Annotated in this window: 50 protein-coding genes and 1 pseudogene (1 of these 51 cut by a window edge); 34 read left to right on the top strand and 17 right to left on the bottom strand. The window is 73.5% G+C overall.

All coding sequences use genetic code 11. The annotated features are described in order from the left end of the window. Window positions 1–327: 327 nt before the first annotated feature. The 7 genes from rplQ to ACQYWQ_RS11355 all read left to right on the top strand — a co-directional run bounded on the left by rplQ (window position 328) and on the right by ACQYWQ_RS11355 (window position 8,939). Entirely contained in the window at window positions 328–792 is a 465-nt protein-coding gene (gene rplQ / locus ACQYWQ_RS11385; RefSeq protein WP_431034252.1) for a 50S ribosomal protein L17, read from the top strand. Window positions 793–872: 80 nt separating this feature from the next. Beyond that, on the top strand, window positions 873–1,727 hold the full coding sequence (gene truA / locus ACQYWQ_RS11380; RefSeq protein ID WP_431034250.1) for a tRNA pseudouridine(38-40) synthase TruA: 855 nt from the start codon (window positions 873–875) through the stop codon (window positions 1,725–1,727). A 115-nt stretch (window positions 1,728–1,842) separates the two neighbouring features. Further along, complete coding sequence (locus ACQYWQ_RS11375) at window positions 1,843–3,498, top strand: glycosyltransferase family 2 protein (protein WP_431034248.1); 1,656 nt, start codon at window positions 1,843–1,845, stop codon at window positions 3,496–3,498. A 25-nt stretch (window positions 3,499–3,523) separates the two neighbouring features. After that, window positions 3,524–4,600, top strand: a complete 1,077-nt coding sequence (locus tag ACQYWQ_RS11370) for a glycoside hydrolase family 26 protein (protein ID WP_431034247.1) — start codon at window positions 3,524–3,526, stop codon at window positions 4,598–4,600. Further along, window positions 4,600–6,333 (top strand): glycosyltransferase family 39 protein, encoded by a 1,734-nt coding sequence (locus ACQYWQ_RS11365; protein WP_431034246.1) that lies wholly within the window; start codon window positions 4,600–4,602, stop codon window positions 6,331–6,333. The genes ACQYWQ_RS11370 and ACQYWQ_RS11365 overlap by 1 nt, the downstream gene beginning before the upstream one ends. Next, entirely contained in the window at window positions 6,330–8,048 is a 1,719-nt protein-coding gene (locus ACQYWQ_RS11360) for a glycosyltransferase family 39 protein (RefSeq protein ID WP_431034244.1), read from the top strand. The genes ACQYWQ_RS11365 and ACQYWQ_RS11360 overlap by 4 nt, the downstream gene beginning before the upstream one ends. A 39-nt stretch (window positions 8,049–8,087) precedes the next feature. Beyond that, window positions 8,088–8,939 (top strand): polyprenol monophosphomannose synthase, encoded by an 852-nt coding sequence (locus tag ACQYWQ_RS11355; RefSeq protein ID WP_431034242.1) that lies wholly within the window; start codon window positions 8,088–8,090, stop codon window positions 8,937–8,939. A gap of 194 nt (window positions 8,940–9,133) precedes the next feature. On the opposite strand, the gene ACQYWQ_RS11350 is transcribed toward ACQYWQ_RS11355, so the two are convergent. After that, window positions 9,134–10,027 (bottom strand): hypothetical protein, encoded by an 894-nt coding sequence (locus tag ACQYWQ_RS11350; RefSeq protein WP_431034241.1) that lies wholly within the window; start codon window positions 10,025–10,027, stop codon window positions 9,134–9,136. A 299-nt stretch (window positions 10,028–10,326) separates the two neighbouring features. On the opposite strand from ACQYWQ_RS11350, the gene rplM reads away from it, so the two are divergent. The 5 genes from rplM (at window position 10,327) to ACQYWQ_RS11325 (ending at window position 14,968) form a co-directional block, all read left to right on the top strand. Continuing rightward, window positions 10,327–10,770 (top strand): 50S ribosomal protein L13, encoded by a 444-nt coding sequence (gene rplM, locus ACQYWQ_RS11345; protein ID WP_008747498.1) that lies wholly within the window; start codon window positions 10,327–10,329, stop codon window positions 10,768–10,770. A gap of 42 nt (window positions 10,771–10,812) precedes the next feature. Beyond that, entirely contained in the window at window positions 10,813–11,328 is a 516-nt protein-coding gene (rpsI, locus tag ACQYWQ_RS11340) for a 30S ribosomal protein S9 (protein WP_431034240.1), read from the top strand. 292 nt (window positions 11,329–11,620) lie between these two features. Continuing rightward, the gene (gene glmM / locus ACQYWQ_RS11335) at window positions 11,621–12,988 is read left to right on the top strand and encodes a phosphoglucosamine mutase (RefSeq protein WP_431034238.1); all 1,368 of its coding nucleotides are present in this window, start codon (window positions 11,621–11,623) and stop codon (window positions 12,986–12,988) included. Between the two features lie 138 nt (window positions 12,989–13,126). Then, window positions 13,127–13,927, top strand: a complete 801-nt coding sequence (locus tag ACQYWQ_RS11330) for an SAM-dependent methyltransferase (protein WP_431034236.1) — start codon at window positions 13,127–13,129, stop codon at window positions 13,925–13,927. Between the two features lie 261 nt (window positions 13,928–14,188). Further along, window positions 14,189–14,968 (top strand): SAM-dependent methyltransferase, encoded by a 780-nt coding sequence (locus ACQYWQ_RS11325; RefSeq protein ID WP_431034234.1) that lies wholly within the window; start codon window positions 14,189–14,191, stop codon window positions 14,966–14,968. 399 nt (window positions 14,969–15,367) lie between these two features. Here the strand turns inward: ACQYWQ_RS11325 and coaA are convergent, their stop codons facing one another. Together coaA and ACQYWQ_RS11315 are read right to left on the bottom strand one after the other, a co-directional pair. Further along, the gene (gene coaA, locus ACQYWQ_RS11320; protein WP_431034233.1) at window positions 15,368–16,354 is read right to left on the bottom strand and encodes a type I pantothenate kinase; all 987 of its coding nucleotides are present in this window, start codon (window positions 16,352–16,354) and stop codon (window positions 15,368–15,370) included. Between the two features lie 356 nt (window positions 16,355–16,710). Further along, window positions 16,711–16,872: a hypothetical protein gene (locus ACQYWQ_RS11315; RefSeq protein ID WP_431034231.1), complete on the bottom strand. Its 162-nt coding sequence runs from the start codon at window positions 16,870–16,872 to the stop codon at window positions 16,711–16,713. A gap of 216 nt (window positions 16,873–17,088) precedes the next feature. Between ACQYWQ_RS11315 and glmS the strand changes: the two genes are divergently transcribed. After that, window positions 17,089–18,936 (top strand): glutamine--fructose-6-phosphate transaminase (isomerizing), encoded by a 1,848-nt coding sequence (gene glmS, locus ACQYWQ_RS11310; protein WP_431034229.1) that lies wholly within the window; start codon window positions 17,089–17,091, stop codon window positions 18,934–18,936. A gap of 774 nt (window positions 18,937–19,710) precedes the next feature. After that, window positions 19,711–20,079, top strand: a complete 369-nt coding sequence (locus tag ACQYWQ_RS11305) for a holo-ACP synthase (protein WP_431034227.1) — start codon at window positions 19,711–19,713, stop codon at window positions 20,077–20,079. A gap of 34 nt (window positions 20,080–20,113) precedes the next feature. On the opposite strand, the gene ACQYWQ_RS11300 is transcribed toward ACQYWQ_RS11305, so the two are convergent. Next, on the bottom strand, window positions 20,114–20,956 hold the full coding sequence (locus tag ACQYWQ_RS11300) for an EamA family transporter (protein ID WP_431034225.1): 843 nt from the start codon (window positions 20,954–20,956) through the stop codon (window positions 20,114–20,116). 81 nt (window positions 20,957–21,037) lie between these two features. On the opposite strand from ACQYWQ_RS11300, the gene ACQYWQ_RS11295 reads away from it, so the two are divergent. The 7 genes from ACQYWQ_RS11295 (at window position 21,038) to ACQYWQ_RS11265 (ending at window position 29,058) form a co-directional block, all read left to right on the top strand. Further along, window positions 21,038–21,922, top strand: coding sequence for a MurR/RpiR family transcriptional regulator (locus ACQYWQ_RS11295; protein WP_431034223.1), 885 nt, complete (start codon window positions 21,038–21,040; stop codon window positions 21,920–21,922). An 80-nt stretch (window positions 21,923–22,002) separates the two neighbouring features. After that, on the top strand, window positions 22,003–23,496 hold the full coding sequence (locus ACQYWQ_RS11290; RefSeq protein ID WP_431034221.1) for an NAD(P)H-hydrate dehydratase: 1,494 nt from the start codon (window positions 22,003–22,005) through the stop codon (window positions 23,494–23,496). A 1,469-nt stretch (window positions 23,497–24,965) separates the two neighbouring features. Next, window positions 24,966–25,427: an NUDIX hydrolase gene (locus tag ACQYWQ_RS11285; protein ID WP_431034219.1), complete on the top strand. Its 462-nt coding sequence runs from the start codon at window positions 24,966–24,968 to the stop codon at window positions 25,425–25,427. A 315-nt stretch (window positions 25,428–25,742) separates the two neighbouring features. Beyond that, window positions 25,743–26,879, top strand: coding sequence for an alanine racemase (gene alr, locus ACQYWQ_RS11280; protein WP_431034217.1), 1,137 nt, complete (start codon window positions 25,743–25,745; stop codon window positions 26,877–26,879). Window positions 26,880–26,934: 55 nt separating this feature from the next. Next, window positions 26,935–28,068 carry an alpha/beta fold hydrolase gene (locus tag ACQYWQ_RS11275; protein WP_431034215.1) on the top strand — a complete coding sequence of 378 codons (1,134 nt, stop codon included), beginning with the start codon at window positions 26,935–26,937 and terminating at the stop codon, window positions 28,066–28,068. Window positions 28,069–28,201: 133 nt separating this feature from the next. Continuing rightward, window positions 28,202–28,762: a tRNA (adenosine(37)-N6)-threonylcarbamoyltransferase complex ATPase subunit type 1 TsaE gene (gene tsaE, locus ACQYWQ_RS11270; protein ID WP_431034213.1), complete on the top strand. Its 561-nt coding sequence runs from the start codon at window positions 28,202–28,204 to the stop codon at window positions 28,760–28,762. 113 nt (window positions 28,763–28,875) lie between these two features. Beyond that, window positions 28,876–29,058: a hypothetical protein gene (locus tag ACQYWQ_RS11265; RefSeq protein ID WP_431034211.1), complete on the top strand. Its 183-nt coding sequence runs from the start codon at window positions 28,876–28,878 to the stop codon at window positions 29,056–29,058. A 232-nt stretch (window positions 29,059–29,290) separates the two neighbouring features. Here the strand turns inward: ACQYWQ_RS11265 and ACQYWQ_RS11260 are convergent, their stop codons facing one another. Beyond that, window positions 29,291–29,869: a hypothetical protein gene (locus ACQYWQ_RS11260; RefSeq protein ID WP_431034210.1), complete on the bottom strand. Its 579-nt coding sequence runs from the start codon at window positions 29,867–29,869 to the stop codon at window positions 29,291–29,293. Between the two features lie 251 nt (window positions 29,870–30,120). Here ACQYWQ_RS11260 and tsaB point away from each other — a divergent pair, with 251 nt between their 5' ends. From tsaB to ACQYWQ_RS11235, 5 genes are all read left to right on the top strand, one after another. Then, a complete protein-coding gene (gene tsaB, locus ACQYWQ_RS11255) occupies window positions 30,121–30,798 on the top strand; it encodes a tRNA (adenosine(37)-N6)-threonylcarbamoyltransferase complex dimerization subunit type 1 TsaB (RefSeq protein ID WP_431034208.1) in 678 nt (225 codons plus the stop codon). 47 nt (window positions 30,799–30,845) lie between these two features. Next, window positions 30,846–31,346, top strand: coding sequence for a ribosomal protein S18-alanine N-acetyltransferase (gene rimI / locus ACQYWQ_RS11250; RefSeq protein ID WP_431039150.1), 501 nt, complete (start codon window positions 30,846–30,848; stop codon window positions 31,344–31,346). Next, complete coding sequence (tsaD, locus tag ACQYWQ_RS11245; protein WP_431034207.1) at window positions 31,339–32,493, top strand: tRNA (adenosine(37)-N6)-threonylcarbamoyltransferase complex transferase subunit TsaD; 1,155 nt, start codon at window positions 31,339–31,341, stop codon at window positions 32,491–32,493. Before rimI ends, tsaD begins: the two co-directional genes overlap by 8 nt. Before the next feature lie 14 nt (window positions 32,494–32,507). After that, a complete protein-coding gene (locus ACQYWQ_RS11240) occupies window positions 32,508–32,771 on the top strand; it encodes a hypothetical protein (RefSeq protein ID WP_431039149.1) in 264 nt (87 codons plus the stop codon). 247 nt (window positions 32,772–33,018) lie between these two features. Then, window positions 33,019–33,597 (top strand): Uma2 family endonuclease, encoded by a 579-nt coding sequence (locus ACQYWQ_RS11235; RefSeq protein WP_431034205.1) that lies wholly within the window; start codon window positions 33,019–33,021, stop codon window positions 33,595–33,597. A gap of 12 nt (window positions 33,598–33,609) precedes the next feature. Here ACQYWQ_RS11235 and ACQYWQ_RS11230 read toward each other — a convergent pair whose 3' ends face one another. Next, window positions 33,610–34,773 (bottom strand): THUMP-like domain-containing protein, encoded by a 1,164-nt coding sequence (locus ACQYWQ_RS11230; protein ID WP_431034204.1) that lies wholly within the window; start codon window positions 34,771–34,773, stop codon window positions 33,610–33,612. Between the two features lie 150 nt (window positions 34,774–34,923). On the opposite strand from ACQYWQ_RS11230, the gene ACQYWQ_RS11225 reads away from it, so the two are divergent. From ACQYWQ_RS11225 to groL, 3 genes are all read left to right on the top strand, one after another. Further along, complete coding sequence (locus tag ACQYWQ_RS11225; RefSeq protein WP_431034202.1) at window positions 34,924–35,901, top strand: polysaccharide deacetylase family protein; 978 nt, start codon at window positions 34,924–34,926, stop codon at window positions 35,899–35,901. Between the two features lie 240 nt (window positions 35,902–36,141). Next, entirely contained in the window at window positions 36,142–36,450 is a 309-nt protein-coding gene (gene groES, locus ACQYWQ_RS11220) for a co-chaperone GroES (RefSeq protein ID WP_008747517.1), read from the top strand. Window positions 36,451–36,613: 163 nt separating this feature from the next. Beyond that, window positions 36,614–38,239 (top strand): chaperonin GroEL, encoded by a 1,626-nt coding sequence (groL, locus tag ACQYWQ_RS11215; protein WP_431034200.1) that lies wholly within the window; start codon window positions 36,614–36,616, stop codon window positions 38,237–38,239. A 149-nt stretch (window positions 38,240–38,388) separates the two neighbouring features. Here groL and ACQYWQ_RS11210 read toward each other — a convergent pair whose 3' ends face one another. The 7 genes and pseudogenes from ACQYWQ_RS11210 to ACQYWQ_RS11180 all read right to left on the bottom strand — a co-directional run bounded on the left by ACQYWQ_RS11210 (window position 38,389) and on the right by ACQYWQ_RS11180 (window position 46,000). Continuing rightward, window positions 38,389–39,417 carry a hydroxyacid dehydrogenase gene (locus ACQYWQ_RS11210; RefSeq protein ID WP_431034199.1) on the bottom strand — a complete coding sequence of 343 codons (1,029 nt, stop codon included), beginning with the start codon at window positions 39,415–39,417 and terminating at the stop codon, window positions 38,389–38,391. Between the two features lie 105 nt (window positions 39,418–39,522). Then, window positions 39,523–40,464, bottom strand: a complete 942-nt coding sequence (locus tag ACQYWQ_RS11205) for a carbohydrate ABC transporter permease (RefSeq protein ID WP_431034198.1) — start codon at window positions 40,462–40,464, stop codon at window positions 39,523–39,525. Then, entirely contained in the window at window positions 40,461–41,426 is a 966-nt protein-coding gene (locus ACQYWQ_RS11200; RefSeq protein ID WP_431034196.1) for a carbohydrate ABC transporter permease, read from the bottom strand. The genes ACQYWQ_RS11205 and ACQYWQ_RS11200 overlap by 4 nt, the downstream gene beginning before the upstream one ends. After that, window positions 41,423–42,760 (bottom strand): ABC transporter substrate-binding protein, encoded by a 1,338-nt coding sequence (locus ACQYWQ_RS11195; RefSeq protein WP_431034194.1) that lies wholly within the window; start codon window positions 42,758–42,760, stop codon window positions 41,423–41,425. The genes ACQYWQ_RS11200 and ACQYWQ_RS11195 overlap by 4 nt, the downstream gene beginning before the upstream one ends. Window positions 42,761–43,066: 306 nt before the next feature. Continuing rightward, window positions 43,067–44,167: a substrate-binding domain-containing protein gene (locus tag ACQYWQ_RS11190; protein WP_431034193.1), complete on the bottom strand. Its 1,101-nt coding sequence runs from the start codon at window positions 44,165–44,167 to the stop codon at window positions 43,067–43,069. 276 nt (window positions 44,168–44,443) lie between these two features. Further along, window positions 44,444–45,211, bottom strand: a pseudogene (locus ACQYWQ_RS11185) (SDR family NAD(P)-dependent oxidoreductase); the annotation flags it as partial. 60 nt (window positions 45,212–45,271) lie between these two features. Further along, window positions 45,272–46,000, bottom strand: coding sequence for an MOSC domain-containing protein (locus tag ACQYWQ_RS11180; RefSeq protein ID WP_431034192.1), 729 nt, complete (start codon window positions 45,998–46,000; stop codon window positions 45,272–45,274). 282 nt (window positions 46,001–46,282) lie between these two features. On the opposite strand from ACQYWQ_RS11180, the gene ACQYWQ_RS11175 reads away from it, so the two are divergent. Further along, window positions 46,283–47,209 (top strand): LysR family transcriptional regulator, encoded by a 927-nt coding sequence (locus ACQYWQ_RS11175; RefSeq protein WP_431034191.1) that lies wholly within the window; start codon window positions 46,283–46,285, stop codon window positions 47,207–47,209. Between the two features lie 295 nt (window positions 47,210–47,504). On the opposite strand, the gene ACQYWQ_RS11170 is transcribed toward ACQYWQ_RS11175, so the two are convergent. Next, complete coding sequence (locus ACQYWQ_RS11170) at window positions 47,505–47,834, bottom strand: WhiB family transcriptional regulator (RefSeq protein ID WP_431034190.1); 330 nt, start codon at window positions 47,832–47,834, stop codon at window positions 47,505–47,507. Window positions 47,835–48,219: 385 nt separating this feature from the next. On the opposite strand from ACQYWQ_RS11170, the gene ACQYWQ_RS11165 reads away from it, so the two are divergent. From ACQYWQ_RS11165 to ACQYWQ_RS11150, 4 genes are all read left to right on the top strand, one after another. Then, window positions 48,220–48,831, top strand: coding sequence for a response regulator transcription factor (locus ACQYWQ_RS11165; RefSeq protein ID WP_003948568.1), 612 nt, complete (start codon window positions 48,220–48,222; stop codon window positions 48,829–48,831). A 1,224-nt stretch (window positions 48,832–50,055) separates the two neighbouring features. Then, window positions 50,056–50,709: a sigma-70 family RNA polymerase sigma factor gene (locus ACQYWQ_RS11160; protein WP_431034189.1), complete on the top strand. Its 654-nt coding sequence runs from the start codon at window positions 50,056–50,058 to the stop codon at window positions 50,707–50,709. Between the two features lie 124 nt (window positions 50,710–50,833). Then, a complete protein-coding gene (gene guaB / locus ACQYWQ_RS11155; protein WP_431034187.1) occupies window positions 50,834–52,336 on the top strand; it encodes an IMP dehydrogenase in 1,503 nt (500 codons plus the stop codon). Window positions 52,337–52,624: 288 nt separating this feature from the next. Continuing rightward, complete coding sequence (locus tag ACQYWQ_RS11150) at window positions 52,625–53,752, top strand: GuaB3 family IMP dehydrogenase-related protein (protein ID WP_361320453.1); 1,128 nt, start codon at window positions 52,625–52,627, stop codon at window positions 53,750–53,752. 213 nt (window positions 53,753–53,965) lie between these two features. On the opposite strand, the gene ACQYWQ_RS11145 is transcribed toward ACQYWQ_RS11150, so the two are convergent. The 3 genes from ACQYWQ_RS11145 to ACQYWQ_RS11135 all read right to left on the bottom strand — a co-directional run. After that, the gene (locus ACQYWQ_RS11145) at window positions 53,966–54,709 is read right to left on the bottom strand and encodes a hypothetical protein (protein WP_431034186.1); all 744 of its coding nucleotides are present in this window, start codon (window positions 54,707–54,709) and stop codon (window positions 53,966–53,968) included. Window positions 54,710–54,805: 96 nt separating this feature from the next. Further along, window positions 54,806–55,693, bottom strand: a complete 888-nt coding sequence (locus tag ACQYWQ_RS11140) for an STM4011 family radical SAM protein (protein WP_431034185.1) — start codon at window positions 55,691–55,693, stop codon at window positions 54,806–54,808. A 7-nt stretch (window positions 55,694–55,700) separates the two neighbouring features. Continuing rightward, a protein-coding gene (locus tag ACQYWQ_RS11135) for an STM4012 family radical SAM protein (RefSeq protein WP_431034184.1) crosses the window boundary here: on the bottom strand, window positions 55,701–55,950 show its end. 1,115 nt of this gene lie beyond the right edge of the window; 250 of the gene's 1,365 nt are visible here — the last part of the coding sequence; its start codon lies beyond the right edge, outside the window; it ends in the stop codon at window positions 55,701–55,703.

Below are 55,950 nucleotides of genomic sequence, written 5' to 3'. Positions count from 1 at the left end.
GGGGCGGGGGCGGGATTTCTGGTCTCGCCTCCGGCTCGGTTGTCCTCAAGCGCCGGACGGGCTGGGTCTTGTTCGGCGGGATGTCGGGTGCGGGTGCTTTCGTGCTTCGCGCTCGTCCTCAAGCGCCGGACGGGCTGGATTTTGTTCGGCGGGATGTCGGGTGCGGGTGCTTTCGTGCTTCGCGCTCGTCCCCAAGCGCCGGGCGGGCTGGATGTTGCCCGTACCGGATTCCGGACTTCGGGCCGGATCTCCGTCGGGGGGTTTCCTCCGCGCGGACACTGACGTCGGTACCTCGTACGGCCGGCGCAGACACATGAGGAGTTCGATATGCCCAGGCCCACCAAGGGTGCTCGTCTCGGCGGCGGTGCCGCGCACGAGAAGCTGCTGCTCGCGAACCTCGCGAAGGCGCTGTTCGAGCACGGCAGGATCACCACGACCGAGGCGAAGGCGCGGCGGCTGCGGCCCTACGCCGAGCGTCTGGTGACCAAGGCGAAGAAGGGCGACCTTCACAACCGCCGTCAGGTTCTCCAGGTCATCACCGACAAGAGCGTCGTCCACACGCTCTTCACGGAGATCGGCCCGCGGTACGAGAACCGCCCGGGTGGCTACACCCGCATCACCAAGATCGGCAACCGTCGTGGCGACAACGCCCCGATGGCGGTCATCGAGCTGGTCGAGGCCCTGACCGTGGCCCAGCAGGCCACCGGTGAGGCCGAGGCCGCGACGAAGCGCGCGGTCAAGGAGGACGAGGCGAAGGCTGCCGAGTCCACCGAGGAGTCGAAGGACGCCTGAGTCCCCGGACTCGAAAACTGACAGCGGGCCCGTCCCTTCGGGGGCGGGCCCGCTGCCGTACCACAGAAGGGATCACGGTCGTGCGGCTGCGGCTGGACTTGAGTTACGACGGCGCGGAGTTCCACGGCTGGGCGCGGCAGCCCGGCGGGCGGCGCACGGTGCAGGAGACGCTGGAGGAGGCGCTCCGCGTCGTCACGCGCGCCCCCGCCCCGTACGAGCTGACCGTCGCGGGGCGGACGGACGCCGGGGTGCACGCGCGCGGGCAGGTCGCGCACGTCGAGATGGCGGACGAGGTGTGGGCCGAGCACGGCGAGAAGCTGCTCAAGCGGCTCGCGGGGCGGCTGCCGAAGGACGTACGGGTGTGGCGGGTCGCCCCGGCGCCCGAGGGGTTCGACGCGCGGTTCTCGGCGATCTGGCGGCGGTACGCGTACCGCGTCGCCGACCAGGCGGGCGGCGTGGACCCGCTGCTCCGCGGCCACGTGCTGTGGCACGACCGGCCGCTCGACATCGACGCGATGAACGAGGCGGCCGAGGGGCTGCTCGGGGAGCACGACTTCGCCGCGTACTGCAAGAAGCGCGAGGGCGCGACGACCATCCGCGAGATGCAGCAGCTCTTCTGGACCAGGCGCGCGGACGGCGTCCTGGAGGCGACCGTGCGCGCGGACGCCTTCTGTCACAACATGGTGCGCTCGCTCGTCGGGGCGCTGCTCTTCGTCGGGGACGGGCACAGGCCGCCCTCGTGGCCGGCGAAGGTGCTCGCCGCGGGGGTGCGGGACTCGGCGGTGCACGTCGTACGGCCCGTGGGGCTCACGCTCGAAGAGGTCGGGTACCCGGCCGACGAACTGCTCGCCGCGCGCAGTGCCGAGGCGCGGAACATGCGCACGCTCAGGACGGCGGCCGACGCCCCGTCGGGCGGGTGCGCGGGGTGTGACTGAGAAGGGGGCGGTGCGAGCGGCGTGTCCACCTCGCTCGTATATGCTCGCGAACTCCGGGTGAGTCCTTCGAACGGCTCGCCGAAGAGTTCGGGGTCCTCGGGACCCGGGGGTGGGTATGAGCGCCGTCCATTCCGCATCGCGCGAGACGCCGCAGCCCGGGCGCAGGCGGCGGGCAGGCGGGGGCGCGGCGGAGTGGCGCCGGGCGGTGGCGCACAGCCACGGGCTGCTGCCGCAGCCGCCCGACGACCGTGAGAAGTACTCCTACGCGCAGCGCAACCGCTGGGTCCTGACGCTCGGTTCGTTCATCAGCTTCGCGTGCCTGGGCGTCAGTCAGCTCATGTTCACGGCGTCGAGCCCCTGGTTCTGGGTCATGATGCCGCTGCTCGCCTTCGTCGTCGTCGACTACCTGCTCTCCTTCGTGCTCGACAGCTTCAGCAAGGACTTCGACCTCAAGAAGCACCGGGCGCTCGTGCGGTCCTGGCGGCCCGCCACGTACCCGAGCGTGGATGTGTTCCTGCCGGTGTGCGGGGAGCCGATCGAGGTCCTGCACAACACGTGGACGCACGTGCGCGCGCTGAGCGGTACGTACGCGGGCCCCGTCCGGGTGCACGTGCTCGACGACGCGGACGACGCGGACGTGGCGCGGATGGCCGCCGACTTCGGCTTCGGCTACCTCGTGCGCCCCAACCGGGGCTGGTTCAAGAAGGCGGGGAATCTGCGGTACGCCTTCGAGCGCACCCACGGCGACCACATCCTCATCCTGGACGCCGACTTCGCCCCGCGCGCCGACCTCCTCGACGAACTGCTCCCGCACCTGGACGAGGAGCGGGTGGCGATCGTGCAGTCGCCGCAGTTCTTCCGCATCGTGGACCGGCAGAACTGGATCGAGCGCGGCGCGGGAGCGGTGCAGGAGCAGTTCTACCGCTCCGTGCAGACCTCGCGCGAGGACAAGGACGGCTCCATCTGCGTCGGTTCCTGCGCCGTCTACCGGCGTGCCGCGCTCGACGAGATCGGGGGCATCTCGCTCATCGAGCACTCCGAGGACATGTACACGGGCTTCGACCTGCGGGCGCTCGGCTGGAAGCTGCGGTACGTGCCCGTCGCGCTCTCCGCCGGGGTCTGCCCCGACACCGCGGGGGCCTTCCACAACCAGCAGTACCGCTGGTGCATGGGCTCCCTGTCGCTCCTGACGTCGAAGTCCTTCTGGCACATGGACCTCAGGTTCCTCACGCGGCTCTGCTACGTCTCGGGCTTCCTCTACTACCTCCAGACGGCGCTGCTCACCTTCATCGCCCCGCTCATCCCGCTCTCGCTGCTCCTGCTCCGCCCCGACCTGCTGCGCGCGCAGGCAGGACTGCTGGTCCTGCCGAGCGTCTTCTACGTGACGCTCGTGCTGCCGCTGTGGCACCGCGCCCCCTACCGGCTCGAAGCCTGGGCGGTGCGGATCATGTACGGCTGGTCGCACGTCTTCGCGGTGTGGGACGTGCTCCGCGGGCGGCCGATGGGCTGGAAGCCGACGGGCTCGGACGGCGCGAAGAAGAACGGCATGGGCCGCTACTGGGCCGGGATGATCGGCTGGACGGGCGGCACCGCCGTGCTGTGGGTCGGGGTCTCCGGCTGGCGCCTGCTCACGGGCTACCCGCCGGACTACGCCCTCATGCTCTCCGGCGGGCTCTTCTACGCGGCCGTCGTCGCCCGCGTCCTCGTACAACCGCGTGCCGCCCGGGCGCAGGCCCCGCTGCCGCCCACCCCTCAGGAAGCCCTCGTATGACCTTCTCCCCCCAGGGAGTTCCCGCATGATGTCCCCCCACGCCACCGCGTTCCCGCGCCGGGCCGCGCTGCGTGCCCTCGCGGGCACCGCCGTGCTCGGTGCCGCCGGCTGCTCCGTCTTCGGCGACGAGGGCAGGTCGCAGTACGCGCGGGCGCAAGGCCACTCGGACGCGACAGCCTCGACGGGCACGGGCGGCGCCCCCTCGCCGAAGCCGAGCGAACTCCCCTACGACGTGCGGCCGCTGCTCGCCCCGGCGAAGAAGTACTTCGGTGTCGCGCTCGACGGGGCGCCCGCCTCGGTCGCCCCGCTCGCGCGCTTCGCGCAGCAGGCGGGCAAGAAGCCCGACCTCGTCGAGTTCTACTCGGCGTGGGGCGACGCCTACGAGACGCGGCTGGCCGTCAACGCCTGGGACTACGGGGCGCTCCCCTACCTCGCCTGGGAGCCCTTCACGAAGACGCTCCAGCAGATCGGCGCGGGCAAGGACGACCGGTACATCCGCGGGTTCGCGCGGGACGTGCGCGACCTCAACCAGCCCGTCGCGCTCAGCTTCGCGCACGAGATGAACGGCCACTGGTACCCCTGGGGAAGCAAGAAGGCCACCCCTGCCGCGTTCGTGCGCGCCTGGCGGCACCTCCACGACGTCTTCGCCGACGAGGGCGCGACGCAGGTGATCTGGGTGTGGAGCCCGAACGTGATCAACCCGGTGCCCGACGTGCGGCTGCGCCCGTACTGGCCGGGGGACGCGTACGTCGACTGGGTCGGCGTCATCGGCTACTACGGCGCCGACGGGCCCTCGACCTTCGAGACGCTGTACGGGCCGACGATGGACGAGGTGCGCGCCTTCACGAGGAAGCCCTTCCTCATCGCCGAGACGGCCTCCGAGGACACCCCGCGCAAACCCGCCGACATCCACGACCTCTTCGCGGGCGTCCGGAAGCGCGACGACGTGCTCGGGCACGTGTGGTTCGACTTCGACAAGGAGGCCGACTGGCGCATCGCGAGCGATCCGGCGGCCGAGGCGGCGTACCGGCGCGAGGCGGCGGCGCCCTCGTACGGCTTCGACGTGCGGGCGGCGGGCAAGGGCGGGAGGTCGGGCCGCTGATGGACCCCTGGCCCCCCACCGCGCACCCCGGTTCGACCGCGCACCCCGACGCCACCGCGCACCCCGGTTCGACCGCGCACCCCGGCCCCACCGCGCACCCCGACGCAGCCGACCCCGCCTTCGATCCCCCCACCCAGAACCTCGCCCGCGTCCACGCCCCCGACCCCTTCGACCTCAACCCGCGGCGCGCGCCCGTGGCCGGGTACCGCGTGCCCGACGTGCCCGAGTCGGCGTGGTCCGTCGACACCCGCAGGTCGACGCTCCTCAGCAGGGGCGCGCTCCTGTGCGTGCTCCTCGTGCAGGCCGTCCTCACCCTGCGGCTCGGTGGCTCCGTCTTCCAGGACGAGGCGCTCTACATCGCCTCGGGCCACTACGAACTCGCCAACCTGCTCCACGGCACCCCGCTGCCCGTGGACTTCGCCGACTACTTCTCCGGGCACCCCAAGCTCTACCCGGTGCTCGCCGCGCTCGTCGACGACCGGCTCGGGCTCTCCGGGGTCCGCTTCCTGAGCCTCCTCTTCCTCCTCACCACGACGGCGCTCCTGTACGCGAGCACGCGCCGCCTGTTCAACGCGCGCTCCGCGCTCGGCGCCGCCGCGCTCTTCGCCGTCGTGCAGCCGACCCTCACGCTCGGCCGCCTCGCGACGTACGACGGCGCCGCGCTCTTCCTGCTCGCGCTCGGCCTGTGGCTCGTCGTGCGCACCGGGCGCCTGCGCGTGCCCGCCGTGCTGCTCGCGGCGCCGCCCATCGCGCTCGCGTGCGGCGTGAAGTACGCGGCCGCCCTGTACGTACCGACGCTCGTGCTCCTCGCCGTGCTCACCGCGTACCGGCAGCGCGGCGCGCGCACGCTGCTGCGCGGCGTCGTGCTCGGGCTCGGCGTCCTCGCGCTGCTCGGCGTCGGCTACGCGCTCTCCGGGCCGCTCGGCGGCATCACCTCGACCACGACCGACCGCGCGCACGGCGGCGACCCGGCGAGCAGGCTGCTCGACCACAGCGCCCAGTGGGGCGGGCTGCTCGTGCTCACCGCGGCGGGCGGCAGTATCGCGTACGTCCTGCGGGCGCGCATGGTCGAGATGCCGTGGGTACGGGGCAGCACGCCGGGCCGCTGGCGGCGCGCGCTGCTCGGGGTCCTCCTCACGGGGACCGCGTTCCTCGCGCCCGCGTACCAGATCCACCTCCAGACGGAGGTCTCGCTCTTCAAGCACGTCGGCTTCGGGCTGCTCTTCGCCGCGCCGATGGCAGGGCTCGGCATGTCCCGGCTCATCGGGCCGCACTTCCGCAACCCGCAGCTCGGGATCATGCTCTTCGTGCTGACGCTCGTGCTCGGCATGGTGCAGGCGCAGAACGCGTTCAGCTGGCCGGACGCGCGCGGCCCCGCGACGTACCTGCGCACGATCGTGGACCGCAAGGGCCTCTACCTCGCCGAGGAGTCCGAGGTGCCCGCGTACCTGCTGCGCGACCGCACCGGCTGGAACCAGTGGGTCAACACGACCTTCTTCCCGTACACGGCGAAGGACGGCAAGCGGTACGAGGGGGCCGACCCGGCCGGTTTCGCCGCGGCCGTGCGTGACGCGCGCTTCGACGCGATCATGCTGCGCGGCGGTGTGACGCCCGAGGTCGACGCGGCCGTCGAGAAGGCGCTGCGCGGCAACCCGCACTACCGGCTGACGGGGCGCTTTCCCACCACGACGAGCAGCGGGGACTCGGTCTACCGGATATGGGTCAAACAGTGAACCGATCGCCGGGGCGTGAGCCGTCTTCGAACCGGCTGCCGGAGCGGGGGACGGCCTTCGACGGCGAGTCCGAGTCGACCCGCACCATGAGCCTCTTCCTGCCCAGTCAGCTGCGCCGCGCCGCCGACGCCGCCGCGCGGGCCCCGCAGGCCCCGCGCCCCGCCGTGCCACGCGAGGACGGGCCCGCCGAGCCGCCCGCGCCGCGCCGCGACAGGGGAGGGTGGCGCACCTCCGCGCCCGTCTTCGCGCTGCCCACGCTGCTCGCGCTCGTCATGCTCCTGCCGGGGCTCGGCGACCGGCAGCTGTGGCGCGACGAGCACGCCACGTGGTGGGCGTCCTCGCTGTCGCTGCACGACCTGAGCGTCCTCACCAAGTCGATCGACATCGTCTTCATCCCGTACTACCTCGGGATGCACGTCTGGATCGCCCTCTTCGGCGACTCCGAGACCGCCCTGCGCGTCCCGGGCGCGCTCGCGATGGCGGCCGCCGCCGGGCTGCTCGGGCTGCTCGGGCGGCACCTGTTCACCGCGCGCGTCGGGCTCGTCGCCGGGCTCGCCTTCGCCGTGGTCCCCGGGATCACGCGGTACGGGCAGGAAGTGCGCCCGTACGCCTTCGCCGTCGCCGCCGTGCTCCTGTCGACGCTGCTGCTCCTGCGGCTGCTCGAACGCCACGGCTTCAAGGGCTGGTGCGCCTACGCGCTCACCGTGCCGCTCATCGGCTGGAGCCACCTCGCCTCGCTGTGCGTCCTCGCCGCCCACCTCGCGCTCGTCGCCCGCGCCCGCCGCGCGGGCGACCGCATCGCGGGCTGGGCGTGGACGGCGGCCGCGCTCATCGGGCTGTGCCTCGTGCTGCCGATGGCGCTCGCGGGCAGCGGCCAGAGCGGGCAGATCGCGTGGAACAACCCGACCCTCCACGACCTGCGGACGTACCCGGAGCAGCTCTTCGGAAGCTGGGCGGTCGCCGTCCCCGTCCTGGTCCTCGCGGTCGTCGGCGCGTGCCTCGCACGCGACTACGTGCTGCCCTTCGCGCTGTGGGCGGTGCTCCCGCCGCTGCTCACCTTCGCGACGGCGGCGCAGCTCCACCTCTTCCTGCCGCGCTACCTGCTCTTCACCGTGCCCGCCTGGGTGCTGCTCGCGGCCGCCGCGCTCGGGCGCGCGGGCGGGCGACTGAGCGGCGGGGGGCCGCGTGCGCTGCGTGCCGCGGGGCTCGTCCTCGGGCTCGTCGCCGTCGCCGGGCTCACCGTCGCCGCGCAGCCGGGGCTGCGGACCGCGCGCGCCGACATCGCGGGCGAGCCGGACTTCCGGGGGGCCGCCGCGTACCTGCTCGCCCACCAGAAGAAGGGCGACGCGCTCGCGTACGGCGGCGAGTTCTCCGAGCGGCGCGCGCTCGACTACGAGCTGCGCGACGCCCCGGCGCGGCCCAAGGACGTCCTCGTCCACAGGACCCCGCAGGAGCTGGGGTCCTACGGGGCGCAGGAGTGCCCACGCCCGGCGCGCTGCCTCGCCACGACGAAGCGCCTGTGGCTCGTTTCGACCTCGTTCGGCGACGACCCGTACGCGGACATGCCGCGCGCCAACGCGAAGGCGATCCGCGCCGGTTTCCGCCTCGCGGGCACCAAGCGGCTCCACCACGTCAAGGTCCTGCTGTTCACCCGCAGCGTGGTGGAACGCCCCCGTGACGACGGCGCCGCCGACCGCGCGGTGCACGCCTCCTGACCTCCCCTTTCCCGTCCCTTTCCGCCGAGGAGCAAGCCGTTGAGCCAGTCGTCAGCCGCACCGGACACGCCGGAGAACGCCGCATCGGACGCGCCGGAGGTGCTGGAGGCGCCGGAGAACGCGGCTCAGGACGCGGCGCAGGACGACGCCGCGCGCGTCACCGTCGTCATGCCCACGTACAACGAGGCGGCGAACCTGCCGCGCATGGCGGAGGCGGTGCTCGCGCTGCCGCTGCCCGGGCTCCAGCTGAAGATCGTCGACGACTCCAGCCCGGACGGGACGGGGCGGCTGGCGGACGAGCTGGCGGAGAAGTACAACGCGGGCGGTGGGGCGGGGCGGCCGCGCATGACCGTGCTGCACCGCACGGAGAAGGACGGCCTCGGGCGCGCGTACGTCGCCGGGATGAGCGCGGCGCTCGACGAGGACGCCGAGTTCGTCGTGCAGATGGACGCCGACGGGAGCCACCCCGTCGAGGCCGTCGTACGGATGCTCGCCGCCGCGCGCGCCGAGGAAGCGGGGCTCGTCGTGGGCAGCCGCTACGTCGAGGGCGGGCAGCTCGACGAGGAGTGGGGCCGCCACCGCGTGCTGCTCTCGCGCTTCGCCAACGCCTACGCGCGCGCCGTGCTCGGCAGTGACATCCGCGACATCACGGCGGGCTACAACCTGTGGTCGGCCGCGACCCTGCGCGACATCGACCTCGCGACGCTCGACAGCGCGGGCTACAGCTTCCAGGTCGAGCTGAAGTACAGGGCGACGCGCGCCGGGCACCGCGCCGTCGAGGTCCCGATCCGCTTCGAGGAGCGGACCGAGGGCGCGTCCAAGATGACGCTGCGGACGCAGCTGGAGAGCGCCCTCGTGCCGCTGCGGCTGCGGATGCGCGGGGACCGCTGAGCCCGTCCGCGAGCCCCTGCGGGGCCCTGCGGGGTCCTACGGGGCGGGGAGGCCGCCGCCTACGGGGCGGGGAGGCCGCCGCCTACGGGGCGGGGAGGCCGCCGCCTACGGGGCGGGGAGGCCGCCGCCTACGGGGCGGGGAGGCCGCCGCCTACGGGGCGGGGAGGCCGCCGCCTACGGGGCGGGGAGGCCGCCTACGGGGCGGGGGAGGCCGCCGCCTTCGACGCGGCGGCGACGCCGCGGGCGTAGATCTGCCGGAAGGTGTACGTGGACAGCTCGTCGCCCGCGCGGAAGACGTCCGTGTCGGCCTTCGTGACCGCCTTGCCGTTCCCGAAACCGCCGACCGTCAGGTAGACGTACCGGGCGAAGGCGTTGGTGGTGCTGCGGCACACCGTCGTACGGCAGAAGACAGGGACCCCGGAGCCCGGCAGCGAGGTGACGTTCCCGCGCGCCTGCTCCTTCGCCTTCGCCGCCGCCTCCGCCGAGTCGAAGACGGCGACACCGACCGTGACGGCGACGCCGCCCTTCGTGTACGTCGCGCGCAGCAGCTGCCGGCAGCCGTTCGCCTTGAGCACCCCGCCGAGCGCGCCCTGGGCGGCCGCCGCGCAGTCGCCCGTCGCCGCCAGGGGCCCCTTCTTGTACGTACCGCCGTCGAGCCGCACCTCCTCGCCGGGGAAGAGGCCCGCCGCGGTGAGCGGGGCGGTGTCCCTGGCCGCGCTGTTGAGGTACTCGCTGGGGCTCGGCACGGGGCGCGGCGCGACCGAGGAGAAGCGGGGGCTCGCGCTCCTGGAGGGGCTGGGGAGCGTCGCCGTGGGCGGCAGGCTCTTGTGCGCGGCGTCGCTCTTCGTGCCGTCGTCCTTGTTCACCGTGACGACGACGGTCGCGACGATCGCGGCGACGAGCCCGGTGGCGATGACGCCGAAGGCCGTCCACAGGACCGTTCTGCGGCGCTTCGTACGGGCGTTGTCCTCCGCGAGCGCGTTCCAGTCCGGGGTCTGCCGCCCCGTGCCGAAGCCGCCGCCTCCACCGCCCCCGCCGCGTCCGTCACCGCGTCCGTCACTGTGGGGTCCCCCGTGCCCAAAGCTCATGGCGCGCATACTAGTCACACCACGGGCACGCGGATCTCGGTGCGACGGGGGCGGCGATTTTGACCCGTACGGGGACTGGCGGGTAGCCTGGCTTCTCGTTGTGTATTGGCTTGCTCATTCTCACGTGAGGGGCCCTTACACCGGTCCACCAAGCCGATGACCAGCGGTACGCACGCGTTTGCGTCGACGAGTGCGTCCAGGGCTGTCGTGATCGTCCGTGGTGGCCATGTCAGGACCCCCTCCCTGGCCGCTCTCGGTCCGGGGGACACCCATCACAGAAGAAGCGAAGGCTACGACCAGTGCGTACGTACAGCCCCAAGCCCGGCGATGTGACTCGCCAGTGGCACGTCATCGACGCCCGGGACGTTGTCCTGGGCCGTCTGGCGTCGACCGCCGCCAGCCTCCTGCGGGGCAAGCACAAGCCGATCTACGCCCCTCACGTCGACACCGGTGACTTCGTCGTCATCATCAACGCCGACAAGGTGCACCTCTCGGGCAACAAGCGGACCCAGAAGCTCGCCTACCGTCACTCGGGTTACCCGGGCGGTCTGCGTTCGGTCCGTTACGACGACCTCCTCGCGAACAACCCCGAGAAGGCCGTCGAGAAGGCCGTCAAGGGCATGCTCCCGAAGAACACCCTCGGCCGTCAGATGCTCTCGAAGCTGAAGGTCTACGCGGGCGAGCAGCACCCGCACGGTGCGCAGCAGCCGCAGCCGTTCGAGATCACTCAGGTCGCGCAGTAAGTCCGGCCACCCCCTAAGACACAGAGAATTCTGAGGAGCATCGTGGCCGAGACCACCGCCGAGCAGCCGATCGAAGAGGCTGTCGACGTCGAGCAGTACACCACCGAGTCCGAGGTCCCCGTCGAGGGCGAGTACACCTCGGAGTCCCTTGCCTCCGCCTTCGGCGAGCCGCAGCCGGCCGCCGGCCTTGGCCGTCGCAAGAACGCCATCGCCCGCGTCCGGATCGTCCCGGGCTCCGGCAAGTGGAAGATCAACGGGCGCACCCTTGAGGACTACTTCCCCAACAAGGTGCACCAGCAGGAAGTCAACGAGCCCTTCAAGGTGCTCGAACTCGACAACCGCTACGACGTCATCGCCCGTATCTCGGGTGGCGGCGTCTCGGGTCAGGCCGGCGCCCTGCGCCTCGGCGTGGCCCGCGCGCTGAACGAGGCCGACGTGGACAACAACCGCGGCGCCCTCAAGAAGGCGGGCTTCCTCCGCCGCGACGACCGTGCCGTCGAGCGCAAGAAGGCCGGTCTCAAGAAGGCCCGCAAGGCCCCGCAGTACAGCAAGCGCTGATCGCGGCCCCTGCCGTATCGCTTGTTCGCCCCGGCGGCACGTTTCGTGTCGTCGGGGCGTTCGCGTCCCCGGGCGGGCCCGGCGGAGGGGTGGGGGTGCCGGGCGGCCCGGCGGATGGGCAGGTGGCAGGGCGGGCCGGCCGATGGGCAGGGGGCCGGGCGGGCCCGGCGGATGGGCGAGGTCCCCAGGGGAACCCGGCGTATGCGGTATGACGTATAACAACTGATGTGCGAAGTGCGGCGGCCCGGTGAACAGGCGGGGCCGCTCGTGACAGCGAGCGGGAGGAATCCAGGTGGGACGGCTCTTCGGGACGGACGGCGTACGCGGGGTCGCGGGCGTCGATCTGACGGCCGAGCTGGCGCTCGGGCTCGCGGTCGCGGCCGCACACGTACTCGGCGAGGTGGGGAGCAGGCCGGGACACAGGCCGACCGCCGTGGTGGGGCGTGATCCGCGTGCTTCGGGCGAGTTCCTGGAGTCCGCCGTGGTCGCGGGGCTCGCGAGCGCCGGGGTCGACGTGCTGCGCGTCGGCGTGCTGCCGACGCCCGCCATCGCGCACCTGACCGGCGTCCTCGGAGCCGACTTCGGCGTCATGCTCTCGGCCAGCCACAACGCCATGCCGGACAACGGCATCAAGTTCCTGGCGCGCGGCGGGCACAAGCTCGCCGACGAGCTGGAGGACCGCATCGAGGCCCAGTACCACCGCCACCGCGAGCCCGGGGCCACCGAGTGGTCGCGGCCCACCGGCGCCGGCGTCGGCAGGGTCCGCGACTACGACGAGGGCTTCGACCAGTACGTGGCGCACCTCGTCGCCGTACTCCCCAACCGCCTCGACGGCCTCCGCGTCGTGCTCGACGAGGCGCACGGCGCGGCGGCGCGCGTCTCGCCCGAGGCCTTCGCGCGCGCGGGGGCCGAGGTCATCACGACGATCGGCACCGAGCCCGACGGCCTCAACATCAACGACGGCGTCGGGTCCACGCACCTCGCCCAGCTCCAGGCCGCCGTCGTCGCCCACCGCGCGGACTTCGGCATCGCGCACGACGGCGACGCCGACCGCTGCCTCGCCGTCGACGCCGAGGGCCGCGAGGTCGACGGGGACCAGATCCTCGCCGTCCTCGCGCTCGCGATGCGCGAACACGGCACGCTCCGCAAGAACACCGTCGTCGCCACCGTCATGTCGAACCTCGGCTTCAAGCTCGCGATGGAGCGCGAGGGCGTGCACTTCGAGGAGACGGGCGTCGGCGACCGGTACGTGCTCGAACGCATGAAGGCGGAGGGGTACGCGCTCGGGGGCGAGCAGTCCGGGCACGTCATCCTCCTCGACCACGCGACGACGGGCGACGGCACGCTGACCGGGCTCATGCTCGCCGCGCGCATGGCCGAGACCGGGCGTTCCCTCGCCGACCTCGCCTCGGTCGTGACGCGCCTGCCGCAGGTCCTCGTCAACGTCCCCGACGTCGACAAGTCGCGCGTCGCCTCGGCCCCGGAACTGCGCACCGCCGTCGAGGAGGCCGAGCACGCGCTCGGCACGACGGGCCGTGTCCTGCTCCGTCCCTCGGGCACGGAGCCGCTGGTACGGGTCATGGTCGAGGCGGCGGACATCGAGCAGGCCCGCTCCGTGGCGAGCGGGCTCGCCGACGTCGTGAAGTCGACGCTGGGCTGAGCGACGGTACGGGCAACAGGGCGGGGGCGGACGGTCGTTCGCCCCCGCCCCGCCGTACCCGCGTCCGCCGGGGGCATCGCCGCGTCGGCCCCGTACGGCGTAACCTGACGGGCTGTTGCCTCAGGAACGGAGTCAGGTGTGAGCGAGCAGCCAGAACGGCCGGACGTGGTCATCGACACGAGCAAGCCCCACCCCGCCCGTATCTACGACTATTTCCTCGGCGGCAAGGACAACTACCCCGTCGACCAGGAGCTGGCGGAGCGGCTCGCCACGGGCGCGCAGCGCGGGGCGATGGTCAACCGCGAGTTCATGCACCGCGCGATCGCCTTCGTCGCCCGGCGCGGCATCGACCAGTACCTGGACATCGGCGCCGGTATCCCCACCGAGCCGAACCTCCACCAGATCGCCCAGCGCACCGTCCCGCACGCCCGGGTCCTCTACGTCGACAGCGACCCGATCGTGCTCCGCCACGCGCAGGCACTCCTGGTCGGGACCCCCGAGGGTGCGACGGAGTTCCTCCAGGCCGACGCGCGCGAGCCGGAGGCGATCCTGGAGCACGCCGCGAAGGTGCTCGACCTGAGCCGCCCCGTCGCGCTCTCCCTCGTCGCGCTCCTCCACTTCCTTCGCGACGACGAGGACCCCTACGCCCTCGTCCGCACCCTCGTGCGCGCGCTCGCCCCCGGCAGTCACCTCGTGCTCTCGCACGGCACCGCCGACTTCCTGCCACCCGCGCAGGCGGCCAAGGTCACCGGGACCTACCAGGCGGGCGGCATCTCGCTGTGCCCCCGTACCCTCGCCGAGGTCACCCGCTTCTTCCACGGGCTCACGATCGAGCCGCCCGGCATCGTCCCCGCCCCCGCCTGGTACCGCGACACGGAGGCACCCGCGGCGGAGGAGAGCGGCTTCTACGTGGGGGTGGGGCGGCTCGGGCCGGTGTGAGGGGGCGCGGCGGGAGCGCGCGGGCGGGGGCGCGGTCGCGGCGCGGGGTGGGTGCGGGGTGAGGCGTGGGGCGGGGCCTTGGGGTGGTGCGCGGGGTGGGGTGCGCGGTGAGGCGTGGGGGGGGGCGGTGTGCGGGGTGGTGCGCGGGGCGGTGAGCTTTCGGGCGGGGGCGAGGCGCGCGCACCGGGGGGATGCGTCATGCTGGGGTTCTGTCAACTCCCTGTCAGCAGTGCCAGGTTCGCCCCACGGAGGACCCTTTTCATGAGTTACGACCCCCGCGTCGACACCAGCAGGCCGCACCCCGCGCGTGTCTACGACTGGCTGCTCGGGGGTGTGGACAACTTCCCCGTGGACCGCGCCGTGGGGGAGGGGCTGCCCGCCGCCGCGCGCCAGAACGCGCGCTGGAACCGGCAGTTCATGCACCGTGCGGCGCGCTACGTGGCGGGGCGCGGCGTGCGCCAGTACCTCGACATCGGCAGTGGCATCCCGACGGAGCCGAACCTCCACCAGGTCGTGCAGGAGTTCGTCCCGAGCGCCCGCGTCGTGTACGCGGACAACGACCCGCTCGTGCTCGCGCACTCCGCCGCGCTCCTCGTCGGCACGCCCGAGGGCGCCACGCACTACCTCGACGCCGACGTCCGCGCCCCGGCCGAACTCATCGACCGCGTCGGCGACTTCCTCGATCTGCGGCAGCCCGTCGCGCTCTCGCTCGTCGCGCTGCTGCACTTCCTGCCCGAGGAGCAGGACCCGTACGGGATCGTGCGGACCCTCGTCTCCCGCCTCTCGCCCGGGAGTTACCTCGTCCTGACGCACGGGACCGCCGACGAGCACCCCGAGCTGGAGGAGACGACGAAGGACAGCTACCGGCGCGGCGCGATCCCGCTGCGGATGCGGACGCGTCACGAGGTCGAGCGGTTCTTCACCGGGCTCGACCTCGTGGCGCCGGGGCTCGTCACGGCCAACTACTGGTACCAGGAGGGGGACAGGGTGCCGCTGCAGGAGCGGAGCGGGTTCTGGGCGGGGGTCGCGCGGGTTCCGTAGACCTGTCCACGGCCTCTACCCCGCGCCGCGCTCAGAGCTTCGACGCGACGCGACGCGACGCGGGCGAGCGGCACGTAGGCGAAGCTCTGGTGCTGGTGCTGGTGCTGGTGCTGGTGCTGGTGCTGGTGCTGGTGCCGGTTGCCGGTGCGGGTGTCGTTGCCGGTGTCCGGGCAGCCGTCGGTCGCGCCGCCGCTCGCGACCGGGGAACGGCCCCGGCGGGCGCTGCCGGTGCGGGCCGCTGCCAGTGCGGGCTGCTGCCGGTGCGGGCGCGGGCGTGGACGGCGCGGGCGTGGACGGTCCCGTCTGGGCGGTGCGATGGTCGCTGCTCTGCGAAGAGGCCGTGGGGGCGCGGGGCGGGAAGGCCGTGGTGGGCGGCGGTGGAAAGGCCGTGGGAGGGCGTCAGAGTTTGCGCAGCCGCACGCGTTGCACCTTGTGGTCGGGGCCCTTCCGTATGACGAGGGTCGCGCGGCCCCGGGTCGGCGCCACGTTCTCGATGAGGTTCGGCTCATTGATGGTGCGCCAGGTCTCGCGGGCGTAGGCGAGGGCTTCTTCCTCGGAGACCTGCGTGTACTTGCGGAAGTACGAGGAGGGGTCCTGGAAGGCCGTCTCGCGCAGGCGGCGGAAGCGGTTGAGGTACCACTCGCGGATGTCCTGCGGGCGCGCGTCCACGTAGACGCTGAAGTCGAAGTAGTCCGCGAGGCCGACGCGGGTGCGGCCGTCGCTGCCCGGCAGGGCGGGCTGGAGGACGTTGAGCCCCTCCACGATGAGGATGTCCGGGCGCGCGACCGTGAGGCGTTCGCCGGGCAGGATGTCGTAGGTCAGGTGCGAGTAGACGGGCGCGGTCACGTTGTCCTTGCCCGCCTTGACGTCCGCGACGAAGCGGGTGAGCGCGCGGCGGTCGTACGACTCGGGGAAGCCCTTGCGCGCCATGAGCCCGCGCTTCTCCAGCTCCGCCATCGGCAGCAGGAAGCCGTCTGTCGTGACCAGTTCGACGCGCGGGTGCTCCGGCCAGCGCGCGAGCAGCGCCTGCAACAGGCGCGCGACGGTGGACTTGCCCACCGCGACACTCCCCGCGACACCGATCACGAACGGCGTGCCGTACTGCGTGCCCTGCTCGCCGAGGAAGGTGTTGAGCGAGCCGCGCAGGGCGTCGTTGGCGTCCACGTACAGATTCAGCAGGCGCGAGAGCGGCAGATAGACGTCCCGCACCTCATCGAGGTCGATGACGTCGCCGAGACCGCGCAGCCTCTCGACCTCGTCGGCCGTCAGCGGCAGCGGGGTCTTGGCGCGCAGCGCGCTCCACTCGTCCCTGGTCAGATCCACGTAGGGAGTCGCCTCCGGCCTGCGGTGGGCGCTCCTCGGGGGTGAGGTGATCACACGTTCCATTGTTGCGCCCATGTTGCGTGCGGTGGGGGTGGGGTGCGTCACGCTGGGGGCTGGGGGCTGGGGGCTGGGGGCTGGGGTGGGGAGGGCGTGGGGTGCCGTGGGGTGGGCGGCTGGGCGTTGCCGTGGGTTGCGGGGGCGCGGGATACGGGCTGCGGGGTACGGGGGTGGGGGGCGCGGGATACGGGGCGGGTGTGCGGGATACGGGGGTGGGGGCGCGGTGCCGGGCGGGGCATCCGCCTGCCGAGGCCGGGCAGGGCCGTGCCGTGCCGTGCCGTGCTGGGACGGGACGGGCGCCGGGCAGGGGCACCCGCCTGCCGGGGCCGCCTGCCGGGGCCGGGCCCGCGCGTCTTCCCTCCTCACTCGCGCGCTTCCGCGAGCAGCGCCAGGTACTCGACCTCCTCGCACCGCGGCTTGCTGCCGAAGCGGTAGGCGTCCGCCTGCGCCTCCATGTCCTCGCCTATGTCCTCATCGGGAAGGTCCTCTATCAGCCCGGCGAGCCGCGCCTCGCGCTCACGCACCCGTCCCGCTCGTCGCTCTCCGTCACCGCACCACCATCGCGGTCGCCTCACGCGCCCCACCTCCCGACGGCGGAAGCTACCCGCTCTCTTCACAGAAAATCCATAATCGCGCGCCCCCTGCTCGCCGGACTGCCGCCACAAGGGTCCCGGCGGCGCCCGCGAGTGGGCTCGCGTCGCTCTCCGTGGGCGGCCACCCCCGCGCCGTACCCTTCCGCTATGTGCGGAATTGTGGGATATGCCGGAATGCAGTCGGCTCTTGACGTCGTCCTCGCCGGGCTGCGTCGCCTGGAGTACCGGGGTTACGACTCGGCGGGTGCCGCCGTGCTCGCCGACGGGGGACTCGCGACGGCGAAGAAGTCGGGCAAGCTCGCCAATCTGGAGAAGGAGCTGATGGAGCGGCCGTTGCCGAGCGCGACGACCGGCATCGGCCACACCCGCTGGGCCACCCACGGCGCACCCAACGACGCCAACGCCCACCCCCACCTCGACAACGCGGGCCGCGTCGCCGTCGTCCACAACGGCATCATCGAGAACTTCGCCGAACTGCGCGCCGAACTCCGCGCGCGCGGCCACCATCTGGAGTCCGAGACCGACACCGAGACCGTCGCGCACCTCCTCGCCGAGGGCTACGGCTCGCACGGCGATCTCGCGGCGGCGATGCGCGAGGTGTGCGGCCGTCTCCAGGGCGCCTTCACGCTCGTCGCCGTCCACGCGGACGCGCCGGACCGGGTCGTCGGCGCCCGCCGCAACTCCCCGCTCGTCGTCGGCGTCGGCGAGGGCGAGTACTTCCTCGCCTCCGACGTCGCCGCCTTCATCGACCACACGCGCACGGCGATCGAACTGGGCCAGGACCAGGTCGTCGAGGTGTGGCCCGAGGGCGTCACGGTCACCGGCTTCGACGGGCTGCCCGCCGAGGTCCGCACGTACCACGTCGACTGGGACGCCTCGGCGGCCGAGAAGTCCGGCTACGCCTCCTTCATGCTCAAGGAGATCGCCGAGCAGCCGAAGGCCGTCGCCGACACGCTCCTCGGCCGCGTCGACGAATCGGGGACGCTGCTCCTCGACGAGGTGCGGGTCCCGCCCGAGGTACTGCGCGAGACGTCGAAGATCGTCGTCGTCGCCTGCGGGACCGCCTTCCACGCCGGGCTCATCGCCAAGTACGCGATCGAGCACTGGACGCGGCTGCCCTGCGAAGTGGAGCTGGCCAGCGAGTTCCGCTACCGCGACCCGATCCTCGACCACCGCACGCTCGTCATCGCGATCTCGCAGTCCGGCGAGACGATGGACACGCTCATGGCGCTGCGGCACGCTCGCGAGCAGGGCGCCCACGTCCTCGCGATCTGCAACACCAACGGCTCGACGATCCCGCGCGAGTCCGACGCCGTCCTCTACACGCACGCCGGACCCGAGGTCGCCGTCGCGTCCACGAAGGCGTTCCTCACCCAGCTCGTCGCCTGCTACCTCGTGGCGCTGTGGCTCGCGCAGCACAGGGGCGAGAAGTACGGCGACGAGATCGGCGAGGTCGTCTCCGAACTCGCCGGCATCCCCGGCGACCTGGAGCGTGTGCTCGGAACGATGGAGCCGGTACGGGAGCTGGCGCGCTCCCTCGCCGGGCACGACACGGTCCTGTTCCTCGGCCGTCACGTCGGCTACCCCGTCGCACTCGAAGGCGCGCTCAAGCTCAAGGAACTCGCGTACATGCACGCGGAGGGCTTCGCCGCCGGCGAGCTGAAGCACGGCCCGATCGCGCTCATCGACCAGGGCCTCCCCGTCGTCGTCCTCGTGCCCTCGCCGCGTGGCCGCTCGGTCCTCCACGACAAGATCGTCTCCAACATCCAGGAGATCAGGGCGCGCGGGGCGCGGACGGTCGTCATCGCCGAGGAGGGTGACGAGGCGGTCGCCCCGTACGCGGACCACCTCGTCGAGGTCCCCGAGGTGCCCACGCTCCTCCAGCCGCTCGTGGCGACCGTCCCGCTCCAGGTCTTCGCCTGCGAACTGGCGACGGCCCGGGGCAACGAGGTGGACCAGCCGAGAAACCTGGCCAAGTCGGTGACGGTCGAGTAGCCAGGAACGACGGAACCGGGCCTCCCGCCCCGTGCGCTCGACGCCCGTGAACGACACGGATGCCTGGGGCGCGGCGTCGGTGCGCGGTGCCTCGGCCGCGGAGGGTGCGCCGGCCGCCTCGTCGGTGGCGGCTGTTCCCGCGGCCCGCGCGGCGGCCGTCCCCGCCACCCGGCTCGCGGCGGGTGTGCTCGGTGCTCGGCTCGCGGCGGGTGTTCCTGCCGCCCGGGTCGCAGTGGATGCGCGGGTTGCTTGGGTCATGGCGGGTGCGCCGGTTGCTCGGACCCCGGCGGCCGCGTCCGGTGCCCGCGGTGCGCTGGCGGTCCGGGCTCCGCGCGGTGTGACGGCCGTACGGGGACACGCTGCCGGACGGGCGCGGGGGCGCCGGGCCCGGGGGTGCGGGGCGGCCGACCTGGGTGCTGCGGCCACGGGGCCGCCGGAGTCGGTGGTGGCGCGGCCGGCCGACCCGGTGGGTGCGAGGGCGTCCGAGCCGGTCGCTTCGGGGCCGTTCGGGCCGGTGGGTGTGCGGCCGCCCGACTCGGTGAGTGCGGGGTCGTCCGGTCCGGCGGACGCGGGGGCCTCCCGGTCGGCGGGCGCGTGTGCGGGGTCGGCCGGTTCGGTGGGTGTGCGGCCGGCCGACTTGGTGGGCGTGGGGTCGCCTGCCCCGGTGACTGTGGCTGCGGGGGCGCCCGAGCGGGTGATTACGGGGCTGCTCGGTCCGGGGCGTAGGTTTTCTCCCGGCCGGGCTTCCTCCCCGGCCGGAGAGGAGCGGCTGCCGTGATCATCGGTGTCGGCATCGACGTGGCGGAGATCGACCGCTTCGGAGCGGCCCTGCGCCGCACGCCGCAACTCGCTGAGCGCCTCTTCACCGGGGGCGAGACCACGCTCCCGGACGGCGAACCCCGTGGCATCGCCTCGCTCGCCGCCCGCTTCGCGGCGAAGGAGGCCCTCGCCAAGGCGCTGGGCGCACCCGCCGGGCTGCGCTGGACCGACGCCGAGGTGTGCGCCGAGCCGGATGGCCGCCCCTACCTCCGCGTCCGCGGCACGGTCGCCGCGCGCGCGGCGGAACTCGGCGTCCGTCACTGGCACGTCTCGCTGAGCCACGACGCGGGCGTCGCATCGGCGGTCGTGATCGCGGAGGGCTGATCCTTCGCCCGGGCGCCGCCGCGCCCCGTACCGCCTAAGCCAGCTCCAGCACCGCGATCCCGCCGAGTACCACCGCACTCGCGACAAGTCGCCACCTCCCCAGTCGTTCCCGGAACACCACCACTCCGATCACCGCCGCGATCACGATGCTCGTTTCGCGCAACGCGGCGATGCTCGCCAGATCCCCGTACGCCTGCGCCCCCACGACCAGCCCGTACGCGGCCAGCGAGAGCACCCCGCCGAGGACCCCCGTGCGCCACTCCACCCGTATGCGTTCGCCGAAGCGGCCGCGCCAACGGGCCAGGGCGAGCAGCGGCAGCACGGGGCCCTGGAGCAGGAACATCCAGCCGATGTACCCGAGCACGGTCCCCCCGTCCCGCACCCCCGTCCCGTCCACGACGGTGTAGCTCGCGATCATCACGCCTGTGCCGAGCGCGGCGGCGAGCGCCGGCCATTGGGCCCGCCCCGGCAGTCCGTCCGCGAGAGCGAGCCCCGCGAGGCCGAGGGATATGACGAGGACGCCGAGCGCCTGCCCTGCCGGCAGTGCCTCGCCGAGCACGACCGTCGACGCGAGCGCGACGAGCCACGGCGAGGTGCCGCGCGCTATCGGGTACATCTGGCCGAAGTCGCCGAGCCGGTACGCCTGGAGCAACAACCACTGGTAGACGGCTTGCAGGAGCGCCGAGGCGATCAGGAACGGCCAGGCGCGCGCCTCGGGCACCGGCGTGGCGCAGGCGATGAGGGCACCGCAGGCCGTGTAGACGAGGTTGATCATCACGGTACGGGCCGCCTTGTCGGCGGCCGCGTGCGAGAGGGCGTTCCAGATGGCGTGCAGCAGCGCCGCCGTGAGCACGGCCACGGGGACGGCGGCGGGCATACGGGTCTCCTTCCGTTCGACGGTCCGCGGTTCCACGCCGCACGGTTGGCGCGGAATTGAATTCCACGATACACTACTTTCGTGGAACAGAATTCCGAGAAGATTCCGGCCGACCTCGCCGCGCACATCCGCTCCCACCTCTCGGGGCTGAGCGGCGCCGAGGCGCGCGTCGCGCACACCGTCCTGGACCTGGGCGGACGCCTCGTCGGGCTCAGCGTGAGCGAGGTCGCGGCGCTCGCCGAGACGGCGCCCTCCTCGGTCGTACGGACCTGTCAACGCCTCGAATTCCGCGGCTTCCAGGAGCTGAAGATCGCCGCCGCGCGTCAGGCGCCACGCCCGGCCGGTGAGCCAGGAACGCCCGGCGGCGCTGCGGATTCCGGGGACGCGGCCGACCCCGCGGCGCGCGCCCTCGCCACGACGCTCGCCGCGAGCCGCGAGGCGCTCGACGGGCTGCGCACGACGCTGCCACCCGCGAGGCTCGGCGAGGCCGCGCGGCTGCTGCACGGAGCGAGCAGGGTCCTCGTCGTGGGCGCCGGCCTCTCTCAACCGGTCGTCACCGACGCCGCGTACCGGCTGCGCGCGGTCGGCCGGGTCGTGGACGCCCCCGCCGACCCGCTCACCGCGCAGCTCTCCGCCGGGCTGCTCACGGACAGCTCGGTGTGCCTCGCCGTGAGCCACACGGGCGCGACGCGCTCGACCGTGGACGCCGCCCGCCGAGCCCGCCTCCAGGGCGCCGCCGTCGTCGCCCTCACCAGCTACGTCCGCTCCCCGCTCACCGAGACCAGCGACTGCGTGCTCGTCGCCGGGGGGCAGGACCTCGTCCTCGGTCTGGAGGCCGTCGCGAGCCGGCTCGCCCACCTCGCGGTGATCGACGCGCTCGTGCAGACCCTGCTCGACCTCGGCGGGGACGCGGCGCGACGGGCTCTCGACGTATCGGCGGAGGTGACGGCCGAACACTCGTACTGACCGACAGGCCGTACGGAGCCGCGGGGAACCGGCCGGGGCTGCCCGTGCGTACTGGCGGGCGCTGCGGGAAACTCGACTGCATGCGTACCGCTCACCGTGTGGAGACCGTACGGGCCGCCGAGAAACGGCTCATGGACCGGCTGCCGGACGGGGCGCTCATGGCGCGCGCCGCCACGGGGCTCGCGACCGCCGCCGCCGAACTGCTCGGGCGGGTGTACGGCAGCCGCGTCTGCCTCCTCGTCGGCAGCGGCGACAACGGCGGCGACACGCTCTGCGCGGGCGCGGCACTCGCCCGGCGCGGCGCGGGCGTCAGCGCTGTCCTCCTGTCGCCCGCGCGCACACACGCCGGTGGCCTCACCGCGCTGCGCGCGGCGGGCGGCCTCGTCCTCGAAGCGCCCGAGGCCTCCGGAGGAACCGGAGCGGCCGAGGTGCCGGGCGAGGTGACGCGACGTGTACGGGAAGCGGATCTCGTGCTCGACGGGATCGTCGGCATCGGCGGCAAGGGCGGACTGCGGCCCGTCGCCGCGCGCCTGGCACGGACCGCGTACGAGGGCCGTCCCGCGATCCTCGCCGTCGACCTGCCGAGCGGTATCGACGCGGACAGCGGGGAGGTGGGCGGGGAAGCGGTGCGCGCGGATGCGACGGTCACCTTCGGCACGTACAAGCCGGGGCTGCTCGTCGACCCCGGGCGCGAGCACGCGGGCGCGCTGCGGCTCGTACCGATCGGCATCGAGCCGGGCGCGCCGGAGCTGGAGGCACTCCAGTACGCGGACGTGGCCGCGCTGCTGCCCGTACCCGGCGTCGAGAGCGACAAGTACCGGCGCGGGGTCGTCGGGATCGCGGCCGGTTCGACGCGCTACCCGGGCGCGCCGGTCCTCGCGGTGACGGGAGCCTTGCGCGGCGGCGCCGGGGCGGTGCGGTACGCGGGGCCCGCTGCCGAGGCCGTGACGGCGCGGCACCCCGAGACGCTCGTGTCCTCCGGGCTGCCGTCCGAGGCGGGCCGGGTGCAGGCGTGGGTCGTGGGGCCCGGGCTCGGCGACGGGGACGAGGCGCGCGCCGCGCTCGACGACGTCCTCGCGACGGAGGTCCCCCTCCTGATGGACGCCGACGCGCTGAGCCTCGCGGGCCCGGATCGCATCAGCGCCCGTACCGCGCCGACCCTCCTGACCCCGCACGCGGGCGAGGCCGCCCGGCTCATCGGCGCGGACCGCGCGGACATCGAGGCGCGCCGCCTCGACGCCGTACGTGCGCTCGCCGACCGCCTCGGCGCGACGGTTCTCCTCAAGGGGTCGACGACGCTCATCGCCGACCCCGGCAGCACATCCCCCGTACGGGTGAACGCCACCGGCACGTCCTGGCTCGCCACGGCGGGCGCGGGCGACGTCCTCTCCGGCCTCGCGGGTTCCCTCCTCGCCACCGGCCTCACCCCCCGCGACGCCGCATCGGCCGCCGCCCACCTCCACGGCCTTGCGGCCCGCCGCGCGGCCGGAGGCGGCGAGGCGGGCGCCCCGATCACGGCGTACGACGTGGCGGAGGCGATTCCGGGGGCGTGGCGGGACGTGCGGGAGGGGTGAGGGGGAGGGGCGGAGGGGGCGAGGGAGGGGAGCGCGGGGAGCGGTGCTGGGCGGGGGCGGTCGAACGGAACCCCTACGGGAGATCCCCTAAGGGTTGTATGGGCCCCCGACGGGCCACAACGGGCGGGGTGGGCGAATGGTTCCGAAGGGGAGGAAACCTTCCAGGTCGCGCGGGCGGGCAGGTCGGGTAGGCCGGACCAGGCTGGGTGGGCTGTGCGGGTCGTGGGGACCAGGGCGGGCCGGGGAGGTCGGGGTCGGGTGGGCCGAGCAAGGCGGGCAGACCAGCCCAGGCCCCAGCCCTCAGGCCCCAGCCCGGGCCCGGGCCCCAGGCCCCAGCCCTCAGGCCCAGGCCCAGCTCCAGCCCCAGCCCCAGGCACCAGGCACCAGGCCCAGCCCTCAGGCCCAGGCACCAGGCCCAGCCCCAACCCCAGGCCCAGCCCTCAGACCCAGCCCCAGGCCCCCCGGTTGTGTAGGCCGTCGCTGTGGCGTCCACGGTTCGGGTCGGGGGCTCCGTTGCCGTGTGCTTTGGCGGGCGAGCGGTTGTCAGTAGTGCGCCTGTGGCGGAGGGCAGCGCGGCCGGGGTGCCGTGCGGCGCGCAGGTGAACGCGTCCGGCGGGGCTCAGGTTCCCCCCCCCGTGTCGGTCATCCACGGTGTCCACGCTCTCAGGCCGCCCACCGGGTCCGCACGGTTCAGGTGGCTCACGGTATCCAGGCCGTTCAGGCCGCGCCCGGTGTCTACACCGCTCAGCCTCCAGGGCAGCGCCCGGTGTCTACACCGCTCAGCCTCCAGGGCAGCGCTCACACATCCGGGGCGCGCAGTGCGCCCAGAGCGCCCGCAGGTCCCCCAGGTCGTGCGGGCCGTCGTTGTGGCGGTCACGGTTCGTGTGGGTGGGGCTGCTCCGTTGCCGTGTGCCCTGGCGGGCGAGTGTTCGTCAGTAGTGCGCCCATGACGGAGGGCAGCGCGGCCGGGCCGCCGTACGGCGCGGGGGCGAACCGCGTCCGGCGGGGCACACGGCTTCCCGGGTGTCAGGTCATCCAGGGTGTCCCCTGCGGTCCCCGTGTCCCCTGCGGTCCCCGTGGTCCAGTCCGCCCACGGTGTCCGGGCCGCTCAGGGGCCTCCCGGTGTCCAGGCCGCCCGGGCCGCTCACGATGTCGGACCGTCCACGCCGTCCCCGGTGTCCACGCAGCCCAGCCCCCAAGGGCGCGCAGACCCCCTGGTCGCTCAGGCGCGCCCGGGCCGTCCAGGCCGCCCACCGTGTCCGTCGTGGTGGTGGTCCTGGTCGCCGGTGGTCGCCGGTGGTCGCCCGTGGTCGCCCGTGGTCGCCCGTGGTGTCTCGGGTCGGGTGCCGTTGATTCCGCTTCACGTCAATCCGGTCCGTCAACGGTGCCACCGTGAGCCCCACCACCATTCACCCGCTGTTGCCCCGTTGTTGTGGCACGAGCCCCTCGGCTGTGTCCACAATTCCCCCATGAATCCCCCTCTTCCGCCCCGGGTGCGGGTGGCGGCCTATGTCGTGCGGTACGGGGCGCGTGGGCCCGAGTTGCTGGTGTTCGATCACGTCGGTGTGCCGGAAGCCGGTACGCAGGTTCCCGCGGGGGGTGTGGAGAGGGGCGAGGAGCTGAGCGCGGCGGCGCTGCGCGAGGTGCGCGAGGAGACGGGCATCGAGGGCGCCCGCGTCGTACGGGCCCTCGCCATCGACCACCGGCCCCACCCGGACACCGGAGCCCCCCGCCGCACCACGTACTTCCTCCTGCACGCCCCGCGCGGCGGCCCCGACCACTGGGACCACCACGCCGCGGCCGAGAACCGCCTCTTCCGCTGCCGCTGGCAGCCCCTCCCCCTCACCGCTCCCCTCGCCGACCACCAGGACGCCTGGCTCGCCGCGGCGGAACCGACCTGGGGGGCGGGAGTGGGGGCGGGGCGGGGCTGAGGCGTCCACGCGGAGCGATTCGCTGCCCACACTCCTCCTGCGACCGCCCGCGCTCCTTCCGTCCGCCCGCACCCACACCCACGCCCGCTCCCTGGGCGCCTCGCCCCCGCCCCACCGGCACGTCGCCTCCACGCTCGCCCCCCCGGCACCCCGCCCCACCGGCACGTCGCTCCCACGCTCGCCCCCCGGCACCCCGCCCCACCGGCACCCCACCCCCGCCTCACCCGCTCGCACCCCACCCCGCCTCACCCGCTCGCCCCCCACCCCCGCCCTTGGCGCGCTGCCGTCTCTCCCGCAGTGGGACACTGAGTCACGATGAACAGCACCGCACAGGGCCCCCGGGCCGAGATCGATCTTGCCGCTCTGCGGGCCAATGTCCGCCTGCTGAGGGAGCGCGCGCCCGGTGCGGCGTTCATGGCGGTGGTCAAGGCCGACGCGTACGGGCACGGCGCGCTCGCCTGCGCGCGGGCCGCGCGGGAGGCCGGGGCGAGCTGGCTCGGGGTCGCGACGCCCGCCGAGGCGCTCGCGCTGCGTGCCGGGGGCGTCGACGGCCGTCTGCTGTGCTGGCTGTGGACGCCCGGCGGGCCCTGGCGCGCCGCGATCGAGGCCGACGTCGACGTCTCCGTGAGCGGGCAGTGGGCACTCGACGAGGTCGCCGTCGCCGCCCGCGCGGCGGAGCGCACGGCCCGTGTCCACCTCAAGGCGGACACCGGGCTCGGCCGCAACGGCTGCCAGCCCGCCGACTGGCCCCAGCTCGTCGGCAACGCCCTCGCCCTCCAGGCGGAGGGCCTCGTCCAGGTCGTCGGCCTGTGGTCGCACTTCGCCTGCGCCGACGAGCCGGGACACCCCTCCATCGCCGCCCAGCTCACCGTCTTCGAGGAGATGACCGGGCTCGCCGCGCGCCTCGGCGTCCGCGCCGAGGTCCGCCACATCGCCAACTCCCCGGCGACCCTCAGCCTCCCCGAGAGCCACTACGACCTGGTACGGCCGGGGATCGCGATGTACGGGCTCTCACCGAGCCCCGACATGGGCACGCACGCGGACTTCGGGCTCCGTCCCGTCATGCGGCTCCTCGCCCCGCTCGCCCTCGTCAAGCGGGTCCCCGGCGGCCACGGCGTCAGCTACGGGCACCACTACGTCACCCCCGGCGACACGACACTCGGCCTCGTCCCGCTCGGCTACGGCGACGGCATCCCGCGCCACGCTTCGGGGACCGGGCCCGTGCTCGTCAACGGCAAGTGGCACACCGTCGCGGGCCGTATCGCGATGGACCAGTTCGTCGTCGACCTCGGCGGCGACACCCCCGCGCCCGGCAGCGAAGCCGTCCTCTTCGGCCCGGGCGACCACGGCGAACCGAGCGCGGAGGACTGGGCCAGGGCGGCGGACAGCATCGTCTACGAGATCGTCACGCGCATCGGCGCCCGCGTGCCGCGCGTCCATCTGAACGGGTAAGCGAACCGGCGGGGCGTGCGCCCCGCGGACCCCAGCAGGGCTTGAGGAGAGTCACGTGGCCGACAGCGCACCCTCCGCCGGGCTCCCCGGCCCGCCCCGGCCCGGCCGTCGCGGCCGGGCCGGTGTCCTCGGCGCCGCCGTCGGCGTGCTCGCCGCCGGGGCCGCGGCCGGGGTCGCCGTCGAACGGCTCACCGTGGGCCGCTCCGTGCGCCGCAGGGCGCGCCTCGCGCTCGACGCGACGAGCCCGTACGGGACCCTGCGCGGCACCCCGGGCGTCGCACTCGCGGCGGACGGCACCCCTCTCGCGTACGAGATCGAAGATCCCTACGCGGACGGAGCCGCCCCCCTCGCGGGGGAGGCCCCCTTCACCGTGGTCCTCTCGCACGGCTACTGCCTCACCCAGGACTCCTGGCACCACCAGCGTGCCGCCCTGCGCGGCCGCGTCCGCGCCGTCTACTGGGACCAGCGCGGACACGGCCGTTCCGGCTGGACCCCCGGCGCGCCGCCGCCCGCCATCGACCTGCTCGGCGGCGACCTCAAGGCCGTCATCGACGCCGCCGCGCCCACCGGGCCGCTCGTCCTGCTCGGGCACTCGATGGGCGGCATGACCGTCATGGCACTCGCCGAGCGCCACCCCGACCTCGTGCGCGAGCGCGTCGCGGGGCTCGGCCTGATCGGTACGTCCGCCGGGCGGCTCGACGAAGTCGCCTGGGGGCTGCCCGCGCCCGGCGCGGAGGCGCTGCGGCGGCTCGCGCCCGGGGTGCTGCGCGCGCTCGGCTCCGCGCCCGCGCTCGCCGAACGCGGCCGCCGCGCCGTCACGGACGTCTTCGGCAGCCTCGTGCGCCGCTACTCCTTCGGTACGGGGGCCGAGACCGACCCCGCGCTGGCCCGTTTCGCGACCCGCATGATCGAGGCCACGCCGATGGAGGTCGTCGCCGCCTTCTGGCCCGCCTTCGCCGCGCACGACAAGACGGCGGCGCTCCCGCTCCTCACCGGCCGCCCCGCCTTCGTCCTCGCGGGCGCCGACGACCTCATCACCCCGCCCGCCCACAGCCGCACCCTGGCCGCCGCCCTCCCCGAAGCGGCCCTTGCGGTCGTCGAAGGCGCGGGCCACCTCGTCCTCCTGGAACGCCCGGACGAGGTCAACGCGGCGGTGGCGCGGCTGCTGGAGGCGGCGGAGGAGCGGTGAACGCGGAGGCCGTGGTGCGCGAGCGCCGCAGCGGCCGGCTCTCCGCCCGCTCCTCGGGGCTGTGGGCCGGTACGGGGGCCGCAGGAACCCGCGCGGTCCCGCGGGCCGTCCGCCGCCTACTACCGTGCCCCTCATGGAACCGCAGAACACCGCTCTCGTCCTGCCCGCCTTCTCCGTCGCCGGGCCCGGGGAGACCGTCGCGCTCGGGCGGCGGCTCGCCGCCGTGCTGCGGCCCGGCGATCTCGTGCTGCTCAGCGGAGAACTCGGCGCGGGCAAGACGACGCTGACGCGCGGGCTCGGGGAAGGGCTCGGGGTACGGGGTGCCGTCACCTCGCCGACCTTCGTCATCGCCCGCGTGCACCCCCCGCTCGGCGCGGGGCCCGCGCTCGTCCACGTCGACGCCTACCGGCTCGGCGGCGGGCTCGACGCGATGGAGGACCTCGACCTCGACGTCTCGCTCACCGACTCCGTCGTGGTCGTCGAGTGGGGCGAGGGAAAGGTCGAGGAACTGACCGAGGACCGCCTGCTCATCCGCATCGACCGGGCCACCGGCGGTACGGCGACCGCGCTCGACCCCGCGGCCGCCGTCGCCGACGACGCCGATCCCCGGCTCGTGACGATCACCGCGTACGGGGCGCGCTGGCAGGACGACCCGGCGGCGGGCGCGGCGCTGCTGAGGCTGCCGCAGGACTGAGGGTTTCCGACACAGTGTCGGCATGATGTTGCGTCGCGCGGCGCCCGCGTGGTCACATGGAGGCCAAGACCTGGTTAGGGCTACCTAACCACGCCTGACGTCAGGAGGCAGCCATGCCGACCACCGCACCCACCACGGAAGCCCCCCGCACCCCGCCCGCCGCCGTTCCCTCGATGCGGGCCCTGCTGGCGTCCTGCGCCGCGGCGACGGCGGTCTCCACACCACCGGCCCCCGCCGCGCGGGAGGACGAGAGGACCGCACGCGGCGAGGGGCGCACGGGAGCGCGCGAGGAGTGAGGGGCGCGGGGCACGGGCGTACGCGCGCGCCCCGCCTTCGTGTACGCGCCGCGCCTTCGTGCCTCGTGTACGTGCCGCGCCTTCGTGCAGGTGCCGCGCCTCGCGCCTTCGTGCGCGCCTTCGCGTACGTGTCGCCTGCCCGGACGCCTCGCGCACGTGCGGGCGCCGGGCGCGTACCCGTACCGCCGCCCCCGGCCGCCCGGGTACCGCCGCCGCGGCCCGCGGCCCGCGGCTACTTGACGACGACCACCGGCGCGCCCACGTCCGCGAAGTCCCACATCGCGTCCGCGTCCTTGAGGGACTCGCGGACGCCGCCGGTGCGGGAGTTCGGGTCGGGCTTCGGGGTCGAGCCGTCCGCCGCGGCGCTGAAGCCGATCGCGACGCCGTCGGTCACGGCGAAGCGGACGACCTTGACGATCCGGACGCCGTCCGAGCCGAGGACGCCCGCCGAGCGGGACGTCACCGAGTAGTCCCCGGGCGCCGGGTCGACCGTGCTCGGCGTGACCTCGAAGGTACGGGCCGCCTTGCCGCTCTCGTCCACGAGCCACACCCGCCGCGCGCCGAGCGCGTACACGACCCGCTTGCCCTCGCCGGAGTCGGCCGGGACGGCGGCGGGGGCCTCCTTGCCGCCGTTGCCCTTCTTGCCCGAGCCGCTCGGCGCGGCCGAGGGGGAGGGCGAGGCGCTGGGGGAGTGGGGGGCCTTCGCGAGGTGGTCGGGGGCGCTCGCGTTCGCCTGGAAGGCGAGGAAACCGATTCCGGCCAGGGCCGCCGCTGTCAGCCCGGCCACGATCCCGGAGCTTCTGCCTGCCACTGTGCCGCCTCCTGTGCGTCAAGCCCCTGCCGGGCCCCGGCCCTGCGCCGCGCAACGTGACGGTAGCAGCCGGGCGGAGAACCGGCCTCCGGAGCGGGGGTGCCCACGCACCGCGGAGTACCCCGCCCACGGCACCCGGCGCCGCGCGGGCGTCCGCCCCGCGCCCGTACCCCCGTCCCCGTACACTCCCTGCACACCCCCGTACCCCGCCGCCTTCGGCGTCCCCGCGCTCCGCGCCGTAGGCTGTCGGCGTGCTGCTGCTCGCTCTCGACACCGCAACGCCCGCCGTCACCGCCGCCCTGCACGACGGGGAGCGGGTCCTCGCCTCCGACACGCGCGTCGACGCCCGGCGCCACGGCGAACTCCTCCTCCCCGCCGTGGACCGCGTCCTCGCCGCCGCCGGCGCCGAGCTGCGCGACGTCACCGCCCTCGTCGTCGGGACAGGACCCGGCCCGTACACCGGGCTCCGCGTGGGTCTCGCGACCGCCGACACCTTCGGCCTCGCGCTCGGCGTCCCCGTCCACGGCCTGTGCACGCTCGACGGACTCGCCTCCGCCACCGGCCGTACGCGCGCGGACGGACCCTTCCTCGTCGCGACGGACGCGCGCCGCAAGGAGGTCTACTGGCGGCGGTACGCGGACGCCACGACGCCCCTGGGCGAACCGGCCGTCGACCGGCCCGCCGAGATCGCCGCGCAGGCCGGTGGCGTCCCCGCGTACGGCGCCGGAGCGCACCTGTACCCCGACGTCTTCGACGGCGCCGTGCCCGAGGGCCCCCGCAGCCCCCTGCACGCCGACGCCGGAGCCCTCGCCGCGCTCGCCGCGCACCGCCTCGCCGCGGGCGAGGAACTCGGCGCCCCGCGTCCCCTCTACCTGCGCCGCCCCGACGCGCAGGTCCCCAAGAACTACAAGGTGGTCACCCCGCGGTGAGCGCCGCCGAGCCCGTGACCGGCGCCGAAGCGCCCCGGCTGCGCGAGATGCGCTGGTGGGACATCGATCCCGTCCTCGTACTCGAACGCACCCTGTTCCCCGACGACGCCTGGTCGCGCGGCATGTTCTGGTCCGAACTGGCGCACGCGCGAGGACCCGGCGCCACCCGCCACTACGTCATCGCCGAGGACACCGACGGCACGCTCCTCGGCTACGCGGGCCTCGCCGCGTCCGGCGACCTCGCCGACGTGCAGACCATCGCCGTCTCGGAGGCCGCCTGGGGCCACGGCCTCGGCTCGCGCCTCCTCACCGACCTCCTGCGGGCAGCGACCGCCTTCGAGTGCGCCGAGGTCATGCTGGAGGTGCGCGTCGACAACGTCCGCGCGCAGCGCCTCTACGAGCGGTACGGCTTCCAGCCGATCGGCGTCCGCCGCGGGTACTACCAGCCCGGCAACGTCGACGCCCTCGTCATGCGCCTCACCGACCCGGCGAACCCGGCCCCCCGTACCCCCGAAGACCCAGAAAGCGAACCCCCCGGCCATGCCTGACGCCCCCCTCGTCCTCGGTATCGAGACCTCCTGCGACGAGACCGGAGTCGGCATCGTGCACGGCACGACGCTGCTCGCCGACGCGGTCGCCTCCAGCGTCGGGGAACACGCGCGCTTCGGCGGCGTCGTCCCCGAGATCGCCTCGCGCGCCCACCTGGAGGCGATGGTCCCGACCATCGGCCGGGCGCTGAAGGAGGCCGGGGTCAGCGCGAAGGACCTCGACGGCATCTCCGTCACGGCGGGGCCCGGACTCGCGGGCGCGCTCCTCGTCGGCGTCTCGGCGGCGAAGGCGTACGCGTACGCGCTCGGCAAGCCGCTCTACGGCGTCAACCACCTCGCCTCGCACATCTGCGTCGACCAGCTCGAACACGGCCCGCTCCCCGAGCCGACGATGGCGCTCCTCGTCAGCGGCGGGCACTCGTCCCTCCTCCTCTCGGCGGACATCACCTCCGACGTACGGCCGCTCGGGCAGACCATCGACGACGCGGCGGGCGAGGCCTTCGACAAGATCGCGCGCGTCCTCGACCTCGGCTTTCCCGGCGGCCCCGTCATCGACAGGTACGCGCGCGAGGGCGACCCGGAGTCGATCGCGTTCCCGCGCGGGCTCACCGGGCCGCGCGACGCCGCGTACGACTTCTCCTTCTCCGGGCTCAAGACGGCGGTGGCGCGCTGGATCGAGGCCAAGCGCAGGGCGGGCGAGGAAGTGCCGGTACGGGACGTGGCGGCCTCCTTCCAGGAAGCGGTCGTCGACGTGCTCACGCGCAAGGCGGTGCGGGCCTGCAAGGACGAGGGCGTCGACCACCTGATGATCGGCGGCGGCGTGGCGGCGAACTCGCGGCTGCGCGCCCTCGCGCAGGAACGCTGCGCACGCGCGGGCATCCGGCTGCGCGTCCCGCGCCCCAAGCTGTGCACCGACAACGGAGCGATGGTCGCCGCGCTGGGCGCCGAGATGGTCGCCCGGAACCGGGCGGCCTCCGACTGGGAACTGTCGGCGGACTCCTCGCTCCCGGTCACGGAGCCGCACGTCCCCGGTCACGACCACGGCGACTCGGACACGGACGGCGGGCACGGGCACCACCACGGCCACGACCACCACCACGGCCACGACCACGTGCACGAGGTCGCGAAGGAGAACCTCTACAAGTGACGGTCACGACGCTGATGTGGGAGGCCCGCGCCCGGGAGGGCCGCGGCCCCGACCTCCTCGCCTGGACCCGCGCCCAGCCCCTGGAGGGCACCCCGCTGCGCCGCGAGACCTTCACGGCCGCAGAGGACCGGGTGCTCGTGCTGACGTGGTGGGAGGGGGCGCCGGACGCCGGCCACCCGGAGCTGCCCGAGCCGCCCGGGGACCTGGTGACGCGCGCGGTGCACCGCTGGCGGTTCGCCTCGGCGGGCGTCGAGGGGGACGCGCGCACGGACGCTTGACAGGGACGCTTGACACGGACGCCTGACACGGACGTCAAGGCCCCGGAACGCAGGAACGATCTTCCTTCACCCGTCCGGCGGAAGAAGCCGCCGGACGGGCCTTTCGGCATGTCCGGCGCGGGATCGTGGACCCGTCCGGGCGGTCGGCCCGGTCCGCATAAGCCGCGCGAAAAGGACAGGACGGATGTCGCTCATTCATGCCGCACCTCCCGATACCCGGGCAGGATGTACGGGAGGAGGCGAGCCCATGACCCCGAAGAGCGAAGCCCCGGCCGACATGACGGTCGAGGAATTCGAGCAGATCGCCCGCACTGCCCCGGAGACCGTCCGGCTGGAGTACCTGAAAGGAAAGATCGAGGGCAAGCCCGTGCCGGACGGCAAGCACGACGAGATCATCATGTGGCTGCTGGAGCAGTGCTTGCAGCACCGGCCGGATCTGCGGCTCTACCCGGAGCGTGGGCTGAAGGTGGAGAAATACCGCAGGGGCCGGGCGCGGCCGGACGGTGTCCTGGCGCCACGGCGGCACTTCCTCACGTCCGGCGACTGGGCGGAACCGGACGGCGTGCTCATGGTCGCGGAGGTGACCTCGCACGACTGGGACACCCACCAGCGGGACCGCGTGGAGAAGGCCAAGGGCTACGCGGCGGCAGGCATCCCGGTGTACCTGCTCATCGACCGTCAGGCGGGCGGCTTCGTCGTGTACGCCGAGCCGGACGACGGCGGCTACCGCAGTGTCACCGCTCGCGCTTTCGGTGCGCCCATCGAACTGCCGGAGCCAGTGGGCCGCACCCTGGAAAGCGAGGAGCTGAAGGAACTGGCCGGCTGACGGCCCGCCCCCTCACACCCCCCGCCCCACCAGCATCACCGGCGCCCCCAGCTCCCGCGTCATGAACACCACCGCCGCGTTCGGGCCCTTCGGCTTGACCTGGCGGCGCAGCTCCTCCGGTTCCATCGCCGAACCCCGCTTCTTCACCGTCAGCGTGCCGACGCCGCGCTCCCGCAGCAGGGACTTGAGGCGCTTCACACCGAAGGGCAGGACGTCCGTGATCTCGTACGGGCGCGCGTAGGGGGTCGGCGTCAGGGTGTCCGAGGTCAGGTAGGCGAGCGTGTCGTCGATCAGGGTCGCGTCCAGGTCGCGGGCGACCTCCGCGACGAGGTGGGCGCGGATCACGGCGGCGTCCGGCTCGTAGAGGTAGCGGGCGACGCGGGCCGCGGGCGGGTTCGGCAGCCCGGTGCCGCGCAGGTGGTGCGGGCCGGGGAGCAGGGTCGCTGTCGTCCCCGTCCCCGTACCGAACCAGAGCACCGCCTCCTTCAGTTCCCCGCCGTCCGAGACCCACTCGCCCGCCGCGTCGGACGGGATCGCCTCGTGCGGTACGCCGGGCGCGACCTTCAGGGCCCCGAGCCGCCCGCTCCGCGCCGCGCCGATCGCCCAGCTCAGCGGCGGCGCGTACGACTCCGGGTCGAAGACCCGGCCCCGGCCGCCGCGCCGCGCGGGGTCGGCGAAGACCGTGTCGCAGTCGCCCGCGTCGACCTCCGTCACATCCGCGCACTCCACCTCGATCAGCTCCGCGAGCCCCAGCGCCTCCGCGTTCGCGCGCGCCACGGCGGCCGTCAGCGGATCGCGGTCCACGGCCCGTACCGCGATCCCCGCGCGCGCCAGCGCGAGCGCGTCGCCGCCGATACCGCAGCACAGGTCGGCGACGCGCCGCGCCCCGAGTTCGCCGAAGCGCCGCGCGCGGTACGCGGCGACAGGGGACCGCGTCGCCTGCTCGACGCCGCCCGGCGTGAACCACATCCGGGCCGCGTCCTCGGCCCCGAACTTCGCGACGGCCCTGTCCCGCAGCCGCGCCTGCGCGAGCGCGGCCGTCACGAGCGCGGGCGGATGCGCACGCCGCAAGCGGGTCAGGGTCGCCAGCTCGTCGGCGGGACGCAGCCCCCGCAGCGCGGTGAGGAGCGCGGAGCCCTCGGGGGTACGGAGGGCGGAGAGGTCGTCGAGGTCCACGGGGCCATTGTCGGGGGTACGGGGCAGGCGGCCGTACGGGGGAGGGGCGGCCTCCACCCCGTACCGCCGTGTGCGTGGAAGCCGTGGGCCGCTCGGCTGACGCCTCGGCGCGGCGCGGGCGGGAGGCGGCGGGCAGGGGAGTCTCCGGGCATGGGAAAGATACGGTTCACCGCCACGCACCCGCGTATCCCAGGGGCCGGCCGCCCGGTTCTCGCCCGTTCCGCAGCCCTCATCGGCGCCGCCCTCCTCGTCGCGGGCTGCGCGGGCGCGGAGGCTCCGCCACGCGACAACGCGCCCGTGGGCGCCCCGGGTCCCGCCGCGGCGGGACCCGGCCTCGCCGACGAGGCGCGGCGCGGGACCGAGGCGATACGCAGGGCGGTGGACGCCGAGGCGCGCGGCGCCCGGGCCCGGCAGGCGGCCCTCACCGCCGCCGCCCGCCGCTGGGGCCTCGCGCGGGTGCCGCGGCTCGCGCCGCCCCCGCCCCGTACGAAGGCGCTGCCGCCCACCCGCCCCGGCTTCGAGGTCAGCGGGCCGGCGACGCCCGGGCTGCCGCCGGTCTTCACGCGCGTGCCGACCAGCGACCGTGTCGTCTTCCTCACCATCGACGACGGTGTGAACCAGGACCCCGAGACGCTCCGCATGCTGCGCGAACTCCACGTCCCGTACACGGCCTTCCTCAGCGACGACGCCGTCGACGGCGGCTGGGAGTACTTCCGCACGGCGCGGGACGAGGGCGCGTCGCTCCAGAACCACACCCTCCTGCACCGCTACCTCCCCGGGCTGCCGCGCGCGACCCAGCGCCACGAGATCTGCGGCATGCAGGACAAGCTGCGCGCCCACTACGGGCAGGGCGCCACGCTCTTCCGGCCGCCGTACGGGAGCTACGACCGCGACACGCTGGAGGTCGCCCGCTCCTGCGGCATCCGCGCGATCCCGCTGTGGGAGGCGGAGGTCTTCCCCGGGCGCGTCACGTACAGGGACCGCGATCTGCACCCGGGCGACCTCGTGCTCACGCACTTCCAGGGGCGTGGCCAGTGGAACGGCTCGATGGCCGACGCCCTTCGCACGTTTCTGCGCACCGTCACCGAGAAGGGGTACGCGGTGGCCCGCCTGGAGGACTACATCTGAGCCCACAGGGGGAGAGGGGCCTTCCGGGACGTCGTCCGGGAGGCCCCTTTTCCGCTTCGGACGGCACTCGCCTGGCACTCCGCTTGACCGAGTGCTAATCACGGTCATAGTCTCGCCTCTGGCACTCCCCACCGGAGAGTGCCAAGCAGCGACGGGCAGTCCGGCACCCGCGACGACGGATTACCGGTCGCCACCCAATGACTTATTCACCCCGTGATCTCCGAAGGGGGAGGTCGGATCGTGACGACCGCCAGCTCCAAGGTTGCCATCAAGCCGCTTGAGGACCGCATTGTGGTCCAGCCGCTCGACGCCGAGCAGACCACGGCCTCTGGCCTGGTCATCCCGGACACCGCGAAGGAGAAGCCCCAGGAGGGCGTCGTCCTCGCCGTGGGCCCGGGCCGCTTCGAGAACGGCGAGCGCCTGCCGCTCGACGTCAAGACCGGCGACATCGTGCTCTACAGCAAGTACGGCGGCACCGAGGTGAAGTACAGCGGCGAGGAGTACCTCGTCCTCTCGGCCCGCGACGTGCTCGCGATCATCGAGAAGTAAGCAGCACCCCGGTCGTGTCCGGGTCTTTCCCGGACCACCCGGCTTTCGCGAACGAGCCGCGCCCCCGGACCCCGTCCTCTTCGACGCCGGGGCCCCGGGGGCGCGGTCGCTTGCGTTCACCCACGACTTTTCCGAGTTTTCCCGAGAGGGCTGAATCGCTCCTATGGCGAAGATCCTGAAGTTCGACGAGGACGCCCGTCGCGCCCTTGAGCGCGGCGTCAACAAGCTGGCCGACGCGGTCAAGGTGACCATCGGCCCCAAGGGCCGCAACGTCGTCATCGACAAGAAGTTCGGCGCCCCCACCATCACCAACGACGGTGTCACGATCGCCCGCGAGGTCGAGGTCGAGGACCCGTACGAGAACCTCGGCGCCCAGCTCGTCAAGGAGGTGGCGACCAAGACCAACGACATCGCGGGTGACGGCACCACCACCGCGACCGTGCTCGCCCAGGCGCTCGTGCGCGAGGGCCTGCGCAACGTCGCCGCCGGCGCCTCCCCCGCCCTGCTCAAGAAGGGCATCGACGCCGCCGTCAAGGCCGTCTCCGAGGACCTGCTCGCCACGGCCCGCCCGATCGACGAGAAGTCCGACATCGCCGCCGTCGCCGCGCTCTCCGCGCAGGACCCGAAGGTCGGCGAGCTGATCGCCGAGGCGATGGACAAGGTCGGCAAGGACGGTGTCATCACCGTCGAGGAGTCCAACACCTTCGGCCTGGAGCTGGACTTCACCGAGGGCATGGCCTTCGACAAGGGCTACCTCTCCCCGTACATGGTCACCGACCAGGAGCGGATGGAGGCCGTCCTTGAGGACCCGTACATCCTCATCAACCAGGGCAAGATCTCCTCGATCCAGGACCTCCTGCCGCTCCTTGAGAAGGTCATCCAGGCCGGTGGCTCGAAGCCGCTCCTGATCATCGCCGAGGACGTCGAGGGCGAGGCGCTCTCCACCCTCGTCGTCAACAAGATCCGTGGCACCTTCAACGCCGTCGCCGTCAAGGCGCCCGGCTTCGGTGACCGCCGCAAGGCCATGCTCGGCGACATCGCGACCCTCACGGGCGCGACCGTCATCGCCGAGGAGGTCGGCCTCAAGCTCGACCAGGCCGGTCTGGACGTGCTGGGCTCCGCCCGCCGCGTGACCGTGACCAAGGACGACACGACGATCGTCGACGGCGGCGGCAAGCAGGCCGACATCGACGGCCGCGTCGCCCAGATCAAGGCCGAGATCGAGACCACGGACTCCGACTGGGACCGCGAGAAGCTCCAGGAGCGCCTCGCGAAGCTCGCCGGTGGCGTGTGCGTCATCAGCGTCGGTGCCGCGACCGAGGTCGAGCTGAAGGAGAAGAAGCACCGTCTGGAGGACGCCATCTCCGCGACCCGCGCTGCGGTCGAGGAGGGCATCGTCTCCGGTGGTGGCTCCGCGCTCGTCCACGCCTCCAAGGTCCTCGCCGACTCGCTCGGCAAGACCGGCGACGAGGCCACCGGTGTCGCGGTCGTCCGCGCCGCCGCCGTCGAGCCGCTGCGCTGGATCGCCGAGAACGCCGGCCTGGAGGGCTACGTCATCACCTCGAAGGTCGCCGAGCTGGACAAGGGCCAGGGCTTCAACGCCGCGACCGGCGAGTACGGCGACCTCGTGAAGGCCGGCGTCATCGACCCGGTCAAGGTCACCCGCTCCGCCCTGGAGAACGCCGCCTCCATCGCCTCGCTGCTCCTGACGACCGAGACCCTCGTCGTCGAGAAGCCGGCCGAGGAGGAGCCGGAGGCCGCGGGCCACGGCCACAGCCACAGCCACTGAGGCTCGGGCGGTGACCGGGCGGTGAGCGCACCCGCCCGGTGACAGCACGAAGGGCCGGTTCCCCCTCGGGGGACCGGCCCTTCGGCGTACGGGCTGAGCCGCGCGGCCGGGCCAGGGCCTCGGCCCCGCCCGGGCCTCCCGCCCGGCCCTCACGCCGACAAGTGCAGCTCCTCCGCCGCCACCGGTTCCGCGAACGGCTCGCCCCGCGTCCAGCGTTCCACCTCGTCGATGGCGTGGTCGGCCATGCGGTGGACCTCGTTGCCGAGGGAGCCCGCGACGTGGGGGGTGAGGAGCACGTTCGGGAGCGTGTAGAAGGGGGAGCCCGGCAGCGGCGGCTCCGGGTCCGTCACGTCGAGCACGGCCGAGAGGCGGCCGGAACCCAGCTCGGCGAGCAGGGCGCTCTCGTCGATCAGCGAGCCCCGCGAGGTATTGATCAGCGTCGCCCCGTCCGGCATCGCGGCGAGTTCCGCGGCGCCGATCAGGTGGTGGGTGCTGGGGAGTTCGGGCGCGTGGACCGAGACGACCGAGCTGTGCGCGCACAGTTCGGCCAGCTCCACGGAGCGCGCGCCGAGCGCCGCGGCGTCCGCCTCGGACACGTACGGGTCGTGGAGCAGCACGTCGAAGTCGAAGGGCCGCAGGAGTTCGAGCACGCGCCGCCCGACCCGTGAGGCCCCCACGAGCCCCACCACGCGCCGGTAGTTGCCCGCGTCGCGCAGCTCACGGTGCCAGTCGCGGCGCCCGCCGGGCTCGCGGGCCCCGCGCGCCGAGTCGAGCACCCGCTTGCCCGAGAAGAGGATCGCCGCGAGCGTGTACTCGGCGACGGGGAGCGCGTTGGCGCCCGCCGCCGAGCTGACCGTGAGCCCGCGCTCCCAGCACGCGTCGGTCACGAAGCCCTTCACGGTGCCCGCCGCGTGCACGACCGCGCGCAGCTTCGGCGCCCGCGCGAGCACGTCGGCGGTCAGCCGGGGCACGCCCCAGCAGGTGAGCAGCACCTCCGCCTCGGCGAGCGCGGCGGCGACGGCGGGCCCCGGGTCGCTGAAGTCGCTCGCGATCAGGCCGGGCTCGGTCCGTACGAGGCGGCTGAGTCTTTCGTGGTGGGCCGGCGTCAGGAGTTCCTCCGCGACCTGCGGGGACATGGCGAGCAGGGCCCGGGGACGTCGGTCGGTGGCCTCGTGCATGGTGATGCGCGTACTCCTCACAGAGTGGTTCACAGGGTGGGGGGCTCGCGGTACGGGCGGCGTGCGGCGCGCCCGTACCGCCGGGTGGCAGCCGTACGGCAGCGGCTACTTGACCCCGCCCGCCGTCAGCCCCGCCTTCCAGTGCCGCTGGAGCGTCACGAAGGCGATGATGAGCGGCAGGACGGCGAGCAGGGAGCCGGTGACGACCATCGGGTAGAACTCCGGGTTGGCGTTGGCGCTGCTGTGCCAGTTGTAGAGGCCCAGGCTGAGCGGATAGAGCTTCTTGTCCGACAGCATGACCAGCGGCAGGAAGAAGTTGTTCCACACGGCCGTGAACTGGAAGAGGAACACCGTCACGAAGCCGGGCATGATCATGCGGAGCCCGATCGACCAGAAGACCCGCAGTTCGCTCGCCCCGTCGATACGGGCCGCCTCGATCGCCTCGTTCGGGATGTACCCCGCGCTGAAGATCCGCGAGAGGTACACGCCGAAGGGGTTCACCAGGACGGGGATGATGACGGCCCAGTAGGTGTTGACGGTGTGCGTCTTGACGGCGAGCAGGTAGAGCGGCAGCGAGAGCGCGGTCGAGGGCAGCAGCACCCCGAGCAGCACCATCGCGAAGAGCTTCTCCTTGCCCTTGAAGCGGTACTTGTCGAAGGCGTACCCGGCGGCGACGCTCACGAGCGAGCAGCCGAGGGCCCCGAGTCCCGCGTAGATCAGCGAGTTGAGGTACCAGCGGAAGTACAGGCCGCCCTCGTAGTCGGCGAGCGCGGAGAGGTTGTCGCCGAGGTTGAAGCCCTCGAAGGAGAAGACGTTGCCGCCGAGGATGTTCCCCGCGTCCTTCGTCGCCGCCGTCACGAGCCAGACGAGCGGGAAGAGGGCGTAGACGGCGGCGATGAGCAGGACGATGTTGACGGCGGCGCGCGAGGTCCAGCGGCCGGACCTTCGTCCGTTGCGGGTGGCGACGGGCGCCCGGCGCGGGGTCGTGGCCGTGGCCGGTTCGCCCGGCGTGCCTTCGCCGGGTGCGGCGAGCAGTGGCGTGGTCATGCCTGGGCCCCCTTCCGGTTCGAGAGGCGGGTGACGATGAACGAGAGGACGGCGGCGACCAGCGCGATGAGGACGGAGGCCGCCGCGGCGCGCCCGTAGTCGTTGATCTGGAAGGCCTCGGAGTAGGCGTACATGTTCGGCGTGTACGTACTCGTGACGGCGGAGCCCGAACTGGACAGCAGCAGCGGCTCGGTGAAGAGCTGGAGCGAGCCGATGATCGTGAAGAGCAGCACCAGGAAGACCGAGGACCGGATGAGCGGCAGTTTGATCGAGAAGGCGACGCGCCAGTTCCCCGCGCCGTCCACGGCGGCCGCCTCCAGCATCGAGCGGTCGATGGCCTGGAGCGCCGCGTAGAAGATGACGAGGTTGTAGCCGAGCCACTCCCACACGGCGATGTTCACGATCGACGGCAGCGCGCCGTCGGGGCCGAAGAAGTCGAAGCCGAAGCCGCCCGACTCCATCGCCTTCACGACCGGGGAGAGGCCCGGCGTGTAGAGGTAGATCCAGATGAGACCCGCGATGAGCCCGGGGATCGCGTGCGGCAGGAAGAGCGCGAGCTGGAAGAAGCGGCGGGCCCGCGCGAGCGCCGTGTCGAGAAGCAGCGCGAGGGCGAGCGCGCCGCCCATCATGATCGGGATGTAGAAGACGACGTACTTGGCGAGCACCCAGAAGCCGTCGCGGAAGGCTTCGTCCTTGAGGACGTCGAGGTAGTTGCCGAGCCCGTTGAAGGCGCTGTGGGGCCCGTCGAAGCCGAGCCCGGAGAGCTTGTCGGTGAACAGGCTCAGCCAGATCGCGTACCCGACGGGGAGCAGCATCGCGAGGGCGAAGAGGACGAAGAAGGGGGTCAGGAGGGTCGCTGCGGCGAGCCCGGTCCGGCCGGACGCGGAGCCGCGCCGCCGTGGCGGGGCCGCCGAAGCGGGGGCCTCGGTCCCTGGGACCGGCTGTGTTCTGGTACCGCTCATGACCCGTCCTCGACCTTCAGTCCGCTCTTGCGCAGGGCCTTCACGGTGGCGCGCTGGGTGGTGGCGACGGCGCCGGTGAGCGACTTGCCACCGGAGACGACCGTCTGGAGCTGGTCGTGCAGCGTGTTGTTCGCGGCGGCGGTCGGGCCCCACAGCCAGTCGGGGTTGATCGTCGCCGCGGCCTGCGCGTAGAGCCCGTAGAGGTCGGCGCCGCCGTAGAAGCTCGTGTCGATCGCCTTGCGCGCGACGGGCACGAGGGCGCGCGCCGCGGGGAAGGCCGTCGATGTGCTCGCGGTGACGCGGGCCTTGATCGAGTCGGGCGAGGTGGACATCCACAGGATGAACTCCATCGCCGCCTTCGTCTTCTTGCTGTCCTTGGAGATCGCGAACGTCGAGCCCTGGCTCATCCCGGAGCTGGGGTGGTCGGCGTCCCAGCTGGGCATGGGCATCGCCGCCCACTTGCCCTTCTGCTCGGGCACGATCCCCGCGAGCGTCCCGGCGCTCCAGGAGGCGCCGAGGTAGCCGAGCGTGGTGCCTGCCTTGAGCGAGGAGGTCCACTCGGGGCTGTAGGAGGGGGCGGTCGAGATGAGCCCGTCCCTGATCATCCCCTGCCAGTACTCGGCGACCTTCTTCGTCGCCGGATCACCCGTGTTCACCTTCCAGGAATCGCCCTCGGTGGAGAACCACTGGGCGCCCGCCTGCCACGCCATCGTCTGGAAGAACGAGGCGTCGTCGGCGAAGAAGGTCGCGATACGGGCCTTCGGCGCGGCCTTCCTGACCTGCCGCGCCGCGGTACGGAAATCGGCCCACGTCTTCGGCGGCTCGACCCCGTACTTCTCGAAGAGGTCCTTGCGGTAGTAGAAGATCTGCGGCGCCGCGTCCGAGGGGACGGCCCAGTTCTTGTCTCCCATCGTCGTCAGCTCGATGGTCTGCGGCAGGAACTTCTTCTTCACGTCCGGGGTCATGTAGGCGCTGATGTCCTTGAGCGAACCCTGGCTCACGAATTGCGCGAGCGAGGGGTACTCGATGGACAGGACGTCGGGCGCGATACCGGCCTTGAGGGCGTTGGTGATCTTCGGGTAGCCCCCGAGACCGCCGGAGGGTATCTCCTCGAACTTCACCTTGATCGTGTCGTGCGTGCGGTTGAACTCGTCCGCCACCTGCTGGGAACCCTTGGTCCAGGCCCAGAAACTGACGGTGACGGGATGGGCCCTCGTGCCTTCGGCGGGTGCCTCCGCGCTCGGACCTCCGCAGGCCGCGATGGCGGCGAGCGAGGCGAACGCGGCGACGGCACCCACGAGGGCACGCAGGGACCGGAACCCTTGGCGGCTCACGGCGCTGCTCCTCTTCGCTGGGGGACAGGCGGTCGCGGTGATGTTTCGGCGCTCGATGAGCGAAGTCAAGATCGAATGGTTGATTGATCGAAAAATGATCGAAGGGGAGGGTGGGAAGCGGGATGAAACGGACGGTAGGGGGGCGGGGTGGGGCGCGCGCCGACGGGCGGTGAGTCGCGGGTCGCGGGTGGCGGTACGGGGGCGGGGCGCCGCGCGGGTGCGGGGGCGCGGTACGGGGGCGGGCGGGGGTACGGGCGCGGAGGCCGCGCGTGCGGCGGTACGGGTGCGCGTGCGGGTGCGGGCGCGTCAGGCCCGTACGGTCCCTGCGCCCCCGCACGACTCCCGCACGCGCAGCGCGGGCAGCAGCTCCACGTGCCGCTGCGGTTCGTCCAGGCCCCCGCCCGCCGCGGCGAGCCGCTCCGTCAGCAGCTCCACGGCCGCCCGGCCCACCGCCCGTTTCGGCGGGGCCACCGCCGTCAGCGGGGTCTCGGCGAGGGCGGCGACCTCGTCGTCGTACGTGACGAGCGCGAGGTCGCCGGGGACCCGCACCCCACGCTCCGCCAGGTCCCGTACGAGCCGTGTCGCGTCCTCGTCGTTGTGCGCGAGCACCGCCGTCGTCCGGCCCTCGCGCACGAGCGCGGCCAGCGCGTCCACCGAACCGGCCGGGCTCCCCGAACCGGGCTTCTCCGGCGCCGAGTCGAGGACGGGGAGCCCCTTCTCCAGGCCCAGGATCTCCACCGCGCGCCGGTACCCGGCCCGTACCGCCTCCGCCGTCGGGCTGTCCGTGCGCGCCACGAGCACGGGGGAGCGGTGCCCGAGGCGGGCCAGGTGCCGCAGGCCGACGAGTACCCCGTGCGCGTGGTCGGAGCCGACCCGGTCGAGCGCGTCGAGCGGCCCCGCCGGGTCCCCGCGCCGCTCCACGAGGACGGTCGGCACGGCCAGCCGCGCGATCCACTCCGTGTGCAGCGACTGGTGCTCGGGCCGCGTCCAGCTCGGGATCACGAGCAGCCCCCGTGCCCCCGCCGCGAGCAGCCCCGCCGCGTGCGCCCCGTCGTCCTCGGGCCGGTAGTCCGATACGCGCAGGACGAGACGCGCCCCGAGCCGCGCCGCCGCCTCGTGCGCCCCGCGGATGATGTCGGCGAAGTAGTAACCGGCGGCGGGCGCGAGCATCCCGAGCACCGGACTGCCCGCCCCGGGCCCCGAGCCCGCGGGACCGTTCCGCTCCGGCCACGACACCGCGCCGTGCACCCGGTCGAGCAGCCCGCGCGAGGCGAGCGCCTCCGCGTCCCTGCGCGCCGTCACCGCCGAGACCCCGAGCAGCCCCGCGAGGTCGGCGACCCGCACACTGCCCCGCTCCCGCACCAGATTCAGCAGCCGGTCATGCCGCTCCCCGACCCCTTCGCGCACGCCGCAGCCCCTCCCTCGCCCGCCGTCCCCCGCCGGGAGCGAGAAACGATCATTCGATCACTCTACAGACGTGTCACGGGTGGGCCCGGAGTCGGGGGAGGACTTCGAGCCGGCCTGGGCGGGCTTCTCCGCACGGTCCTCGGTGGCGGTCTTCTCCGTAAGGTCCGCGGGGGCGGGCTTCTCCGTACGGCCGGAACCCGTGCTCTTCGTGCGGCCCGGCCCCGCGTCCTCCGTGGCCGCCACGTCCTCGGGGAGGCCGGACTGTTCCCCGTGCGCGGGCCCGTACTTCCGGCCCGCCCGCGAGGAGATCCCGCCGAGCAGCCCGCGCGGCGCGAGCCTCGCCGCGCCCATGAGCGCCTTGTAGCGCGGATCGGGGATCGAGAGGGTGCGCCCGCGCGCGAGGTCGGCGAGCGCCGCGGCGACGAGCTTGTCCGCGTCGAGCCACATCCACTTCGGGATGTTCCCCGTCCCCATCCCCGCCCGCTCGTGGAACTCGGTCCGCACGAAGCCCGGGCACAGCGCCATCAGCCGCACCCCGCTGCCCGCCAGGTCCCGCGCCACGCCCTGGGTGAACTGCACGACCCACGCCTTCGAAGCCCCGTAGGTCCCGCGCGGCAGGAAGGCGGCCACGGACGCGACATTGACGATCCCGCCGCGCCCCCGCTCCCGCATCGGCTTCGACGCCGCGACGGTCAGCCGCAGCACCGCCTCGCAGTGCACCTTGAGCATCGTCAGCTCATCGGCGAGCGGCACGTCGAGGAAGCGGCCCTTGTGCCCGAAACCCGCGTTGTTCACCAACAGGTCCACCGGCTGCCGTACGTCGGCGAGCCGCCGTTCCACCGCCGCGATGCCCGCGTCCGTGGCGAGGTCGGCGCGCAGCACCGTCGCCTCGACGCCGTGCCTGTCGTGCAGCTCGGTCGCCTGGCGGCGCAGCCGCTCCTTGTCGCGCGCCACCAGGACGAGGCTGTACCCGTCGGCGGCGAGCCTGCGCGCGAAGGCCGCGCCGATACCCGCGGTGGAACCGGTGATGAGAGCCGTAGTCATGCGCCCAGGCTAGTGATTCCCGCGAGCCCTTCGAACCCGGAACCTGCGGCTGAGGACCGCTCAGGAACCCTGCTCCGCAAGCCCGTGCTTCGCGACGTACTCCCGCGCGTGCCCCAGCGCCTCCGTGTGCAGGGACCGTGCGGCGGGGAGCAGCAGGGGCAGCAGCTCGTGCTCCGTCGTCACGGCCCGGAACTGCATCGCCGCCGTCACGCCGTGCCCGGGCACGTACTCCCGTACGACAGGGTCCCCGGCCCGTACCGTGCCCGCTTCGAGCACCCGCAGATACGCGCCCGTCTCGCCGCGCCGCGTGAACCGCTTGACCCAGCGGGCCTCGCCGACGTGCGCGGCGAAGGTACGGCAGGGGATGCGCCCGCTCGTCACTTCGAGAAGCGGCCCGCCCCCGATCCGCCACCGCTCCCCGATGAGCGCGTGGCTCACGTCGAGCCCCGAGGTCGTCAGGTTCTCCCCGAAGGCACCGTTCGCGAGCGGCCGCCCCAGCTCGCGCTCCCACGCGTCCAGGTCCTCGCGCGCGAAGGCGTACACGGCCTGGTCGTCCCCGCCGTGGTGCCGCAGATCGCCGACGGCGTCCCCCTCGACCCCGCTCCCGCCGACGCCCTTGGGCCCGGGCGCGCTGACGTACAGCGGCCCGTCGACGGGCCGCTTGTCGATGCCCGTACCGCCGGAGGGGGCGCTGGAGCGGGGGACGGGCGTGAGCCGCCCGACGTTGAGCGAGAGCACGTACGGGGTGGGGGCGGGGGCCGGTTCGGGGGCGCTGCGGAGGGGGTCCATACGGGGCAGGGTAGGCCGGGCGGGCCGCGGACCGCCGCCCGTTTTCGACGCGATGGCGGGGGTGCGGGGCTCGCGGGGCGGGGGGGGCTTGTGGGGCACGGGGGGATGTGGCGGGCGTGGGGGGTGTGGGGCTCGCTGTGCCTGACGGGTTCGGTGTGCCCGACGGGTTCGGTGTGTCTGACGGGCTCGCTGCGCGAGGCCGTGCGGTGCGTGACTCAAAGCACGGGGCGGGAAAATGGCCTCACCCCCAAGGCTGCCTTATCGCGCCGTATCCTCGGAGGCATGATCGAGGCCCGCCACCTGCGCGTCCTGCGCGCCGTCGCGACGACAGGTTCCTTCTCCGCCGCCGCGCGCACGCTCGGCTGCACGCAGCCGGCCGTGAGCCAGCAGATGAAGGCGCTGGAGGGCGCGGCGGGCACGCCGCTGCTCGTGCGCACGGGCCGCGAGATGCGGCTCACGGAGGCGGGCGAGGCACTGTCCCGGCACGCTTCGGGCATCCTCGCCGGGCTCACGGCGGCCGAGGAGGAGGTCGCGGCGATCGCCGGGCTGCGGGCCGGACGGGTACGCCTCGTCTCCTTCCCCAGCGGCAGTTCCTCGCTCGTCCCGAGCGCGCTCGCCGCCCTGCGCGGCGACCACCCCGGCACGCGCGTCTCGCTGGAGGAGGCCGAACCGCCCCGCTCCGTCGAACTGCTGCGCGAGGGCGATTGCGATATCGCGCTCGCTTTCCGCTACGGGACGGAGGCGGACGCCGGTGCGGAGGAGTGGGAGGGGCTGGTGGTGCGGCCCCTGCTGCGCGACCGCCTGGTGGGGCTCGTCCCCGAGGGGCACCGCCTGGACCGTGCGCGCGGCGGCCCCGTGGGGATCGCCGAGTTCGCACGGGAGTCCTGGATCGCGGGCTGCCCCCGCTGCCGTACGCAGCTGGTCGAGGTGTGCGCGGCGGCGGGCTTCACCCCGCGCATCGACTTCGCGACGGACGACTACCCGGCGGTCCACTCCCTCGTCGCCGCTGGCCTGGGGGTCGCCGTGCTCCCCGCCCTGGCCCTCGAATCCGTCCGCCCCGAAGGCGTCCGCACCCTGACCCTCACCCCTGCGGTCCGCCGCGAGATCGTCGCCCTGACCCTCCCGGACCTGGCGAGCGTCCCTACGGTGGCGGCGACGCTGGAGCGGCTGGAGCGGGCGGCGGGAAAGATCAGCCTCTCGGGCGTTTGAGGTGAGGAGCGGGGCGCGACGGCGGGGTCTGGGCGGGGCGGCAGGGCGCCGGGACGGCGGGGTGATGGGGCGGCGGGGTGATGGGGCGGCGGGGCGCTGGGGGCCCGACCTGCGGACGTAGGCGCCGACGCCGACGCGGACGCGCCGTACGAGACACCGACGCCGACGGGCCGCACGCGACGCCGACACCGACGCGGACGCGCCGCACGCGACACCGACGCGGACGGGCCGCACGTGGACGCGCCCCACGCGGACGTCGGCGTGGACGCAGAAACGATTCGCCGAAGAGTGCGGCCTACTCCTCCGGTCCCTCTCCGGCCCCGGAAGGCGCCGCGCGCACGAGCCTGTGCCGCGCCCGCCCCATCAGTTCCTCCCGCTCGTCCTCGGTGAGCCCGCCCCACACGCCGTACGGCTCCCGCACCGCGAGCGCGTGCGCCGCGCACTCCGCCCGCACGGGGCACCGCATGCAGACCTCCTTCGCCGAGGCCTCCCGCGCGCTGCGCGCAGCGCCCCGCTCCCCCTCGGGGTGGAAGAAGAGGGAACTGTCCACGCCACGGCAGGCGGCGAGCAGTTGCCAGTCCCACAGGTCCGCGTTGGGGCCGGGAAGGCGGGAGAAATCTGCCATTGCTTGTCCCCTTGCTTGCCGTTTCTGAGCGATCCGAGCGATGAAGTGCTGACGACCGTATATCTACCCTAATAGGAGATGAAAATATGACTCATAGGGAATCTAGCGGCAAACACTGACAAAGGGGATCAAAAGGCGCTAAATGGGGCATGGCTCTTTCTGGGCGTGTGATCACCCGGAGCGCAAGGCACCCTCACGTAGAGTGCCGAGGGCGACAGTCCGGCCGTAACTCTTTCGGGTGACCGTCGTTGAGAGGGCTGTGGCGGTTGACGCGATAAGCGCTCGGGCAGATGTCCGAGGGTGTCCACCGCTCAGGTGACGATTCCGTACCAGCCTGGAGGCTCAAGGTGACGCGCAACAGCTGCGAGAGCTGCGAGGGGCAGTCATGACTTCCGTCCTCGTCTGTGACGACTCCCCGCTCGCCCGAGAGGCGCTCCGCCGTGCGGTCGCGACCGTGCCCGGTGTCGAGCGGGTGACCACGGCGGCCAACGGCGAGGAAGTCCTCCGCCGCTGGGGTGCCGACCGTTCCGACCTGATCCTCATGGACGTGCGCATGCCGGGGCTCGGGGGGGTGGAGACGGTGCGGAGGCTGCTCTCCGCCGACCCAGGCGCCCGGATCATCATGCTCACGGTCGCCGAGGACCTCGACGGCGTCGCGCTCGCGGTCGCCGCGGGAGCACGCGGTTATCTGCACAAGGACGCCTCGCGCGCCGAACTGCGGGCGACCGTCACGCAGGCGCTCGCCGATCCCACGTGGCGGCTCGCGCCACGGCGGCTGCGCTCGGCCGAGATGGGCGCGGCGCCGACGCTCACGGCGCGTGAGATCCAGGTCCTCGAAGGCATGAGCCACGGCCGCTCCAACGCGGAGATCGGGCGCGAGCTGTTCCTCTCCGAGGACACGGTCAAGACCCACGCCAGGCGGCTCTTCAAGAAGCTCGGAGCCTCCGACCGCGCGCACGCCGTGGCCCTGGGCTTCCGCTGGGGTCTTGTGCGCTGAGGCCCCCGGGCCCCCGCCACGCGAGTTCCCCGAGCGGCACCGGCCGCGCGGGAGGCCGCCCGCCTCCCGTACGCGGCAGGGGCCACCGCCGTGCTCCCCGCGAGACCACGCGGCTCCGGCGCGTACCCGGCCGTCCCGTTCCGATTCCTCCCCGGCCCCCGCCGGGGAACCGCCGTCCGGACCGGGCCCCGCGTACCGCCCCCGCCCTCTCGCCCCCCGCCGCCCCACCCCAGGGGCGGCGGCCCCCTCCACCCCACGCCCGCACCACGCCCACCCGCGTGGCCCGGGCGCGACGGCCTGCCCGCCGAGGCGCGCGCTCGCTGTCCGGACGCACGGGCGAGGCGTCCTCGCGCGCACGGCGCCTCCTGTGCCGGCCCACCGGTCCACGCGGTCCGGAGCCGTCCCTGCCCCCGACGTGCGGGGCCTGCCGGGGGTGTGCGGGCGGGGTGCCGCGCCTGCCTGCCCGCCGGGCGTCCTCGGGCGCCCGGGCGTGCGCGGGTGGCGGGTCCTTGCGGCGCGGGGGTGCGCCGTGGCGGGGCGGTGTGCGGGTACGGGGTGCGGGGGATGGGCTGGGCCGGCGGAGGGGCCTGCGTGTGGGCACGTTCGCGGGGTGGGCGCGGTTTCCTCGGCCTGTCCTGCTTCTTCGGTTTCTTCGGTTTCCTCGGTCTGCTCGGTGTCCTCGGTGTCCTCGGTGTCCTCGGCTTCCTCGGTGAGGTGTCCGGCCGGGTCGGGTTCGCCTCCGCGGCTCTCCCTTCGCTCGGGCGAACGGCCCGGCCGGGCGGCGGTGGACGGGGTGCGCCGGAGTATGGGTGTGCGGGAGTGGGGGCCGCTCGGGTTCGTACCGGGAGGGCGATGCCGCGGCGGGTCCGGCGGGTACGTCCTCGTGGGGGAGGGGCGGGAAGGTGGCGAAGCCCACGGCGAGCGGCGTTCCGGGCCGGTGGCCGGGCGGTCCGGGAGCGTCCTGGGCGTACCGTCGCTCCCGTACCGGACGTGTGGGGAGCCGCCCGCGCGCCCCGGGCGTGACCGTGCTGTGGCGCCGGACCGGAGGGCCGTTCGCGTTTTGGTGGGGGCGGGGCGGCTGGCAAGGGGCCGGGAAGGGTACGACGTTCCCGTACGAGTGCTCGCGCGGGCGGGCTGTGTCGGTTACCCGCGCGATGCCGCATCCTTGAGGGTGTGGAGTTCCACGGGGACAGGTCGGCCGATCCGGAGGGGAGGGCGCAGGGCATGAGTTCCGGCGCACCCACTCCCGAGGGCGAGGAGGGCGCGGACACCGCGCGGCGGACCGCAGGGCACCATAGTCGGATGCGTGACGAGGAGACGACCGAGATCGGGGCTCTCGTCCACCGTGCCGTCGACGGTGAGCAGCAGGCCGTGCACGACCTGCTGGCCCGGGTGCACCCGCTCGCGATCCGCTACTGCCGCACCAGGCTGTCCCGGCTGCCCGGTGACGCCCGCCACTTCGTCGAGGACCTCGCGCAGGAGGTCTGTGTCGCGGTGCTGCTCGCGCTGCCCCGCTACAAGGACACGGGCCGCCCCTTCGAGGCCTTCGTCTTCGCGATCGCGGGCCACAAGGTCGCCGACCTCCAGCGCGCCGCGATGCGCCACGGCTCCACCGCGGTGCCTTCGGACGAGATGCCGGAGCGCCCCGACGACTCCCTCGGCCCCGAGGAACGCGCCCTCCTGAGCAGCGACGCGGCCTGGGCGAAGAAGCTCCTCGCCTCCCTCCCCGAGAACCAGCGCGAACTCCTTCTCCTCCGCATCGCGGTCGGCCTCACCGCCGAGGAGACGGGCCAGATGCTCGGCATGTCCCCGGGGGCGGTCCGCGTGGCACAGCACCGGGCGCTGAGCAGGCTGAGAGCCCTGGCCGAACAGCCGTGACCTCGCGGACGCGCCCGTACGGTGGCCCCGGGCAAGGGTGCACAACCGTGAACGGGGAATGAACGCCCACCCACTCCCGTTACCATGTACACCCGTAGCGAGCAAGACCATTGGAGATCGTGTCATGGCCAACATCGACGGAGTACCCGAGAAATTCGCGACCCTCGGGCTGACCTACGACGATGTCCTGCTCCTGCCCGGTGTCTCCGACATGGCCCCGGACGAGATCGACACCTCCACCCGCCTGTCGAAGAACGTGCGGCTGAACATCCCGCTCGTCTCCGCCGCTATGGACAAGGTCACCGAGGCCCGCATGGCGATCGCGATGGCCCGCCAGGGCGGCGTCGGCGTCCTGCACAGGAACCTGTCGGTCGAGGACCAGGCGAACCAGGTCGACCTCGTCAAGCGCTCCGAGTCCGGCATGGTCACCGACCCGATCACGATCAACCCGGACGCGACCCTCGAAGAGGCCGACGCGATCTGTGCGAAGTTCCGCATCAGCGGCGTCCCCGTCGTGGACGGCGGCGGCAAGCTCCTCGGCATCGTCACCAACCGCGACATGGCCTTCGAGACCGACCGCTCCCGCAAGGTGCGCGAGGTCATGACCCCGATGCCGCTCGTCACCGGCAAGGTCGGCATCTCCGGCGTCGACGCGATGGGCCTGCTCCGCCGCCACAAGATCGAGAAGCTCCCGCTCGTGGACGACGCGGGCGTCCTCAAGGGCCTCATCACGGTCAAGGACTTCGTGAAGGCCGAGAAGTACCCGAACGCGGCGAAGGACTCCGAGGGCCGCCTCCTCGTCGGTGCCGCCGTGGGTGTCGCGGGCGACGCCTTCGAGCGCGCCCAGGCACTCGTCGCCGCGGGCGCCGACTTCATCATCGTCGACACCGCGCACGGCCACTCCCGCCTCGTCGGCGACATGGTCGCCAAGATCAAGTCGAACGCTCCCGGGATCGACGTCATCGGCGGCAACATCGCCACGCGCGAGGGCGCCCAGGCGCTCGTGGACGCGGGCGCCGACGGCATCAAGGTGGGCGTGGGCCCCGGGTCCATCTGCACCACGCGTGTCGTCGCGGGCGTCGGCGTCCCGCAGGTCACCGCGATCTACGAGGCCGCGCTCGCCGCGAAGGCCGCCGGTGTCCCGGTCATCGGCGACGGTGGCCTCCAGTACTCCGGCGACATCGCGAAGGCCCTCGTCGCGGGCGCCGACACGGTCATGCTCGGTTCCCTCCTCGCTGGTTGCGAGGAGTCCCCCGGCGAACTGCTGTTCATCAACGGCAAGCAGTTCAAGTCGTACCGGGGCATGGGCTCGCTCGGCGCCATGCAGACGCGCGGCGGCCACAAGTCGTACTCGAAGGACCGCTACTTCCAGGAGGGCGTCGCCTCCGACGAGAAGCTCGTCCCCGAGGGCATCGAGGGCCAGGTCCCCTACCGCGGGCCGCTCTCCGCCGTCGTCCACCAGCTCGTCGGTGGCCTGCGGCAGTCGATGTTCTACGTGGGCGGCAAGACGATCCCCGAGACGCAGGACCGCGGCCGTTTCGTCCGCATCACCTCCGCCGGTCTCAAGGAGTCGCACCCCCACGACATCCAGATGACGGCCGAGGCCCCGAACTACAGCCGCCACTGAGCGGCACGCCGCCCCTTCGGAGGCGGCACCGGCGCACACCGCGACGGCGCGCGGCCCGTATCCGTACGGGCTCCGCGCCGTCGCCGCGCGTGCGCCGGACCCCGGCGGGACACGTGCCGGGGTCCCGGTGGGACGTGTCCCGGACCTCCGGTGGGACGTGCTCCGGACCCCGGCGGGACGCGTTCCGGATGCCGGTGGGACATGTCGCGGACCCCCGGCAGGACCGGCGGGGACCGGCGCGGGGGATACTGGACCAGCAAGTACGACGGAGCGGGAAAGGCCAGCCAGGTGACTGAGATCGAGATCGGACGCGGCAAGCGCGGTCGACGGGCGTACGCCTTCGACGACATCGCCGTCGTCCCGAGCCGCCGCACCCGCGACCCGAAGGAGGTCTCGATCGCGTGGCAGATCGACGCCTACCGCTTCGAACTGCCCTTCCTCGCGGCCCCTATGGACTCGATCGTCTCCCCGGCGACCGCGATCCGCATCGGTGAGCTGGGCGGCCTCGGCGTCCTCAACCTCGAAGGGCTCTGGACCCGGTACGAGGACCCGCAGCCCCTCCTCGACGAGATCGCCGAGCTGGACGCGGCCACCGCCAACAAGCGGCTCCAGGAGATCTACGCGGCGCCGATCAAGGAAGAGCTGATCGGGCAGCGCATCAAGGAGGTCCGCGACTCCGGCGTCGTCACCGCCGCCGCGCTCTCCCCGCAGCGCACCGCCCAGTTCTCCAAGGCGGTCGTCGACGCGGGCGTCGACATCTTCGTGATCCGCGGCACGACGGTCTCCGCCGAGCACGTCTCCTCGGCCGCCGAGCCCCTCAACCTCAAGCAGTTCATCTACGAGCTGGACGTCCCCGTCATCGTCGGCGGCTGCGCGACCTACACGGCCGCGCTCCACCTCATGCGCACCGGCGCCGCGGGGGTCCTGGTCGGCTTCGGCGGCGGCGCCGCGCACACGACGCGCAACGTCCTCGGCATCCAGGTCCCGATGGCCACCGCCGTCGCCGACGTGGCCGCGGCGCGCCGCGACTACATGGACGAGTCCGGCGGACGGTACGTGCACGTCATCGCCGACGGCGGCGTCGGCTGGTCCGGCGACCTCCCGAAGGCCATCGCCTGCGGCGCCGACTCCGTCATGATCGGCTCCCCGCTCGCCCGTGCCACGGACGCGCCCGGGCAGGGCCACCACTGGGGCATGGAGGCCGTCCACGAGGACGTGCCGCGCGGCAAGAAGGTCGACCTCGGCACGGTCGGTACGACCGAGGAGATCCTGCTCGGCCCCTCGCACACCCCGGACGGCTCGATGAACATCTTCGGCGCCCTGCGCCGCGCGATGGCCACGACCGGCTACAGCGAGCTGAAGGAGTTCCAGCGCGTCGAGGTCACGGTCGCGCCCTCGCGCCACGACCAGCGCTGACGCGTTCCACAGGACCGGCGTCCCGGTGCCCCCTCCGCCTCGCGGGCGAGGGGGCATCGGCGTACCGGGGGCGGCGTGCCCGGGGCGGGAGCAGGGCCGGGCCAAGGCCGGGGGCGAGGGCCAAGGCGGGGGCCGGGGCCAAGGCGGGGGCCGGGCCCCCGGCCGGGTTCGGAGAGGGGCAGGGGCCGTGCCGGGTCCGGGAGCGCGAGGGCGTCAGCCCCGCGCCGCACCCTTCCTCGTCGCGGAGAACGCCGCAGCGGCGGCTATCAGGAAGAACACGACCGTGAGGAAGTCCGCGTCCGCCTTCCAGGCGTCCTGCACGAGGCCCAGGTGATCCGTGAGCAGCGTCCGCGTGCTCACCGGAAGCTGCTTGGCGCCCATCGCGGCTTCGCCGACGAGCTGGCCCGCGTACACCGCGCCGAGCGAGAAGAGCGCGGCGACGACCGGCAGCACGGGGGACCTGCCGCCGATCCGCCCGGTGGCCAGCCCCACGAGAAGCCCCACGCCGATCGCCGCGTACCCGACCTCGCGCTCCATCGCCCCGATGAGCCACCCGTAGATGCCCGCGGTCACCAGCGCGACGACGAGCGCGGCCACGATCCCGGCGACGAGCCGCCCGGTGCCCTCAGGGGTCGCCGAGCCGAGCGAGCCGAGCGAGGCGGGCGAGGAGGGCGAGGCGAGCGAGGAGGGCGAATCGGCCGGGGCCGGCGCACCGAAGTGGCCGGCGCCGAAAGGCCCGGCCGGAGCGGCTGGGGCGCCGGGGGCGCTGGGTGTGCCGGGGGCGCCGGGTGTGCCCGGGGTGCCGAACTGCCCTGCCGGGGCAGGGGGCGGGCCGAAACCTGCGGGCGGGCCGAAGCCTTCCGGGGCGGGTGGCGCGTCCTGTCGGCCGGGTGCCGCGTTCTGGGCCGTGTTCGGGTCCTGGCCGGGTCTGCCGGACGGCGGCTGGGGCTGGGTCATGGAGGTCCCCCCTCGGGATCGGAATGCGCCCGGTGGCTTGAACCGGGCACGTCAGGTGACGGCGCAGAGTAGCAGCGGAGCACGACGGGCGGACAGTCACTTGTGCACGTGCCCCACCCCCACCACCGCCAACTCCCTTACCGGGAGCGCCGGTACGCGTTCGAGCACGCCACCGGCGAAAACGTCGTACAAGGGCAGCGACTCCAGGTGCACGTAACCGATGTGGCAGTCACAGGCCGCGAGTGGGCAGGCCCGTGGCCGCAGCCCCGCGCGGAAGGAACCGTCGTACAGATTTCCCAGCGGCTCGGGCACGAAGTGGCAGCGGCGCACCGTCCCCTCGCCGTCGACGGAGAGGACGGATTCGCCGGTGCGGCAGGGCAGGCCCGCGCTGGGGTGCGGGTGCCTGCTGTACGCGAAGAGCGGGTCGAGCGCGGCCCACTCGGCGGCCTCGGCGTCGGTGTACGTACGGCCGTCGGCGGCGTTGACCCACAGGTAGACGTGCTCGGGAAGGTCGGCGCGCAGGCGGCGGGCCGCGTCGATGTGCTCGGGCAGGCCCACGATACCGACGCTGTACCGCACCGAACGCCCGCTCAGGTCACGGCACTTGGTGAGGAACCTGTCATACGGGGTCTGCCCGGGGTGGTACGTGCACCACAGTGCCAGCGTGTCCGGGTCGGCGGCCGACGTCCACTCGGTGCGGCAGCTCAGGTTGGTCTGGATCGCGACGCGCGCCACGTGCGGCAGGTGCGAGAGCGCGGTCAGCGTGTCGCGGTACCACGAGCGCACGAGCCCTTCGCCCCACGGCGTGAACAGGACCGAGACGCGGTCCTCGCGCTGCTCGGCGACCCACGCCGCGAACCGCTCCAACGCCGCCCGGTCGGCCCGCAGTTGCTCCCTGCTGTCGCGCCGCTTCGCGAAGGGGCAGTACGGGCAGTCGTAGTCACAGGAGGCCAGCGGGCCCCGGTAGAGCAGGGTCAGGTCCACAGCGGGCTCACCTCCTCTCGTACGCGGCCATCGCGGCCCGTACCGCCGGGGAGAAGAGCCGGGGCCCGACCGCGTCCGAGTGCGCGAGCCCCTCCGGGCTCAGGCGCAGGACCCCGGGCGCCTCCTCGTCGAGCCAGCCCTCCGCCGTGAAAGCGGCCAGCTCGGCCGGGTAGTCATCGGCCGGATCGCTGCCGAAGCGCGCGCGGTACTCGGCGCGGTCCAGGCCCGACGCCTGGAGGAGCGACTGGAGCAGGTGC

It is taken from the genome of Streptomyces sp. P6-2-1, assembly GCF_050613165.1.
GTDB lineage: Bacteria > Actinomycetota > Actinomycetes > Streptomycetales > Streptomycetaceae > Streptomyces.
This window is presented reverse-complemented; position numbering and strand designations above follow the sequence as displayed.

What these genes read in the sequence shown, in the direction of transcription:
- ACQYWQ_RS11165 (WP_003948568.1), top strand. Translation starts at nt 48,220, where the DNA reads ATGACTTCCGTCCTCGTCTGTGACGACTCCCCGCTCGCCCGAGAGGCG.
- ACQYWQ_RS11210 (WP_431034199.1), bottom strand. Translation starts at nt 39,417, where the DNA reads ATGCACGAGGCCACCGACCGACGTCCCCGGGCCCTGCTCGCCATGTCC.
- ACQYWQ_RS11225 (WP_431034202.1), top strand. Translation starts at nt 34,924, where the DNA reads ATGGGAAAGATACGGTTCACCGCCACGCACCCGCGTATCCCAGGGGCC.
- rplQ (WP_431034252.1), top strand. Translation starts at nt 328, where the DNA reads ATGCCCAGGCCCACCAAGGGTGCTCGTCTCGGCGGCGGTGCCGCGCAC.
- ACQYWQ_RS11350 (WP_431034241.1), bottom strand. Translation starts at nt 10,027, where the DNA reads ATGAGCTTTGGGCACGGGGGACCCCACAGTGACGGACGCGGTGACGGA.
- tsaE (WP_431034213.1), top strand. Translation starts at nt 28,202, where the DNA reads ATGGAACCGCAGAACACCGCTCTCGTCCTGCCCGCCTTCTCCGTCGCC.
- ACQYWQ_RS11365 (WP_431034246.1), top strand. Translation starts at nt 4,600, where the DNA reads ATGGACCCCTGGCCCCCCACCGCGCACCCCGGTTCGACCGCGCACCCC.
- ACQYWQ_RS11375 (WP_431034248.1), top strand. Translation starts at nt 1,843, where the DNA reads ATGAGCGCCGTCCATTCCGCATCGCGCGAGACGCCGCAGCCCGGGCGC.
- ACQYWQ_RS11240 (WP_431039149.1), top strand. Translation starts at nt 32,508, where the DNA reads ATGTGGGAGGCCCGCGCCCGGGAGGGCCGCGGCCCCGACCTCCTCGCC.
- ACQYWQ_RS11180 (WP_431034192.1), bottom strand. Translation starts at nt 46,000, where the DNA reads ATGGACCCCCTCCGCAGCGCCCCCGAACCGGCCCCCGCCCCCACCCCG.
- glmS (WP_431034229.1), top strand. Translation starts at nt 17,089, where the DNA reads ATGTGCGGAATTGTGGGATATGCCGGAATGCAGTCGGCTCTTGACGTC.
- ACQYWQ_RS11265 (WP_431034211.1), top strand. Translation starts at nt 28,876, where the DNA reads ATGCCGACCACCGCACCCACCACGGAAGCCCCCCGCACCCCGCCCGCC.
- ACQYWQ_RS11290 (WP_431034221.1), top strand. Translation starts at nt 22,003, where the DNA reads ATGCGTACCGCTCACCGTGTGGAGACCGTACGGGCCGCCGAGAAACGG.
- ACQYWQ_RS11200 (WP_431034196.1), bottom strand. Translation starts at nt 41,426, where the DNA reads ATGAGCGGTACCAGAACACAGCCGGTCCCAGGGACCGAGGCCCCCGCT.
- ACQYWQ_RS11300 (WP_431034225.1), bottom strand. Translation starts at nt 20,956, where the DNA reads ATGCCCGCCGCCGTCCCCGTGGCCGTGCTCACGGCGGCGCTGCTGCAC.
- guaB (WP_431034187.1), top strand. Translation starts at nt 50,834, where the DNA reads ATGGCCAACATCGACGGAGTACCCGAGAAATTCGCGACCCTCGGGCTG.
- ACQYWQ_RS11145 (WP_431034186.1), bottom strand. Translation starts at nt 54,709, where the DNA reads ATGACCCAGCCCCAGCCGCCGTCCGGCAGACCCGGCCAGGACCCGAAC.
- tsaD (WP_431034207.1), top strand. Translation starts at nt 31,339, where the DNA reads ATGCCTGACGCCCCCCTCGTCCTCGGTATCGAGACCTCCTGCGACGAG.
- ACQYWQ_RS11175 (WP_431034191.1), top strand. Translation starts at nt 46,283, where the DNA reads ATGATCGAGGCCCGCCACCTGCGCGTCCTGCGCGCCGTCGCGACGACA.
- ACQYWQ_RS11160 (WP_431034189.1), top strand. Translation starts at nt 50,056, where the DNA reads ATGAGTTCCGGCGCACCCACTCCCGAGGGCGAGGAGGGCGCGGACACC.
- ACQYWQ_RS11205 (WP_431034198.1), bottom strand. Translation starts at nt 40,464, where the DNA reads ATGACCACGCCACTGCTCGCCGCACCCGGCGAAGGCACGCCGGGCGAA.
- ACQYWQ_RS11325 (WP_431034234.1), top strand. Translation starts at nt 14,189, where the DNA reads ATGAGTTACGACCCCCGCGTCGACACCAGCAGGCCGCACCCCGCGCGT.
- ACQYWQ_RS11170 (WP_431034190.1), bottom strand. Translation starts at nt 47,834, where the DNA reads ATGGCAGATTTCTCCCGCCTTCCCGGCCCCAACGCGGACCTGTGGGAC.
- alr (WP_431034217.1), top strand. Translation starts at nt 25,743, where the DNA reads ATGAACAGCACCGCACAGGGCCCCCGGGCCGAGATCGATCTTGCCGCT.
- coaA (WP_431034233.1), bottom strand. Translation starts at nt 16,354, where the DNA reads ATGGAACGTGTGATCACCTCACCCCCGAGGAGCGCCCACCGCAGGCCG.
- ACQYWQ_RS11235 (WP_431034205.1), top strand. Translation starts at nt 33,019, where the DNA reads ATGACCCCGAAGAGCGAAGCCCCGGCCGACATGACGGTCGAGGAATTC.
- ACQYWQ_RS11285 (WP_431034219.1), top strand. Translation starts at nt 24,966, where the DNA reads ATGAATCCCCCTCTTCCGCCCCGGGTGCGGGTGGCGGCCTATGTCGTG.
- rimI (WP_431039150.1), top strand. Translation starts at nt 30,846, where the DNA reads ATGCGCTGGTGGGACATCGATCCCGTCCTCGTACTCGAACGCACCCTG.
- groL (WP_431034200.1), top strand. Translation starts at nt 36,614, where the DNA reads ATGGCGAAGATCCTGAAGTTCGACGAGGACGCCCGTCGCGCCCTTGAG.
- ACQYWQ_RS11370 (WP_431034247.1), top strand. Translation starts at nt 3,524, where the DNA reads ATGATGTCCCCCCACGCCACCGCGTTCCCGCGCCGGGCCGCGCTGCGT.